Raw genomic sequence first — 57,671 nt, 5'->3', positions numbered from 1 at the left:
GATTCTAAAACAAATACAAAAATTTCAAAATATAAAAGCAATCCTTTCATATTAAAAAATAGTGCGAGTAAAGAAGTAAACTGGAATGTAATTATCCCAAAAAACAGTTCTGGTTTACGTTATAGAATTATTGCCAAGACAGGAAATTTCTCTGATGGAGAAGAAGGATTTTTACCAGTTTTAAACAGACAAATATTAGTTACAGAAACCTTACCAATATTTATAGCAGCAAATACAGAAAAAAAATTTTCTTTTAATAAACTTAAAAACACAAAATCAACAACACTTAATCATAAAAATTTTAGTCTTGAATATTCTTCAAATCCTTTATGGTTTACATTTAAATCTCTACCATATTTAATGCAATATCCATATGATTGTGCAGAGCAAACATTCTCTAAATACTATGCTAATACTATAGCAAATCACATATTGAAAAGTAATAGTAAAATTAAAGCATTTATTACTGAAGACAACAAAAGTATTAAAGAACAAACAACTTATAATGAAGACAATCCGTTTAAAGAAAAAACAAATACATTTCCTTCTTTAGGAGAAATTAAAAGCCAAGAATCTCTCTCTATTATAAAACTAAAAGAGTTACAATTAAATAATGGAGCCTTTTCATGGTTTGGTAAAAATGGTAATCCAAATCTATTTATAACAAATCATATTGTAGCATCTTTTGGTCATTTAGAAAAATTAGGAATTAAACAGAATAATAAATCTTCGGTTAGTAAAATTATTAAAAAAGCGATTTCATTTATAGATAATAATTATGCCATTGAAATTGCCAAAGAAAAAAAATTAGACAGCAACCTTTTAATTCATTCTCTTTATGCCAGAAGTTTCTTTATGAGTTCTGAAAAGATATCAAGTAAAAATCTATTAAAAATAAACAAACATTTAGATTATTTAGAAAACAATTGGATTACAAAAAGCTTATATGAAAAAGCAATGCTCAGTCTCATATTTAAGAGATTTGAAAGAGAAAAATCAGCTCAAAAAATCTTAAAAGCTTTAAAACAAAATAGTATTACCAATGAAACTTTTGGAACCTATTGGAAAGAAAACAAAAATTCAACGCAATGGAACGAAGCTCAAATAGAAACTCAGGTTTTAATTATTGAAGCATTTGCTGAAATAAATAAAGATACTAAGTTTATAGATTCTATGAAACTTTGGGTACTCAATAATAAGCAATCAAATAACTGGAAGACAACAAAAGCAACCACAGAAGCTATATATGCATTAATGATTCAAGGTAGTGATTGGCTAACAGTAAAACAAACTTCCAAAATCAAAATTGGAAGCAAAGCATTTCAGACTGATGCAATTTTTGGAAATTTTAATAAGGCATTTTCATATATTGGAATAGATAAAGATATTTCTATTATTGAAATAAATAACAAATCTAAATCTCCAGGATTTGGTGGAGTTTACTGGCAATATTTCGAGGATTTAGATAAAATTACTTCAGCTGAAACACCTTTAAAACTGAAGAAAAAACTCTTCAAAAAAACAAATACAGATAAAGGAGAAGTAATAACAGATATTACTAAAGATACCAAACTTGAAGTTGGAGATTTGGTTCGCGTGCGTATAGAATTACGAAGTGATCGCGCTATGGAATTTGTACACATGAAAGATATGAGAGCTGCAGGTTTAGAACCAGTAAACGTAATTTCTAAATACAAGTACCAAGATGGTTTAGGGTATTACGAAGCAACAAAAGATGCATCAACAAATTTCTTTTTCGATTATTTACCAAAAGGTATTTATGTTTTTGAATACGATTTACGTGTGAGTAATGCAGGAAATATGAGTAATGGTATAACAACAATACAGAGTATGTATGCTCCTGAGTTTAGTAGCCATAGTGAAGGTGTTAGGATTACTGTGGAATAAAATTCCTTTGAAAAAAGGAATCTCAGACTATTATACTTTAATTATCTGATCTTTATAGCATGAAGATAAGCAGAACACACAGATCCTTTACACAGAGAAAATACAGAAAGTTTTAAAACAGCTCACGAATAGTTTTCATTCCTGCCTTCGCAGGAATGAAAACTATTTGTAAGCTTAAAATAAAGTTAGCGTCCAAGGAAAGTAATTACATAGATAATAATCGTTAACTTTAAGTATTAACCAAAAACTAACACTATTATGAACTCAAAAGTATTTATGGTTCTAAGAATTTTACTTGGAATCTTCGTTTTAATCTTCGGAATAAATAAATTTTTAAACTTCCTACCTGCTCCAGAAGGCATGAGTGCAGATGCAGGCGCTTACTTTAGCGCATTAGTAAACTCAAAAACTATGGTATTAGTTGCCATAGTAGAAATAGCAGCAGGTCTAGCCTTAATTTTAAATAAATTTGGAGCACTAATGGCTTTAATTTTAATGAGTGTATCAGTAAACGCAGTATTATTTCATGCCGTTTTAGATCCTGGAAACATTATTCCAGCATTAGCTTTATTAGCTTTAAACATTGTTGCATTAATTGGCTATAAAGATAAATACAAAACCCTATTGAGTTAATTCAACAACTTACTTTATAAAAAAAGGCTTCCAAATTGGAAGCCTTTTTTAATTATATATTCTCTGTAATATTATTTTAAACTCGCTAAACTTGTTTTTAAAGTTTCAATTTTCGCTAAAGCATCTGCCTCTTTTTTCTTTTCAGAAGCAACAACTTGCTCTGGAGCTCCAGCAACAAAACGTTCGTTAGAAAGCTTTTTTTGTACAGATTTAAGAAAACCTTCAGTATAGTTTAACTCTTCTGTTAGTTTAATTATTTCGGCTTCAACATCAATTGCTCCATCCATAGGTATAAAATACTCGTTAGATTTTACTCTAAAAGTTAATGCACCATCTACGGCTTCATTAACATATTCTATACTTTCAAGATTACCTAATTTAGATATTACTTCATCAAAAATAGTGTTAGATTTTTCATTGTTTATTACAGAAAAGCCTATTGCATCTTTAAATGCTATATTCTTTTCTTTTCTAACGGTTCTTATTCCTGAAATTACTTCCGAAGCAAACTCAAATTGAGAAATTAAATCTTTATTTATTGGTTTAGCTTCTGGCCATTTTGCAATAATTAAAGCTTCTTCTGGAGTACGCTCTGCAATATATTGCCAAATATCTTCTGTTAAAAATGGCATAAAAGGATGTAATATTATCAAGTTCTCCTCGAATATCGCCATTACTCTATTGTATGTTTTAGCATCAATAGGTTGTTGATAAGCTGGTTTAACTATTTCTAATAACCAACCACAAAAATCATCGTAAATTAATTTATAAATAGACATTAAAGCATCGCTTAAACGGTATTTACTAAAGTGATCTTCTATTTCTACTAGAGCGGTTTGAAACTTAGCTTCGTACCAATCTAAAGCAATTTTGCTTGAGTTTGGTTGTGGTATTGTATCGTTAACTTCCCATAAATTTGTTAAGTTAAAAGCATTCCAAACCTTGTTTCCAAAACCTTTTCCTTGTTGGCAAAGAGCTTCGTCGAACATTAAATCGTTTCCTGCAGCACTACTAAATAACATACCAACACGTACACCATCTGCACTATATTCTTCGATAAGCTTTAAGGCATCAGGAGAGTTCCCTAAAGATTTAGACATTTTACGTCTTTGCTTATCGCGAACTAAACCGGTTAAATATACATTGTTAAAAGGTTTTTCGTCTTTATACTCGTAACCTGCAATTATCATACGTGCTACCCAAAAGAATAAAATATCTGGACCAGTTACTAAATCGTTAGTAGGGTAATAATATTTAATTTCTTCGTTTTCTGGATTTCTAATACCATCGAAAACACTCATTGGCCATAACCAAGAAGAGAACCATGTATCTAAAGCATCTGTATCTTGTTTTAAATCTTCAGCTTTTAAATCTGATTTACCTGTAACTTTCTGAGCTTTCTCTAAGGCAGCTTCAATAGTTTCAGCAACTACAAAATCTTCTTTTCCATCGCCATAGAAATATGCAGGAATTTGTTGTCCCCAAAGTAATTGTCTAGAAATATTCCAATCGCGAATATTCTCTAACCAGTGACGGTATGTATTTTCAAACTTCTTAGGAAATAATTTAATCTCTGCATCCTCACCTAAAACAGCTTCAATTGCTGGCTTAACCAACTCTTCCATTTTCAAGAACCATTGGTCGCTTAATCTTGGTTCGATAACTGCTTTTGTTCTTTCACTAGTTCCTACCTTATTAATATGCGTTTCAGTTTTAACTAAAACACCTGTTTCTTCTAATAATTTAGCAACATTTTTTCTTGCTACAAAACGATCTTGACCTTGAAATTGAAGTCCGAAACTATTTAAAGAAGCATCATCATTAAAAATATCTATAACTTCTAATTTATGCTTGTCTCCTAAAATTTTATCGTTTTCATCGTGAGCAGGTGTTACTTTTAAACAACCTGTACCAAACTCTAAATCAACATAGTCATCTTCTATAATTGGTATCACTCTTCCGCAGATAGGTACAATTGCCTTCTTGCCTTTTAAGTGTGTAAAACGTTCGTCTTCAGGGTTTATACATATTGCAGCATCTCCAAAAATAGTTTCTGGTCTTGTAGTAGCGATAGTTAAAGTATCATCACTTCCTTCAATTTTATAATTAATGTAGTATAAGTTTCCTTGACGCTCTTCGTGTATTACTTCTTCGTCAGATAATGTTGTTTTAGCTTCAGGATCCCAGTTTACCATACGGTAACCTCTATATATTAATCCTTTTTCGTGTAAATCGACAAAAACCTTAATTACAGCTTCAGACATATCGTCGTCCATTGTAAATTTTGTACGTTCCCAATCGCAAGAACAACCTAGTTTTTTAAGTTGATCTAAGATTACACCTCCGTATTCTTCCGTCCATTCCCAAGCGTGTGCTAAAAACTCATCTCTTGTAAGGTCGTTTTTATCAATACCTTGTTCTTTTAAACGCGCAACAACTTTTGCTTCTGTAGCAATAGAAGCATGATCTGTTCCTGGTACCCAACATGCATTTTTACCTTGTAAACGTGCACGACGAATTAACACATCTTGAATTGTGTTATTAAGCATATGTCCCATGTGCAGTACACCTGTGACGTTTGGTGGAGGAATTACAATGGTGTAAGGTTCTCTTTCGTCTGGTGTAGAATGAAAATAATTATGCTCTGTCCAGTAGCTGTACCACTTGTTTTCTACGTTCTTTGCATCATATTTAGATGGAATGCTCATACTTTGGAATAGTTTTTGAATATTTATTAGCAAAAATACTTATATTTCTGTTTCTGCGAAATTTTAACCTGTATTAATGTATAGTTAAATATGTTGAATGTACTTGTGAGATTGTATTACATCTAATATTTTTGCAGAAGGAATAAAAAGTAGTTAAATTTACAAACCATTAAAAATCAAAATAAATGAAAAATTTAATAACATTATTATTTGTAGGATTGATTACATTTTCAATTAATGCACAAGAAAAAGTAGCAAAAATTGAATTTAAAGAAACAACAATAGATTACGGTACGGTAGAAAAAGGATCCAATGGCATTAGAACTTTTGAATTTACAAATACTGGAGATGCTCCATTAATTATTTCTAAAGCAAGTTCTAGTTGTGGTTGTACAGTACCAACAACTCCAAAAGCTCCAATCATGCCAGGAATGACTGGAAAGATTGATGTAAAATATGATACTAAACGTGTTGCACCTATTAGAAAAACAATTACTGTTTTATCTAATGCAGTTACTCCAACAGTATCTTTAAAAATTAGAGGAGAAGTTATTGATCCTTCTAAAACAAGTGTATTAGAAAAGTCTAAAAACAAAAGCGTAATGGAGAAATAATCCATTAACCTTAAATATTTTAAAAGCCGAAAACTTAAGTTTTCGGCTTTTTTATTTTATTAAAGATTCTAGTTTAAATTCTACTTTCATTTTATGTCCTAATCGTTCTATCTCTAAATTAATTTTATCACCTTGCTTACCATAAAACTTATAAATTAATTCTTGCAAGGTGTATTTTAAAGTATCATTACCATTAATTTTTATAATTACATCTCCTTTTTGAAGCCCTACTCTTGCTGCCGGAGAATTAACTCTAACATGAGAAATAGTATAAGCCTTCTTTACTACATATTTTCTAGTATTTGCAAAAACTGCTTGTACACTAATAGTATTAGCGCTTCTAACACTTCGATCTCTATTTGATATTGTATTTTTATCGTATTCTGTAACAAGTCTTATGCCTTCATTTTCGACTTCAATTCCGCTTTTATTGTAACTGAAAGGCTTACTAAAATTAGAATTACGTTTTAATATCATTCTTGCTTTTCTATAATTCATAGTAATATTAAAGCGTTTTAAAATCTCTCCTCCTACACTACCTCTTCTCCCTTTAATTTTTCTTAGCACAGCAATATAAGATGAATCTGGAAAAGCTACCAATGGTTTATTTAGGGCGAAAGACTTCAACTTAAAAGAATCGATTTTAGATCGTTTTCCGTGAACAGAACCACTTAAACCGTGACCTAAAAAATCGTCGAAATAATTATTTTTAACTGTTAAACCCAAACTATCACTCTCGAAAAGCCATAATGCATCGCTGCTACCCGAATCTATTAATAGTTTAACTGGAATATTTTTGTTACTTACAACAACAGACGCATTAAAATAAGGCTTTTTATTGTAAAATTCGAGTTCGAAATCCTCACATTTATTACAAGATTTCTCTTTGTGTTTTTGTGGACTATATAATTTAATTTTCTTTTTAGTGTAGTTAATATCCACTACCAAATCTTTAAACAAATCATAACCAATAATACCATGAATTGGCACACCTAATTTTGGAGCAAAATTTATTGAAGAATCGAATATTACATAAAAATCTTGACTCTTATTTATAGCATCACCAACCTTAAAAGTATTTCCAGAAGATTTTAAAGCAGGAACTTTGGCATTATTCCCTAAACCTTTAAGATAAATAGTTTTTGCATTTAATATTTCTAGAGAGTCTGATGCTTTTAAAAAGTTGAAGACAATAGGTTTACTAACTCCAGAGTCTAAAAGAAAAGATAGTTTTACACCATTAACTTCGACAGGAATAATGATGACATTGTTAATTAACTTAAAATTAATTTTATCAAAACCGCTTTTATTACCTATAACATATTTGCTTTGTGCTAAACAAAAAAGCGGCAACCAAAGCAGAATAAAAAGTAAATTAATTTTAATTTTCATAGTGACTGAAGTTAAGAAATTTAATAACATAGTTTAGACTTTTTTTTTGCAACTTTGTGTTTTAAAATACAATCATATGCCATCGATTTCTAAAAAAGGGCTATCAATGCCTGAATCTCCAATAAGGAAGCTTGTACCATTTGCTGAAATAGCAACTAAACAAGGTAAAAGCATTTATCATTTAAATATTGGACAACCTGATATAAAGACACCTCAAATAGCTTTAGACGCTGTAAAAAACAACTCTTTAGAGATTTTAGCTTATACTAGATCTGAAGGTTCTGAAACATACAGACAAAAAATAGCAGACTATTATGCTAAAAATGATATTAATGTAAAGCATGACGATATTATTGTTACTACTGGAGGAAGTGAAGCTCTTTTATTTGCCTTTGGAAGTATTATGGATGTAGACGATGAAGTTATTATTCCAGAACCATTTTATGCAAACTACAATGGTTTTTCAACTGCATCTGGTGTAAAAGTTGTTCCTGTAATTTCTAAAATTGAAGACAATTTTGCTTTACCTCCTATAGAAGAGTTCGAAAAATTAATTACACCTAAAACAAAAGCGATTTTAATTTGTAACCCAGGAAACCCAACAGGTTATTTATACTCTAAAGAAGAAATAAAAAAACTAGCAGACATTGTAAAAAAACATGATTTGTTTTTAATTGCAGACGAAGTCTACAGAGAGTTCGCTTACGATGGTGCTAAGCATTATTCTATTTTACAAGAAGAAGGATTAGACGATTACGCAATAGTAATTGATTCTGTTTCTAAACGATATAGTATGTGTGGTGCTAGAATTGGTTGCTTAGTTTCTAAAAACAAACAAGTAATAAAAACGGCTTTAAAATTTGCTCAAGCAAGATTAAGTCCGCCAACATTAGCACAAATTGCTAGTGAAGCTGCTTTAGAAACTCCACAAAGTTATTTTGATGATGTTATCGAGGAATATGTAGAAAGAAGAAACACTTTAATTACAGAATTAAATAAAATTGAAGGCGTTAAAGTTGGTAACCCAAAAGGTGCTTTTTATTGTATAGCAGAATTACCTATAAAAAACAGCGATAAATTTGCACAATGGCTTTTAGAAGAGTTTGATGTAGACGGAGAAACAATAATGGTTGCTCCTGCTGCTGGTTTCTACTCTACTCCTGGAGTTGGTTTAAACCAAATTAGAATTGCTTATGTATTAAATAAAGAAAGTCTAATTAAATCTGTAAACATTCTTAAAGAAGCATTAAAAATTTATAAAGACTAGTGCAGATTTCACACAACATATCTTTAAAAAACTACAATACATTTGGTATTGATGCAAAAGCCAGACATTTTATTTCGGTAAATAATTTACCTGAATTAATTTCTGTTTTGCAACTTAAAGACTATCCTAATAAATTAATGCTTGGTGGAGGCAGCAATATGCTTTTAACTAAAGATGTAGATGCATTAGTAATACATGTTAATTTAAAAGGAGCTACAATTATTAAAGAGGACACCAACCATGCATTTATTAAAGCAAGTGCCGGAGAAAACTGGCATGAATTTGTACTTTGGTGTTTAGATAATAATTTTGGTGGCTTAGAGAACATGTCTTTAATTCCTGGAAATGTTGGTACGTCTCCAATACAAAATATTGGGGCTTATGGTGTAGAATTAAAAGACCATTTTGTGTCTTGCGAAGCTCTAAATCTTGAGACTTTAGAAATTGAAATTTTTAAAAATGAAAACTGTAATTTTGGTTATAGAAATTCAGTTTTTAAAAATGAAGCTAAAAATAAATACATAATAATAAATGTTGTTTTTAAACTAACAAAAAAGGAACACCAATTACATACTAATTATGGTGCTATTATTTCGCAACTAGAAGAAATGCAAATAAAAACACCAACAATTAAAGATGTTTCAAATGCAGTTATAGCTATAAGACAAAGTAAACTTCCAGATCCAAAAAAAATTGGCAACAGTGGTAGTTTCTTTAAAAACCCGATTATTCCTATTGAAGTTTTCGAGAAGTTAAAGCAAAATTTCCCTAAAGCACCTAGTTATCCTGTTACAGATAATACGGTAAAAGTACCAGCTGGTTGGCTAATTGAAACCGCAGGTTTTAAAGGCAAAACTTTTGGTAATTATGGTGTACATAAAAACCAAGCGCTTGTGCTTGTAAATTATGGAGGCGCAAAAGGAAAAGACATTCTTGAGCTTTCTAAATTAATTCAAAAAACAATTTATCGTATCTTTAATATCTCGATTGAAGCCGAGGTAAATATATTATAAGCAATAAGTTTGCAATCGTAAAGTTAAACTAACTAATAAAAGACACCAACATAGTTTGAGTACTTCAATTGAACAAGATATTATAGCATTATTAGAAGAAGGCGACAAAAAAGCTATTTCACTATTATACGAGCATTATTCTGGTGCTCTATTAGGTGTTGTTAAAAAAGTGATTTCAGATAATGATATTGCCCAAGATGTACTACAGGAAAGTTTTATAAAGGTTTGGAAAAAAGGTAAAACTTACGATGCCTCTAAAGCTAAGTTATTTACATGGCTGTATCGTATTTTTTATAATTCGGCAATAGACAAAGTTCGCTCTTTAAATAATAAAACAAACAAAGAAGTCCAGATTGAAGATTCTAACGTATATAAACTGACGACCAATAGTTTAAATCAAGACACTCTAGATATACAAAAGCACTTGAGTAGTTTAGAATTAAAATATCAGGTGGTTTTGAGCGCGCTGTTTTTTGAAGGCATGACCCAACAAGAAGCAAGCGAAGAACTAAATATTCCGTTAGGAACAATTAAATCTAGATTAAAAATAGGTTTACGTGAATTGAAGAAAATTTACAACCCTTAATTGTAATGTGATGACTGTTGATAAAGACACATTTTTAAAATCTGATTTGTTAGAAAGATATCTAACAGGTCTAACCAATACCCAAGAGAGTCTTGAGGTAGAAAACTATATAAATAAGTTTCCAGAAGTTAAGGAAGCCTATAATATTCTTGAAAGTAAACTAGAGTTAGTAGCCTTTGCAAATGCAGAAGAAGCTCCTACTCACCTACTAGGTTCTATATTAGAATCTTTAGATGAGAAACCAGTTATTACTTTAGAAACAAAACCAAAAAAATCGAGATTTAACTTTGGAATTGCAGCAAGCGTAGCAGCGTTAGTATTTGCTGGAAGCTCTGTATATTTTTATTTACAAAATCAAGATTTATTAAATGAGAACCATGTAATTGTTGACGAATTATACGATTTAAGAAGTGATATAGACCAAAACAATTTAAAACTTGAAGCTTTAGCCGAACAATTTTCTCAGTTAAATAATCCTGAAACTGAAAAATACATTTTAAACGGTAATCTTCGTGCTAAAAACTTAAAAACTATAGCCTACATAAACCCTAAAGAAAAAACATCTATGATAGATGTTGTCTCTCTACCAACTTTACCAGATAATCAAGAATATCAAATATGGGCAGACTTACAAGACAAGCAAGTGAATTTGGGTATTCTAAGTGTTAGGGATAGAAGCTTACAGCAAATACCATACACTAAAGATGCTTTGGGTTTAAGTATTACAATCGAACAAAAAGGCATTAAACGAAATGATAATTCTACAGACACTCCTGTTGCGGAAATAGAATTAAAACTTGAAGATTAATTAATATTTCAAAATAATTAAAAACAAAAAAAAGAGCCTCATAGCATTATGAGGCTCTTTTTTATTTACAAACAAGATATGCTTTAATTACTATTATTTGGTGCCATAAATTTATAAACGATACCTGCTAAAATTGCACCTACTATTGGAGCTACCCAAAACAACCATAATTGTCCCATAGCATTTGCTCCCGCAAATATTGCAACAGCTGTACTTCTTGCTGGATTAACAGATGTATTTGTAACTGGTATACTAATTAAATGAATTAGTGTTAAAGCTAAGCCAATAGCCATCCCTCCAAAACCAGGAGAAGCATTTTTATGAGTTGCTCCAAGAATAACAATTAAAAACATAAAAGTCATAACAACCTCAGTTACTAAAGCTCCTACTAAACCAAAATTCACACCATAAACGTTAGCATCATAAAAGTTTGTTGCAAAAGCACCTGGACTAGAGCCAATACCTGAAAAATCTGCAGAACTACTAACAATTAAGTACAATATAGCTGCACCTGCAAAACCTCCTAACACTTGAGCTATAATGTATCCAGGTAAATCTTTACCATCAAATCGCCCACCCATAAATAAACCAATAGAAACGGCCGGGTTAAAATGACCTCCTGAAATATGCCCTAATGCGTATGCACCGGTAAGAACCGTAAGACCAAAAGCAAGAGATACACCTACTAATCCTATTCCAACATCTGCAACACCTGCAGCTAATACTGCGCTTCCACAACCACCTAGTACTAACCAAAAAGTACCAATAAATTCTGCTAATAGTTTTTTCATAATTATAATTGATTTAAAGTTATAGTTGCCAATGTATTTAAGTTCAAGTATTTTACGCAAAAAGCGATTATAATTCTAAATAATTACGACTAAAAGTAAAAAAATACAGATAAACAAACAGGATTTAATAAGACTCCTTTATGTGGTATAAAACTATTATCTTTGTACTATTATTTATTAAATTTAAAAAAACGTGAAACTTTTACTACTTACTTTAGCATTATTAGGCATTGCAGTTGCAGGAATAGCTATTAAAATTTGGGCCAAAAAAGATGGTAAATTTGCTGGTACTTGTGCTAGCCAAAATCCTATGCTTAATAAAAATGGAGATGCTTGTGGTTTTTGTGGAAAAACTCCAGAGCAATTCGATAATTGCAACGAAACACAACACTCATAGCACTTCATGATTTTACTTGATGTTATTTTCTACAGCTTTGTTGTTGTAGTATCTATTCAAGTGGTATACTATGGTGTACTTTTTGGTAGTTTTTCTTTTAAAGAAGAAAAAACAAGCAAACAAAAAAGCAGTCCCATTTCTGTATTAGTATGTGCAAAAAACGAAGCAAAAAACCTAAAACAGTTTCTACCTTCTATTATTAATCAAAGCTATAAGGATTTTGAAATCGTTTTAATCAATGATGCCTCTATTGATGATACATTAGAAGTCATGGAAGGTTTTGCAAAAAAGCATAACAATATAAAAATTGTTAATGTAAAAAACATTGAAGCCTTTTGGGCAAACAAAAAATACGCACTTACACTAGGTATTAAAGCTGCTAAACATGATCACTTATTGTTTACAGATGCCGATTGTAAACCTGTTTCAAATCATTGGATTAGTGAAATGGCTTCACATTTTACTAATGAGAATACCATTGTTTTAGGTTATGGAGCTTATAATAAAATTAAAAACTCATTTTTAAATAAGTTAATTCGTTACGAAACACTATTAACTGCCATTCAATATTTTTCATTTGCAAAATTAGGCACACCGTTTATGGGTGTTGGCCGCAACTTAGCATACAATAGAGATGAGTTTTTTAAAACAAATGGCTTTATAAAACACATAGACATTAGATCTGGAGACGATGATTTGTTTATTAATGAAGCTGCAAATTCTAAAAACACATCTATTTGTTGTACAAGAGACAGCTTTACAACCTCTAACCCTAAAACAACTTTTAACCAATGGTTTCGTCAAAAGCGTCGCCATATTTCAACGGCTGATAATTATAAATTTAAACATAAAGCTTTACTCGCTTTATTCTATATCTCCCAAGTTTTATTTTGGACCCTATTAACCATATTGCTAATTAACCAATCCTATTGGCAATTTGCTTTAAGCTTATTAGCGTTTAGATTAATAATTCAATATCTATCTATTGGCTTTTCTGCAAAAAAGTTAAACGAAATAGATGTATTGTATTTACTTCCTTTGCTCGAACTGTTTTTAATTGGTTTTCAATTAACTATATTTATCACAAATCTTATCTCAAAACCTAAATATTGGAAATAGAAGAAGCCATTGTAAAAGCAAAACAGAATAACCAAAAAGCGTTTAATTTTTTATTAGACGAATATTGGGATTATGTTTATGGATTTCAGTTAAAACGTGTTTCAAACGAGCATGATGCTGAAGACATAACTATACAAACCTTTTCTAAAGCTTTTGATAAAATCGATAAATTTGATGAAAAATACACTTTTAAAACATGGCTCATTACCATTTCTAAAAACATACACATAGATTTAGTTAGAAAAGAAAAAAGCTCTATCTACTCTAAAATAACAGACCATCAAGACGATAAAATCTATCGTGTTCAAGACGATTCACCTTCTCCAGAAGACAAGCTAATTACAGAGCAAAATCTAGCAAAATTACTTCGTGATATAAAAAAGTTAAAACCACATTATCAAGATGTAATTAACCTACGTTATTTTCAAGAATTAAGCTACTCCGAAATTAGCCAAGAGCTTAACGAACCAATGAATAATGTGAAAGTAAAATTGCTTCGTGCTAAAAAATTATTAGCAGAAATCATTAAAAGATAATAGCTTTAATTACCTCTTACTATTTTATAGAATACTTCGTATCTTTGTAGCTCGAAAGAAAACCTATGAGCACAGAAACTCCTTCAATTATAGTTACAAAAGAAAGACAACCAAAACCAAAATGGCTACGTGTAAAACTGCCTACAGGAAAGAAATACACAGAGCTTCGCGGTTTAGTAGATAAATACAAGTTAAATACAATTTGCGCCTCTGGTAGTTGCCCTAATATGGGTGAATGCTGGGGAGAAGGCACAGCTACTTTCATGATTTTAGGTAATGTTTGCACACGATCTTGTGGGTTTTGTGGTGTAAAAACCGGAAGACCAGAAACTGTAGATTGGGACGAGCCAGAAAAAGTATCGCGTTCAATTAAAATAATGAAAATTAAACACGCTGTACTTACAAGTGTAGATCGTGATGATTTAAAAGATATGGGAAGTATAATGTGGGCAGAAACGGTTAAAGCTGTTCGTAGAATGAACCCTGATACCACGCTTGAAACATTAATTCCAGATTTTCAAGGCATAGAAAAACATATTGATAGAATTATAGATGTTGCTCCAGAAGTCGTATCACACAACATCGAAACAGTAAAGCGTTTAACACGTGAAGTTAGAATTCAAGCAAAATACGAACGTAGCTTAGGTGTTTTAAAATATTTAAAACAACAAGGACAACGCAGAACTAAATCTGGTATTATGTTAGGTTTAGGCGAAACTCGAGAAGAAGTTATAGAGACTTTACACGATTTACGCGATAGCGATGTAGATGTTGTTACTATTGGACAATACCTTCAGCCAAGTAAAAAACATTTACCTGTTAAAGAATTTATTACACCTGAACAGTTTAAAGAATACGAAGAAATTGGATTAGCTTTAGGTTTTCGTCATGTAGAAAGTAGTGCTTTAGTACGCTCTTCTTACAAAGCTCAAAAACACATAAACTAAATGATTACTGTTACAATAAATGGTTTTGGTCGAATTGGCCGTCGTGTTTTTAGACTATTACAAGATCATAAAAATATAAAAGTAGTTGCAATTAACGATTTGGCAGATGCTAGAACGTTGAGTCATTTACTTAAATACGATAGTATTCATGGTGTTAACGATGCTAAAATTTCGAATACAGAAAACAGTATTATAGTTAACAATAATGAAGTTATTCTATTAAACGAAAAACATCCAAAAGACATAAACTGGAAACTTTTAAGTCCAGACTTTGTTATAGAAGCCACAGGAAAGTTTAAAACTACCGAAGATTTAGAATACCATTTAAAAAATGGTGCTAAACGCGTAATTTTAAGCGTACCGCCAGTAGACGACACTATAAAAACCATTGTATTAGGAACCAACGAAAATATTTTAGACGGTACCGAAACGATAATTTCTAATGCATCGTGTACCACAAATAATGCAGCTCCAATGATTGCCATTATTAACGAACTTTGCGGCATTAACCAAGCATATATTACAACTATTCACTCTTATACTACAGATCAAAGTTTACACGATCAACCACATAGAGATTTACGCCGTGCAAGAGCTGCTGGTCAATCTATAGTACCAACTACAACAGGAGCAGCAAAAGCTTTAACTAAAATTTTTCCAGAACTAGCCAACGTTATTGGTGGTTGTGGTATTCGAGTTCCAGTTGCTAATGGCTCACTAACAGACATTACTTTTAATGTAAAAGAAACGGCTACAATAGAAACTATAAATGCAGCCTTTAAAAAAGCAGCTGAAAACAAATATAAAAACATTCTTGAATATACAGAAGACCCTATTGTATCTATCGATATTGTTGGTAACCCACACTCTTGTATCTTCGATTCTCAAATGACTTCAGTTATTGGAAATATGGTAAAAATTATTGGCTGGTATGATAATGAAACTGGCTATTCAAGTAGAGTTATTGACTTGATTATCAATTTATCGGAAAGAAAGTCACTTCTATCTGTTTAATAATTATATTTGTTATTGAAAAATCACCCTAAAATGTCCCAATTCTGCAAAATACTTTGTGCTATGTTTTTGTTTCTTGGAGCTCTTGCAAACGCTCAAGAGCCTACACAAGAAGAACTTGAAACGCTTCAAACACAAGTAAATGCAGCACTTTCTTTTGCTCAAAAAAGTATTGAAGACTCTCACTACCCTCAAGCCAAAGCAAGTTTAGAAAATGCATTAATTAATGCTGAAAAGCTTAAAAACAAAAAGAGCTTAGGTATAATATATTCTAAATTAGGTAAAATTCAACACCTTCAAGAAAACAACGATCAAGCAGTTACTACTCTTATTAAGGCAGTAGAAGTTCAACGTTTTGCTAAAGACAATTTTAATATTGCAGAAACATACAAAACACTAGGAGATGTCTACTTTACTACAAATAAATATGATAAAGCTATAGATTATTATAAATCTGCCGAAACATTATTTAAAGAAGAAAATTTACATAAATACCAAACTGAAGCTGTATTGAAAAAAGGACAAACCTTTTTAGCGTTAAATGAATTTAAAATTGCAGAAAACACCTTTAACGACGCTATCTCTTTATCTAGACGCTTTCAATTTGAAAAATTATTAAGCCGTAGCTTGCTTCAATTAGGTGAAGCACAAGCAAAGAATGGAAGCTTAGGATTAGCTTTAAAAAACGCAAATGAAGGCTTTAATATTGCAAAAGAAAATAAAATATTAGATGTCTTAAGCTCAGGTTATTTAACATTGAGTAATTTAAAAGAAGCAGATGGCAACTACCGTCTTGCAAACGAATATTTAAGAGCACATTTAAAACTTTCTGATTCATTAATGACTGTAAAGAGAGCATTGATATCTTCAGAAGAAACAAGCGATCTTTTAGTTCCAAGCCAAATTAACTACCAAAAACAAGCTCAAGCAGACTTAGAGGAAGTAGCCAGTTCTAGCACATTTACCCAATTAATTACAATATTAAGTATAGCGCTAATTACAATTCTTTCTCTTTTAACATTGTCACTTTACAAAAACAACAACATTAGACTAAAATCTAACAACGTTTTACATAAAAAAAATAGCGAGCTAATAGTAAGTAAAGAAAAAGCAGAGCTAGCTTCTAAAACTAAAGCAAACTTTCTATCTACTGTAACCCACGAGCTGCGTACACCATTATATGCTGTTACAGGTTTAACAAACATGTTATTAGATGAAAATCCAAAACCTGAGCAAATACCGCATTTAAAATCTTTAAAATTCTCTGGTGATTACCTACTAACTTTTATTAACGACATCCTCCAAATTAATAAAATTGAAGCTAACAAAGTAGAGGTTGAAAGCGAAGTTTTTAATTTAAAAAAGAAAATCGCTAATGTTATTTCTGCGTTAAACAATTCAGCTGTTGGAAACAATGTAAAATTGCATTTTGAATACGACGATAATTTACCACACAATTATAATGCAGATCAACTTAAAATATCTCAAATATTAATTAATCTTATTGGTAACTCGATTAAGTTTACTAAAAATGGAGATATATGGGTACGTGCTTCAAAAATTAATGAAGAGAATGGCATTTACAATGTTCGTTTTGAAGTTCAAGACAATGGTATTGGAATAAGCACAGAAAAACAAGAACATATGTTCGAGAGTTTTTCTCAAGGATCTATTCAAATAAACAGAAAGTATGGAGGAACTGGATTAGGACTTTCTATTGTTAAAGGATTAATAGACATTTTAAAAGGTAAAATATACCTTAAGAGTATGCTTGGACAAGGCTCTACATTCTTTTTCGAGTTACCTCTTCAGTTTGCAGAAGAAGCAATAGAAAAAGAACAAATAAGCTACTTTAAAGACATAAGTGAAGTAGAATTAAGCGATATTAAAATTCTTATAGTTGAAGACAACAAAATCAACCAAATGATTACTAAGAAGATTTTAAATAAAATGAAGCTTAAATGTGAGGTTGTAGAAAATGGAGAAGACGCTATAGAAAAAATAAAGACTAATACTTACGATGTTGTATTAATGGATATTCACATGCCTGGAATTAGTGGTATCGAGGCAACTAAAATTATTAGAACTTTTAACAAAAAACTTACAATTTTTGCACTTACTGCTGTTACTATTGAAGATAAAATGGTAGAATTTGACGAAGCTGGTTTTACAGATATTATTAGTAAACCATTTAAACAAGAAGATTTCGAAAAGAAACTATTTGAAGCTTTAATTCTTAAAGAAAATGCTTAATCTTCAATTCTAGTTTTTACTAATTTATCGAAAGTTTTATTATTATCAATTGCTACTTCTATTGGTAAATAATAGAGTTTCAAATTTAATTTCTCTTCAGTAATTAATCGCACATAATCTTTTTCCGTAGTAATAATCAATTCGCTTTTAGATATTGTTTCAATTTCTTTCCTAGAAAAATCATGATGATCACTATATTCTAAATGATCAAAATTCAAACCTTTACTTCTTAAAAAAGCAACTAATGGTTTTGCATTTGCAATACCGGTAACAAGCGTAAATACTTTTAAATTAGATAGGGCAATATTGTTTTTTGCACCAATAACTTCTTTACCATAACTAATACTACTAAAAAAAACGTTTTGATAATCTTTAGGCTTTAATTTAGTTTCAATTCTATTTTTTTCTTCAAGAGACAAATTATTGGGACACTTAGTAACAACTATAATTTGCGCACGTTTTGCTCCTTTCTTAGGTTCTCTTAAGTCACCTGTTGGCAAAACAATATCCTTGTAATATAAATTGGAGTAAGTAGTTAATAAAATATTAAGCTTCGCTTTTACTTTTCTATGCTGAAAAGCATCATCTAAAATAATTAAATTAGGTTTTTTATCGAGGTTTCTAAGATTAGAAATTCCATTTTGTCTATCCTCGTCTACCGAAACCTTAATGTCCTTTTTAAATTTATTATAAAACTGAAAAGGCTCATCGCCTAACGTTTGTGCAGAAGCCTTATTACCGCCTAAAATAAAACCTTTGGTTTGCCTACCATAACCTCTACTTAAAGTTGCTAATCGATACTCGTCTTTTAACAATCGTATTAAATACTCTACCATTGGAGTTTTACCTGTACCTCCTGCGCTCAAATTCCCGACACAAACAACTGGAAAATCGTAAGATTTAGAAGTTTTAATATCTAAATCGTACAATTTATTACGTAACCAAGTAATAACATAGTAAAAGGGAACAATAGGAAATAGTAAGACTCTAATAAATTTCATTAATAAGGTTTAAGCATAACGAAAGTAAAAATTTTATATTTGTTAAACTGAAATTCAATTAATCAATTCCTAAAATATATGATAATTCAAGATGTTATTAATCATTTAGAAGACTTTGCACCTTTGGCTTACGCCGAAGACTTCGACAATGTAGGATTACTTGTGGGAGATAAAAACACAAAACTTACAGGCGTTTTAGTAACTCTTGACACTTTAGAAGCCGTTGTAGATGAAGCCATTAACAACAACTGCAATCTTATTGTAAGTTTTCATCCTATAATTTTTAAAGGCTTAAAAAAACTTACAGGTAAAACTTACGTCGAACGTACGGTTCAAAAAGCAATAAAAAATGACATTGCCATCTACGCTATCCACACAGCATTAGACAATCATATAAACGGTGTAAACGATATAATTTGTGATCAATTAGGTCTTTCAAACCGAAAAATATTAATCCCTCAACCACAAACCATAAAAAAACTAACCACCTATGTTCCAAAAGATGAGGCCGAAAACTTGAGACAAATCCTTTTTAATAGCGGCGCTGGCACTATTGGTAATTACAGTAATTGTAGTTTTAATATTGAAGGTATTGGAACCTATAAAGGCAATGAGAATTCTAATCCTACAAAAGGAGATAAGAAACAAATTCATTTTGAAGAAGAAACCCAGATAAGCATCACATTTGCAAAGCATTTAGAATCTAAAATCCTAGAGACTTTATTTAAAAACCATTCTTATGAAGAAGTAGCATACGAGATTACAACTTTAGAGAATAAAAACCAGAATATAGGTATGGGAATGGTTGGTAATTTAGAAAAACCGATGTCTGAAATCGATTTTTTCGACTTCCTAAAAACGAAAATGAACACAAAAAACATTCGCCATTCAAGTTTTTTAAGTAAACCTGTACAAAGAATTGCTGTTTTAGGCGGTTCTGGCAGTTTTGCTATTCAAGCCGCAAAGTCAGTAAAAGCTGACGTTTACATTACTTCAGACCTAAAATATCATGATTTCTTTTCTGCAGAAGGCAATATTGTTTTGGCAGATATAGGTCATTATGAAAGCGAACAATACACAAAAAATGGTTTAGTAGCGCATCTTACAAAAAAAATTAGTAATTTTGCAATCGTTTTATCGACGACAAACACCAATCCTGTTAAGTATTTTTAAAATATGGCAAAGAGTAAAGAAATAAGTGTAGAACAACGTTTAAGAGCTTTATACGATTTACAACTAATCGATTCTAGAATCGATGAAATAAGAAGTGTTCGTGGAGAACTACCTTTAGAAGTTAGCGATTTAGAAGATGAAGTCACTGGGTTAAAAACAAGATTAGCGAAACTTGAAGACAATTTAGCGTCTACAGATTCTCAAATTAGTGAAAAAAAGAACCTAATTGAAGAAGCTAAAACGTTAATAAAAAAGTACAGCGAGCAACAAAAAAATGTTAGAAATAACAGAGAATTTAACTCGATTACTAAAGAAGTAGAGTATCAAGAACTTGAAATAGAGCTTGCTGAAAAACACATTAGAGAGTTTAAAGCACAAATTGAGCAGAAGAAAGAAGTTGTTGACAAAACTAAAGCTCATGCTAAGGAACGCGAAACACACCTTAAGCATAAAAAGAATGAATTAGATGCAATTTTAGCTGAAACTGAAAAAGAAGAAGAAGCTCTACTTAAAAAATCTGAGGATTATAAGAAGAAAATTGAAGAGCGTTTAGTAAAAGCTTATAATAGAATACGTACTAATGTAAAGAACGGTTTAGCTGTTGTGCCAATCGAAAGAGGTGCTGCTGGAGGTTCTTACTTTACAATTCCACCACAAGTACAAATGGAAATTGCTGCACGTAAAAAAATTATTACAGATGAGCATTCAGGACGTATTTTAGTTGATGAAGCTTTAGCTGAAGAACAAAAAGAAAAAATGGCTAAAATGTTTAAAAAACTATAATTCCATTTTAAATTATATAATTAAGCCTTCATTTTTTTGAAGGCTTTTTTTTGCTTTATACCCAACAAAGCTAAGATAGCATTTAACAAAACTTTAAATGATTCTCTGTAAAATACACGACACTTATCCGACTGAATTAAAAACATATATTAAAGCACTTATGAAAAAGATAATACTGTTAGTGGCAATAAGTTTAGCATTTAGTTGTAAAAACACTGCTCAAAATAAAGAAGATAAAACAAATAGACAATCTATAAAAACTGCTAAAGCTATAGAAGTTCCATTAGAAAACGGAATGGCAAAGGCTTATTTTGCTAGTGGTTGTTTTTGGTGCGTAGAAGCCGTTTACGAAAGCGTTAAAGGTGTAGAAGAATCTATTAGTGGTTATTCAGGCGGACATACAAAAAACCCAACATACCAAGGTAGTAACACAGGTAGAACTGGTCATGCCGAAGCTGTTGAAATAATTTACAATCCTGAAATAGTAAGTTTTGAAACTTTAGTAGACGTTTATTTTGCTTCACAAAACCCTACACAGGTTAATGGACAAGGTAATGATAGAGGTTCTCAATACCGCTCAATTATTTTTTACCAAAACGATGCGCAAAAACAAATTATTGAAACAAAAAAAGCTGCATTAGCAAAAAAAATTGGCAAGACTATTACTGCCGAAGTTTATCCTTTCCAAAAGTTTTGGATTGCAGAAGACTATCATCAAGATTATGAGAAATTACATCCAAATAATTCTTACATACAAAACGTATCTATACCAAGATCAAAACGTTTTCAAGCAAAAATGCCTGAAGTTTTAAAAGAAAAACATTAAAGCTTAGTCGCTTTAATTTCAAAAATAAGAGGATATAATTTATCCTTTGTAACATAATTGCCCGATTTGGTTTCGACTAATTCGGGCAAAACGTTATAAGGGCTTTCATCATACTCGTTTAAATACTCAATTTTTAAACCAGCACTTGTTAAAGCATTTATTACTTCACTTAAACCATGATTCCATCCGTATTCTTTACTCATCATTTTTGAGTCTTGATTTGCATAAGTCCCTTCATACTCCTCGTAGATTACTTCATCTTGCATATAACCATATTTCATAATTGGTTTACCTTCTAAGTAATCGAACATCCAAACTATTGGATGAAATTCTACCATATAAAAGGCGCCTCCTTTTTTAAGTTTATCAGCAATCATTTGTCCCCAAGGTTTTAAATCTGGTAACCAACCAATAACGCCATAACTTGTAAAAACGATGTCAAAAGTACCTTCTATATATTTACCCGTATTTAAAACATTACAGCATACAAATTTGGCTTCTAAATGTAATTCATCATTAAGTTGTTGCGCTAATTTTATGCCCTCATCACTTAAATCTACACCAACACATTTAGCTCCTAACCTACTCCAACTTAAAGTGTCTTGTCCGAAATGACATTGTAAATGCAGTAACGATTTACCGTTAACATCCCCTAGTGCTTCAAGTTCGTAACGCATTAAAGAAGTTTTTCCTTTTTTAAAGGCTTCGATTGCATACATATCGCTTTTGGCATGTACTTTTACCTTGTCATTCCACGTTGCTTTGTTTGCACTAAAATATTCCGAATTATTACTCATAATCTCAAAGTTTGGTTATTTAATGTGTTGCTATTAATCATTTCTTTTAACAATCAAATTTTGAACAAGCTCGTTTCAAAACTAATTAATATTTCTTAGCTTTGAAAGAAAACCAAAAACCATGTACAGATTATTAATTGTTTGCTTGCTTATTCTTTCTTCTTGCAAAAAAGGAACACCTCAAAAAGAATATACGTTAGCCGAAAAAATAGCCAATGCTCATGGTTTTAAAAACTGGGATAAAGTAAAAGAATTTCATTTTTCATTTAATGTCGATAAAGACAGTTCTCATTTCGGACGTTCTTGGGTTTGGAAACCAAAAGCTAATGAAGTAACAATACTTACTCAAAAGGATACAATTACTTACAAAACTTTTAAAATTGAACAAGAAAGCCTTGAAGCTGATCGTGCTTTTGTTAATGATAAATATTGGGCGTTATTTCCTTTTCAATTAGTTTGGGATACTAGCGCAACGCTTGGCGAAACTTCTAAGGCCGAAGCTCCAATAAGTAAAAAAGAACTTAATAAAGTCACGTTAACCTATCCTGTAAAAGGAGGCTATACTCCAGGTGATGCTTACGATATTTATTACGACGATACTTACACTATTAAAGAGTGGACTTTTAGAGAAGCTAATGTAAAAGAGCCATCTATGACTAATACTTTTGAAAATTATAAAGATTTCAACGGAATAAATATTGCCCAAGATCATAAAAAAGCTGATGGTAATTGGAACCTCAACTTTACAAACATTAAAGTAATTACAGAATAATTTATAAAACCAACCAAGTGTCAAACTATAATTTAGGTAACGACTTCGCTAAGCAATTAGACAAAGAAGATAAAATTTCGCATTACAGAGATCAATTTCATATTCCAAAAGATAAAGACGGAAACGATTGGTTGTACTTTACTGGTAACTCTCTTGGTTTACAACCAAAAGCCACAAAAGAATATATCCAGCAAGAATTAGACGATTGGGCAAACTTTGGTGTAGAAGGTCATTTTGAAGCCAAGAATCCTTGGATGCCTTACCATGAATTCTTAACAGAATCTATGGCAAAAGTAGTTGGTGCAAAACCTATTGAAGTGGTTATAATGAATACTTTAACTACCAATTTACACTTGTTAATGGTTAGTTTTTATCAACCTACAAAAACCAAATACAAAATTGTAATTGAAAGTGATGCATTTCCTAGCGATAGATATGCCGTACAAACACAATTAGAGTTTCATGGTTTTGATGCCAGTGAAGGCGTAATAGAATGGAAACCCAGAAAAGGTGAAGAGCTTTTAAATATTGAAGACTTAGAGACCATTCTTGAAGAACAAGGAGATGAAATTGCATTACTACTTATTGGAGGCGTAAATTATTACACAGGACAATATTTAGATATAAAGAAAATTGCAAAACTTGGTCATGCAAAAAACTGTATGGTTGGTATCGATTTAGCACATGGTGTTGGAAATATCAATCCAGATTTTCACGAGTCCGGAGTAGATTTCGCAGCTTGGTGTACATATAAATATTTAAATTCTGGACCAGGAAGTTTAGGAGGTCTTTTTGTGCACGAAAAACATGCACATAATAAAGACTTAAAGCGCTTTGCAGGTTGGTGGAGTCATAATAAATCGACTCGATTTAATATGAGACAGCCATTGGACGTTATTCCGGGAGCCGAAGGTTGGCAACTAAGTAATCCTCCAATTTTATCTATGGCTGCAATTAAAGCCTCTTTAGATATGTTTAATGAAGTTGGAATGGATGCACTTCGAGAGAAGTCTGAAAAGTTAACAGGTTATTTTGAGTTTTTAATTAACGAACTGAATAACGATAAAATTAAAATTATAACACCATCTAATCCTAAAGAACGTGGATGCCAATTATCCATTCAAGTAAAGGATGCAGACAAAAATTTACACAAAAAATTAACTGAAGTAAATATTATTACAGACTGGAGAGAACCAGATGTAATACGTTGTGCTCCTGTGCCGCTATACAATACCTTTGAAGATGTGTATAGAATGGTGGAGAAGTTGAAAGAGATATTGAATTAATTTGTCATTCCTGCTTAGACAGGAATCCAGTATTAATTAAAACTAAAATAAGATTCCTGCCTTCGCAGGAATGACAGAAATATGAGTAAAAAAGAAAATATCGTAATCATTGGAGCTGGACTTTGTGGCTCTCTCTTAGCATTACGTTTGGCACAAAGAGGCTATACAGTAAACGTTTACGAAAGCAGACCAGATTTACGTACAACAGATATTTCTGCAGGACGTTCTATAAATTTAGCACTTTCAGATCGTGGTTTAAAAGCCATGCGATTAGCAGGAGTTGAAGACAAAGTAAAACCATTATGCATACCAATGTATGGTCGTTTAATACATGATATTGAAGGCAATACGTTTCCTTCAAATTATTCTGGAAGAGATAACGAATACATTAACTCTATTTCTCGTGGAGAACTTAATGGCTTGTTATTAACTGAGGCTGATTCATACGATAATCTAACGATTCATTTCAACAAAAAATGTAATGGTATTGATATCGAAAATAATACAGCTGCTTTATACGATTACGAAACTAAAAAAGAATTAGAAGTAAAAGGCGATGTTCTTTTTGGAACAGATGGTGCAGGTTCTTCATTAAGAAAAAGCTATTATCTAGAACGTAAATTTCTATTTAGTTACTCGCAAAACTATTTAACACATGGTTATAAAGAATTAGAAATCCCTGCTTCTAAAGAAGGAACACACTTAATAAGTAAAGATTATTTACATATTTGGCCAAGAGGAGAATACATGTTAATTGCACTTCCTAATCTAGATGGAAGTTTTACAGTAACATTATTTTTAAGTTATGAAGAAGGAGCATACAACTTCAGCAACTTAACAACAGAAGACACTATAAAAGAGTTCTTTGCTACTCAATTTCCAGACGCGTTAGCATTAATACCCAATATAGCAGATGAGTTTTTTAATAACCCAACAGGAGCTTTAGGAACCGTAAAATGCTCGCCTTGGCATTACAAAAACAAAAATGTGTTATTAGGAGATTCTGCACATGCTATTGTTCCTTTTTACGGACAAGGTATGAATGCCTCTTTTGAAGACGTAACCGTTTTTGATGCTATTTTAGAACAACATGAAGGCGATTGGGAAACCATTTTTAAAGTTTACGAAAAAACTAGAAAAGCAGATACAGATGCTATTGCAGATTTAGCAATAGACAACTATTACGAAATGCGTGATCATGTTGCTAATCCTATTTTTAAAGAAAAACGCACTATTGAAATGGCTTTAGAAAAAGAATTTCCAAACGTTTATTTTTCAAAATATTCTATGGTGACTTTTAAAGAAGATATTCCGTATTATGGAGCTATGACAAAAGGAAGAGCACAAGATAAAGCAATTTTAACCCTATTAGTGAATAAAGAAATTACTACAACCGAAGATTTAAATAGTATCTTAAAAAAGGTACAATTAGAAACCGAGGCTATTTTGCAAGACGATAAGATTGCAGGATTGAAATAGGCTTGTCATTCCTGCGAAGGCAGGAATCCATACTGTTATACAATTATTTATAATAGATTCCTGCCTTCGCAGGAATAACAAGAAGAAAGATTTAAACTAATATTAAAAAGATTCCTGCCTTCGTAGGAATGACAAATATGGAAGGAACTAAAGTAACACCAAGAGGAGCATATCCACATGTAAAACAAGTTGGCGATTTCATTTTCGTTTCAGGAACAAGTTCTCGTAGAGCAGATAACAGTATTGCTGGAGTTGATATTATCGACGAAATGGGAACTAAAAAACTAAACTCCTACACACAAACGCAAGAAGTTTTAAAAAACATAGACACCAATCTTAAAAAAGTTGGAGCTAGTTTAAAAGACGTTGTAGATGTTACTTCATTTTTAGTAAACATGAATGATTTTGCCGATTACAACAAAGCTTACGCTGAATTTTTTGATAAGGAAACAGGACCAACGAGAACAACTGTAGCAGTACATCAATTACCGCATCCCGATTTGGTGGTCGAGATTAAGGTTATGGCTTATAAAAAATCTTAACTTTCATTCCTGCAAGAGCAGGAATCGTTTAAATAAAATCTAAAAACTTTAGTTTGAAATTAGCTTTTAAATATTTATATATAGTGATTTTACTAATTTCTTCTTGTAATGAAGAAAAACAACAAACTCTGGAAGAAGTTGAAAGGCCAATAATTACTGATAAATTCAAACTAAAGTTTTTAAATGATATTTTAAGCAATAAAGAAGATGAGTATTTATATCCTTATGATTATAAAAAGCCATATTTAATGTTTAATTCCATTGAATATAAAGGAAATAAAGATGTCGCATATATCGCTGCGTTAGGAAAACCATCAACTTTACCAGAATATATTAATCATTTTTTTAAAGAGAATGATACTACATATATAATTAATCAAATAAAAGATAATAAAAATCTAAATGTGTTTCAACTTTCAAAATATGGACACAACATTATTGATTGGTCTAAAGTCAGATATACAGACAAGAATAGAAAAGAAGTCAGACTAATCTCTGAAGATTCAATTCAAAAATTAGTTACAGACAATGAAAAAGAAGGGCAGCTAATGTTAAGCAAACCTATTTTTAACAAAAAACTAAATAAAGCATACGTATCTGTAAGCTATTTTATGTCACATGGATATGATTTATTATACGTTAAAGAAAATTCCAATTGGAAATTCGTTAAGATTCTAAATCAGTATGTCAATTAAAAGTATTGCTATGAACATCAAAAACTACATCAACGGAACATTCCAAAACCCAATTCAAGACAATTGGATAGACAACTACAATCCTAGTAATGGAGAAGTGTACGGGCAAATACCAAACTCATCAAAAGAGGATGTAGAAAATGCATACAAAGCTGCCAAATCTGCTTTTCCAAGTTGGTCGAAAACAAGCATAGAAGAACGTAGTAGAATACTAATAAAGATTTCAGAATTATTAGAAGCTAACTTACAACGTTTCGCAGAAGCAGAAAGTAAAGACAATGGGAAACCTATTAGCTTAGCAAAAGCAGTAGACATACCAAGAGCAGCAAGTAATTTTAGATTCTTCGGAAATGCCATTACACAATTCGCAAGCGAAAGTCATGAAAGTATTGGGCAAGCCATAAATTACACTTTGCGTCAACCCATTGGTGTTGTAGCTTGTATTTCGCCTTGGAACTTGCCACTCTATTTATTTACATGGAAAATTGCTCCAGCAATTGCTGCAGGAAACTGCGTTGTTGCCAAACCAAGCGAAGTGACACCAATGACTGCTTATTTATTGGGAGAAATTTGTAACGAAGCAGGTTTACCTAAAGGTGTTTTAAATATTGTACACGGCCTTGGTGGCTCTACAGGACAAGCCATTATAGAACATGAAGACATAAAAGCGATAAGCTTTACAGGAGGAACAGCAACAGGAGCGCATATTGCAAAAGTAGCAGCTCCACTATTTAAAAAATTATCTTTAGAATTAGGCGGAAAAAACCCAAACATCATTTTTGCAGATTGCGATTATGATGATATGTTAGACACAACAGTGCGTTCTTCTTTTGCAAATCAAGGTCAGATTTGTTTATGCGGAAGTCGCATTTTTGTAGAAACTTCTATTTATGAAAAGTTCAAGAAAGATTTTGTTGCTAAAGTGAAGGCTTTAAAAGTTGGACATCCATCTGAAGCTTCAACCAATATTGGAGCATTAGTATCCAAACCGCATATAGAAAAAGTAAAAGAATATATAAATATCGCTAAAGCGGAAAATGGAACAATACTCTGTGGAGGAAATGAAGTGACTGTAAAAGGTTATGAAAACGGTTACTATTTAGAACCTACAGTTATCGAAGTTCCAAACGATGAATGCAGAGTCAACCAAGAAGAAATTTTTGGACCTGTAGTTACCATTATGCCTTTTACTACAGAAGACGAAGTCTTAAAAATGGCAAACAAGGTAAAGTATGGATTGTCTGCAACACTATGGACAAATAACCTAAAGCGTACCATGAAAATGAGTAACGAATTACAGGCAGGAATTGTTTGGGTTAACACTTGGATGATGCGTGATTTAAGAACACCTTTTGGTGGCATAAAAGCTTCAGGTGTAGGACGCGAAGGTGGTTTTGAAGCCTTACGTTTTTTTACAGAAGCTAAGAATGTTTGTATTAAGTATTAAGAAATGATAGAGATAAAAAAAGATATCTATTTTTCTTCTAACAGAGAAGATATGGACTTTAATATAATCTATTCTTTTATAAAAAACACTTATTGGGGAACATTACGAACCGAAGAAGAACAACAAATAGCAATGGATAATACCATTAATTTTGGGTTATTCTATAAAAAGAAACAAATAGCATATGCTCGCGTAATGACAGACAAAGTTTTCTTTGCCTATTTACTTGATGTCTTCGTGATTGAAGAATACCAAGGTCAAGGTTGTTCTAAATTATTGATGGATAAAATTTTAAATTTCCAAGAGTTAATAAACATCGATAAATGGATGTTGGCAACAAAAGATGCTCATGGATTGTATAAGAAGTTTGATTTTACAACTATTGCAAGCCCAGAAAAACTAATGGAAAGACTAAACGAACGCGCTAAGAAAATATATAAATAATATGGATTTACAACTTAACAACAAATACGCATTGGTTTGCGGAAGCACAGCAGGAATAGGAAAAGCAACAGCAATGGCTTTAGCCGAAGAAGGTGTGCAAGTAACACTTATTGCTAGAAACGAAGATAAATTGAAAGCAACTTTAAAAGAGTTACCTCAACATAGAAATCACGATTACATAGTTGCCAATTTCTCTAATCCGAAGGCATTAAAAGAAAAGGTAGAAGCTTACGTAAAAGAAAACCATGGTTTTCACGTGTTAGTAAATAATACAGGTGGCCCAAAAGGAGGACCTGTATTTTCGGCAGACATCGAAGAATTTGAAAGTGCATTTACACAACATTTAAAATGTAACCATGTGTTAGCGCAAGCGGTAGTTCCGTTTATGAAAAGTGAAGGATTTGGTAGAATTATAAACGTAATCTCAACGTCTGTTAAACAGCCTTTAGATGGTTTAGGCGTAAGTAATACTATTCGCGGAGCCGTTGCCAATTGGAGTAAAACGTTGGCTAACGAACTCGGACAGTTTGGTATTACGGTAAATAATGTGTTGCCTGGAGCAACGGGAACGGATCGTTTGGCTGAAATTATTAAAAACAAGTCGGCTAAATCTGGAAACACAGAAGAAGAATCTGCTAATGCCATGAAAAGTGCAGTGCCTGCAAAACGTTTTGCTAAGCCAGAAGAGTTAGCAGATGCTATTACTTTTCTAGCAAGTGTACGTGCTGCATATATTAACGGAATTAATCTTCCGGTTGATGGCGGAAGAACGAAGAGTTTATAATGCTGTATTCCGTTTTTTATCACTAATTTTATTGAATTGATGAATTTGCGTTAAGGATTGAAAGGTTTGTTTGAGCTCCTCGCAGAGAGCGAGCCTTGAAAGCCTGACCCTTTTTAGGGTAACGCCCAAAAACATATTAAGATCTTGAATTTAATTCAGGATGATAAAAATTAAAAATTTGTATCATGAGTAAATTATTTCCGCCTATAAATTTTAAAGCTTGGATTGAAGAAAATAGACATCTTTTAAAACCACCTGTTGGTAATAAAGTGGTATGGAAAGATGGCGATTTTATTGTTATGGTTGTTGGTGGTCCAAATAATAGAAAGGATTACCATTATAACGAAACACCTGAGTTTTTTCATCAGATTGAAGGAGATATTATCTTAAAAGTAATTGATGAAGGTGTGCCTAAAGACATACATATAAAAGAAGGCGAAATATTTTTATTGCCTCCTAAAGTACCGCACTCACCGCAACGTGGTACAAATACTGTAGGATTAGTAATTGAATACCCTAGAGATAAAGGTGTACAAGATGCATTGCTTTGGTTCTGTGAAAATTGCACAACCAAATTATATGAAGAAGATTTTACGGTGAAAAATATTGAAACAGATATGCCTAAAATATTCGATAAATATTATGGAGATTTAGACAAGCGTACGTGCCCAAATTGCAGTGCAATTATGGAAGCGCCTTCGAAAGTAAAAATATAATAAACAAAAACCAACCTGTCATTGCTAGCCTTTTAAAGCTGCAATCTGTTTAATAAACGGAATGACATTAATAAGATTCCTGCTTTCGCAGGAAAGACAAAATGGAAAAACGTAAACTTAGAATTAACGGTCACTCACATCTATTGCCATATCCAGAGGAAATCCCTCAGTTTATGCAAGACAAAGAAATTTTTTGGGTGGATAAGGATCGAAAATTCATGCTTCAAAAAGATTGGAACAGACCAATTACAGATTCTAGTTTTTTCTTAGATGAAAAGCTAGCTTGGATGGAGCGTTTTAAAATCGATCATGCCGTAGTTTTAAACTTATCGCAATTGTACGGTAACGGTTTGCGTGTGGAAGAAATGAAGCAAGCGCTTAAATTTCAAAACGATTTTAATGCTAAAGTACAGCGTGAAAACCCAAGTAAATTTACCTGTGGTTTTGTGGTGCATCCTGGTTTTGTTAGAGGTGCTTGTTGGGAAATTGAACGCTGTGTAGAGGAGTTAGGTATGCAATTACTTTGTTTGCCTACACACTATATGGATACTATTGGCACTTGGCGTTGTATTTTTGATGAGGAAAATGAGCCTATTTTTGAAATGGCTAATAAGTATAATTTAGCTGTAGAAATCCATCCTTACGATGGTGAAAAATTTATAAAATTAGAGAACACGTCTTGGCGTTTTCATTTAATATGGATGTTAGCACAATGTGCAGATGCATACCACTTTTTAACTTTAAACGGTTATCAAGATAAGTACCCAAATATGCGAACTTGTTTTGCTCATGGTGGGCAGTTAGCACAAATAAATTTAGGACGACGTATTCAAGGTTTTGATGGTAGACCAGATTTATTTGAAGGCAAAAGTCACCCAAGAAAAGCAGTTGGACATAAAAACATCTTTTTTGATACGTTAGTACACGACACTGGTGGATTAGATTTGTTATTAAAAAACCAAGGTTCTAAACAAGTTTTAATGGGACTTGACGATCCATATCCATTGGGAGAGATGGAAAGTGAGAAACAAAGTTCTTATCCTGGAAAAATTTTAGATTTAGCGATAGATAGAAAGATTATTACAGAACCAGAACGTGATGCTATTTGGGAAGATAACGTAATCCAATGGTTATGTGGAGACGATCAAGCAGCTAAAGATAAATTGGTTAAACGAATTTTAGGTTAATTAAAAAAAGTAGAAGTTGTAAGGTTTTTACACCTTTAATACCTAGTAAATATACATGCATTTTATACCAGAAAAATTAGACGATTACGTAGTAGCACATTCTGAAAACGAACCCGAATTACTACAGCAATTAACACGCGATACTTTTAGAAAAATATTACAACCTCGCATGTCTAGCGGACCTTACCAAGGTCGTGTTTTGAGTATGATTTCTAAATTAATTAATCCGAAATACATTCTAGAAATAGGAACTTTTACGGGTTATTCAACTTTGTGTTTGGCCGAAGGTTTACAACCTAGCGGAACTCTTGATACTATAGATACAAATGAAGAGCTCTTCGATTTTCAACGTGAGTTTTTCGATAAATCTGAATATGGATCGCAAATCAATCAACATTTAGGTAACGCTTTAGAAATTATTCCGCAGCTTAATAAAACTTTTGATTTGGTTTTTATAGATGCCGATAAGGATAACTATGTTAATTATTTCAACCTAATTATTGATAGAATGAATCCTGGTGGAATTATATTATCTGATAATGTTTTATGGAGCGGAAAAGTAATTGAAGTACTTAATCCTAAAGATAAAATGACAAAAGCGGTTTTAGAATACAATACACTTTTAAAAGAAGACAAAAGAGTAGAAACAGTGGTTTTACCAATTCGAGATGGCTTAACTATTAGTAGAAAATTATAATATACATTATGAGTAAACTAAACATAAGAACCGTTGATGTTACACAATACATTACGCCTTTAAGAGAAGGTGGTTCTTTACCTGCTATTGTTAAAGCTAGCGACGATTTTCTATATGTCTTAAAATTTAGAGGTGCTGGTCAAGGTAAAAAAGCGTTGATTGCCGAGTTTATTGGTGGTGAATTAGCACGAGCTATTGGTTTAAAAGTTCCTGAGTTGGTGTTTATGAATTTAGACGATTCTTTTAGTAAAACCGAACCTGACGAAGAAATACAAGACTTACTTAAATTTAGCGTAGGCTTAAATTTAGGTTTACATTATTTAAGTGGCTCAATAACCTTCGATCCATTGGCGTCTGTTGCAGATGCTAAAACGGCATCTAAGGTTGTATTGTTGGATAGTATTATTAGCAATATCGACCGAACTGCTAAAAATCCAAATGTATTAAATTGGAATAAAGAATTATGGGTTATAGATAATGGCGCGAGTTTCTATTTTCACCATAATTGGGAAACATGGAGAAATCATTTAACCAGAACGTTTCCGTTAATAAAAGACCATGTGCTTTTAAGTCGTGCAACAGATTTAGAGAATGCATCTAAAGACATAATAAAGGCTTTAGATAAGAATACTATTGAAGAAATTATAAACACGATTCCTGAGGATTGGTTATTAAACGAATCTGACACCTTAAAACCAAACGAAATAAGAGCTGCTTATATTGAGTATTTAAATGCTAAGCTATCAATGATTGATTCACTAGTTAAAGAAGCTCAAGATGCAAGATAAAGTAACTTTTGAATACGCCATTATTAGATTGGCACCTAGAGTAGAACGCGAGGAGTTTTTTAATATTGGAGTGATTTTATTTTCTAAAAGAAAAAAATTTCTTGATGTTAAATACAGCATCGACAGCGCAAAATTAAATGCTTTTTCATGCGACCTAGATTTAGAAGCCTTAAATAGTTACCTAAAATCTTGGGACTTAATTTGCAAAGGAGATAAATCTGCAGGAGTTATTGGTGCGTTTGAATTATCTGATAGATTTAGGTGGTTAGCAGCATCGAGAAGTACTGTTATACAAAGTTCTAAAACACACTCTGGTTTAACCGATAATCCAGAAAAAGAATTAGAAGATATTTTTGAAAAATACGTTTTGTAAAAACGTAACGATAATAATAATAATAATAATAATAATAATAATAGAAAAAAACCTCTTCAATATGAAGAGGTTTTTAGTTTTAAATATTAAATAAAAATTTTATTGGACAGCTTGTAAAGCATCTATATTTCCATAACCAAAACTTGAGCTTTTATTAGGATATAAATCTGCAGATTGCTTTAATTTATTTAACACTTGAGTTTTACTCCAAGTTGGATGTTTAGCCCAAACTAAAGCAGCAATTCCTGCAGTAGTTGCTGTTGCTACAGATGATCCTCCTGTATAACGTCTCTGGTTGTTGTAAAATCCTAAAACAGGTGGAGCTTTACTAGTGTTATTGTCTCCTTCCATGATAATAGTAAAATCTATTTTACTTCCCGTATGACAAACATCGCATCTTTCGTAGTTACTACCATCTGTTACACCTGTTACCGCAACTGTTTCACTCATAGTTGCTGGAAAAATAACACCATATCCATTAGTGAAACTTGTAGATGTACCGCCTGCAGCGAAAATTAGTTTTCCTTTACTATTCGCATATTTAACAGCATCTTTAATATTACCAATAGACCATAAATAACCAATAGACATTGAAATAATTTTAACATCACTTCTATTGCCTAAAGCAATTAATGCATTAGAAACACCTTTACGTTCATGGTAATCGTTTAACAACACATCTTCTGTTGCTCTATAAGCAATAAGGTTTGCATTATAAGCTACACCTACTGGCATACCATTATCATTTCTTGGTGCAGCCATTGTAGATGCCATTGCAGTACCATGTCCACATTTATCGTGCACACCATCGTAATTATTAGACCACCACCAATTAGAATCTATAAACGTTCCATATTTTTGAACGTACCTTGAATTAGAAGAGTAACCATCTTTAAATCCGTTTCCGTTTAAAAGTGATTGTGATTGCGAAACTCCTGTATCTATTAGTCCAATACCTATTCCAGCTCCAGTACTATAGTTCCAAGCTTGAGGAATATTATGCTTATTAAAATGCCATGATATTTGTGCGTTATTTGGATTAGTAGTTGTGTAATGTGCACTATTTATAAATTCTCCATTTTTACTACAACCAGAACTTGATTTCATAGTATAATCTGTACCAAAATGATTATACCCATTTGCTTCTAGGTAACGTACATTCTTTGTTGCTCTTAATTGTCTAATAGTTTCTATGTTTTCAACCTTAACATCTATAACATTAATAATTTCATGTTCTATAACCGTTTCATTTCCGCGCTTATAGTTTTCGTTGGTTTCAACAATTTTTAAAAGATTATCTTTTTTTGTTTCTAATGCCGAAGAGCGTTGTTCACTAAAGTTTTCATTTTCTGACCCATAGCCTATTGTTAAAATATTATTGCCATGCATAACGGCACTCCATAGAAAATAATCTGATTCATTTTTCCAATCGAATGCTTCTCCTTTATTGAGTTGAGCTTCAATTTCGGAATTAATTTCTTGAATGGTTAATGGTTTAGATTGGTCTACAATTTGTTGACTTTCTTCTTGAAAATCATTAGTAGTGTCTTTTGCGCAAGAACTCACAATAATTAGTGTTACTAGAAGTAACTTAATGGTGTTAGTTTTCATTTAATATATTTTTAGTGGTTACAGTCTAAATATATTAAATATTTCACATTATATTAACTTTTAAAATATGAAATCCTTAAAAAAGAAGATAAATTAAATAGGAATTACATTTTTCTGCTAATAGAACCCGTAAAATCCTCAAACTCGTCTTTTACTTTTTTAAGTTCTTCTTGTACATCTTTAGTGATGCTTGTATCTAAGCCTTGTTTCTCAGCAGTTTTAGTGATCTCTGTCTTTATATCGTTACTAGCATCTTTAAGCATACGCATGCCTTTTCCTAATCCTCGAGCTATTTCGGGAATATTTTTTGCACCAAAAATCATAACTACTGCTAGTATTATTAATATAGCTTCTTGTCCACCTATAAATAAAAATGTTGCTAATTGTATCACGCTACAAATATAGTAAGTAAAAACTTTTTAAATGTTAAAAGCCTTTCAAAATTAAATTCTGAAAGGCTTTTATTTTATAATATATAACGGTATTAATTATATTTTAAAATTACCATTAGTTTTGTGTTCGCTATTCTCATAACGTTCAACACATTTATTTAAAATCTCGTAAGCTTCTTTTGCATCTCCCCAAGCACCTATATCAACTTTCTTCTCTTCTAGATCTTTGTAAACCTGGAAAAAATGAGTGATCTCCTTTACTCTGTGTGGGTTTAAATCTCCTATGTCTTTATAACTATTCCAAATAGGATCTGTAACTGGTACACAAATGATTTTTTCATCTGGTCCTTTTTCATCTGCCATATGGAAAACTCCAATTGGCTTCACCTCTACAACGCACATTGGAAATGTAGGCTCAGTTCCCATTACTAAAACATCTAATGGATCTCCATCTAATGCTAAAGTTTCCGGAATAAAACCATAATCTCCTGGATACATCATTGAAGAAAATAACATACGGTCGAAACGAATTTTATTTAATTCGAAATCGTACTCATACTTATTTCTACTTCCTTTTGGTATTTCTATTAAAACGTCAAACGTTAATTTTCCTGCTGGACTCATATTCTATTTTTTTTGTTTCCTTAATTATTTAAAAATTATAAAAAAGGAAAATGTGTTTCTTTTATTTTCTTTCGAAAAACCATTCGTTTTTCGGGGTGCAAAAGTACAAGATTATTTAGCTTTCTACAAGTAAAATACAGTTAGATAACAATTTAATGAAACTAAAACGTTGTAAAAGGCACAATTCCTACAATTAACCTTTGTATTTTATAGGTAAGTGTACTACTTTTTTTGTTTCATAAAAATCTTCAGAATAAAAATCTGAAATATTATATATAGTTGCTGTTCTGTAGTCTTGAAGCTCTTCATCTAAATCACCTCCTTTAAGATATAAAATCCCGTTTTTAAGATCGTGGTCTTGATGTTTAGATACTCTACCTTTAATCCAATGTACAAAAGTAGGCATTGCTGCTACTGCTCTACTTATAATAAAATCGTAAGTTTCTTTTATTTCTTCAACTCTACAATGTGTTGTTTTAACATTTTCAAGACCTAAACCCTCTACAACTTCATTAACTACTTTTAGTTTTTTTGCAATACTATCTACCAAATGGAAATTACATTCTGGATATAATATGGCTAAAGGAATTCCTGGAAATCCTCCACCTGTTCCAACATCCATAATATTAGCATCGTCTTTAAAATCGATAACCTTTGCAATAGCAAGAGAATGCAACACATGACGTAAATATAACTCGTCAATATCTTTTCTAGATACTACGTTAATTTTCAAGTTCCAATCTTGATACAAAGCTTCAAGTTTTGTAAACTTTTCAATTTGATCTTGTGTTAAATTTGGGAAGTATTTTAATATGAGTTCCATAAGCTTTTATTATTGTGCAAAAATAGAAATTAATAGCTCATATTTTTATGAAATTCTCTATTAGTTCACTCACAATTATTAATTATCTTTGTATCATAAAATATGAGTGGTACATTTTTTGTACTCGTACTATTCAAAAAAATAATTATGTCAAAACAAACAATAACATTTTCAAGAACTGACCCTGCTAAGTTTTTTAAAACACTAAACAAACGTGTAAATAATTACTTTAAGGAGAATGAAATTAAAAAAACTGGTAATTGGAGATTATACATTAAAGCCATAGTAATGTTTACATTATTACTTGGACCTTTAGTACTATTATTAACAGTCGATTTATCTGCATGGCTTCAAATATTATCTGTAATGGTTATAGGTATTGGAATGGCCGGAGTAGGAATGAACGTTATGCATGATGCTAATCACGGTTCTTTTTCTAGTAAAAAATGGGTTAACAGATTAATGGGAAGCAGCATACACATATTAGCTGGTAACGATTATAACTGGAAAGTACAACACAATGTATTACACCATACCTATACAAACATTGAAGGTCATGATGAGGACATCGATGCGGGTAGAATAATTCGTTTCTCTAAACACTCTGAATGGTTAAAAATCCATAAGTATCAAAAATATTATGCTTTTTTACTATATGGCTTATTAACAGTAAACTGGGCCATTACTACAGATTTTAAACAAACTTATATTTACTTAAAACGTAAACTGTCTTATGGTGAATTTCCGAAACCAGCAACACAATGGACTAAGTTAATTATTGGTAAAATATTATATTATTCAATTTGGGTGGTTTTACCTATTTCTATGGGCTATGCTTGGTGGCAAGTTTTAATAGGCTTTTTAATAATGCACTATACTGCTGGAATTATACTAAGTGTTGTTTTTCAATTAGCACATGTTATGCCTAATACAGATATGCCTATTCCTGATGAAAATGGAAATATGAAAAACACTTGGGCAATACACCAATTGTTTACTACTTCTAATTTTTCACCTAAAAATTGGTTAGTAGAATTTTATACAGGTGGTTTAAACAGGCAAGTAGAGCACCATTTATTTGCACACATTAGCCATGTACATTACAAAAATATCGCAAAGATAGTTAAAGATACAGCTCACGAATTTAGCTTACCATATAATGAATACAATACCATGTGGAAAGCAATAGGTGAACATTACCAACAATTAAAAGTGTTAGGTCAAAAACCTAATATGGCATAACACAAATTTGTATTTTAAATAACACTTCATACATGAATCAACTTTCAGAAAGAATAACAAACATGTCTACGTCTGCCACTCTAGCAATGGCAGCAAAAGCAAGAGAGCTTAGAGCAGAAGGTAAAGATATAATAGGATTAAGTTTGGGAGAACCAGATTTTAATACTCCAGACTTTATTAAAGAAGCTGCAATACAAGCTGTAAACGACAACTACAATTCTTATTCACCGGTTGATGGTTATGTAGATTTAAAAGAAGCTGTAATTACAAAATTTAAGCGCGATAACAACTTAACATATACTTTACCTCAAATTGTAGTTTCAACTGGAGCTAAACAATCTTTATATAACATTGCACAAGTAATGTTAAACAAAGGAGACGAGGTTATTTTACCTTGTCCATATTGGGTAAGTTATAGTGATATTGTTAAAGTTGCAGAAGGCGTTCCTGTAGAAGTAAAAACATCTATTGAAAACGATTTTAAAATGACTGCCTCACAACTTGAAGCAGCTATTACACCAAAAACAAAAATGCTATGGTTTAGTTCTCCTTGTAACCCAAGTGGATCTTTATATAGCAAAGAAGAATTAGAAGCTTTGGCTTCTGTTTTAGTAAAGTATCCTAATATTTATGTAGTTTCAGATGAAATTTACGAACACATAAACTACACAGGAAAGCCACACGCAAGTATGGCTGGTATTGATGGAATGTTTAACAACACGATAACTGTAAATGGTGTTTCTAAAGCTTTTGCAATGACAGGCTGGAGAGTTGGATTTATTGGTGCTCCAGATTGGATTGCGCGTGCTTGTAACAAAATGCAAGGACAAGTAACTAGCGGAACAAACTGTATAGCACAACGTGCTGTTATAACTGCTTTAAACGCAGACCCAAGTGTTGTAGATTATATGATTGACGAATTTAAAGTACGTCGTGATATGGTTTTAAATTTACTTGAAGGTATTGAAGGTTTTAAAACCAATACACCAGAAGGTGCTTTTTACGTATTTCCAGATGTCACTTATTTCTTCGGAAAAACTTTACGTGGAAAAACAATAAACAATGCTACAGATTTCTCTCTATATTTATTAGAAGAAGCACTTGTTGCTACAGTAACTGGAGATGCATTTGGAAATCCTGATTGTATTAGAATTAGTTATGCTGCTTCTCAAGATCAAATTAAAGAAGCTGTAAAAAGAATTAAAGCGGCTTTAGTTTAAGTCACATTAATTATAAAATATTAAAAAGCCTCTGAAATTATTCAGAGGCTTTTTTTATAACATAATATATACAAAAGCTATAATTAATATTAGTACAAACAAGCCTATTAGTACTAAACGTTTTTGCTTTCTTAATTTATTTTCGTGTGCAATTCTCTCCTGAATGCGTTTTAACTTTTCTGGTGTAGATTTCGGTAAATTATATTCTGTTTTCTCTTTACTAGTATGCACAAAGCTAAATCTGCTCTCTTTACGCTTACCTACTAATTTTCTATTAGCATTTAAAGATTGATTTGCTGCTGCCATAGATCCTCCTCCTCCCATAAGTTCTAAGTATTATTCCGAAAATTCCGGTATTAAACAATAAGTGAAATGAATAGATATATTAACGCAGAACTTGCAAATTCTGAATATCTATTGATTTTAGCAGAAATAAAACACATCTACTAAAAGGAAAGCTGCTTTAACTATAAGTAACACTTTTTGTAAAATAGTTACAGTTTTGAATAAAAATATTAAATATTTAGTTTAAAAAAACCTATATAAAAGCAATAACAGTTGCTACAAAGAAAATCAAGACTTTTAAACTAGTCTCAACAAAACAGCACGTTTGAAATTGATTACTCTTAACACGTTGTTTTATACTATACAAAGAAGACGATTTAAAATTTTTAAAATTAGCTTTTACAATGTTTTTATAATTCGAATTTAACAAGCCTAAATAGCTGTTAACTTTAGATGTTTGAACATTTGAGTTTGAAACTAAATTAGAAGTAATTGTAATTGATTCCATGATGATTGATGTGTTGTGGTTATATAATTACGACGAAGCACAATCAAAAATGTTACAAACAAACATCTTCTTATCAACACAAAAAACTAAAAAAGAGAACGCAACTACCTATTTCTCCAAAAGAAAGGCGTTAATAAAATTAATACCGTAAACAACTCTAATCTACCAATTAACATTAAAAAAGATGCCCACCATTTACCAACAGCTGGCAAACCATCATAATTATTAACAGGTCCAAAATCGCCCAACGCAGGACCAACATTACCAAGACTTGAAGCCGCTAAACCAATAGAAGATTCAAAGTCTATTTCCATCATCGAGAAGCCTAATGTACCGGCAATAAATGCCAAAAGGTAAAGGATAAAAAATCCAAGGATATTAAATACAATATCTCCAGAAACCGACCTTTTATTATAACGTACTGGCAATATGGCGTTAGGATGTAAAGCTCGTTTAAATTCATAAAAACCATTTTTTATGGTAATTAAATGTCGCACCACTTTTATTCCTCCAGATGTACTTCCGGCAGAGCCACCAAGAAACATCATTCCGAAGAAAAATATGGTTAGAAAAGGTGTCCAAAGCGTATAATCCGCAGATATAAAACCTGTAGTTGTAATTATCGTTAATACTTGAAATAAACTGTGTCTAAAGGCACTCTCTGCTGCTCCCCAAACTTGTGGATGTTCTATTGTGGAAATACTCATATCAGCATTAAAATAGATAATAACAGCCGCTACAAGAGTAAAAATAGCAATAAACTTAAAATAGAGTTTAAACTCTTCGTCTTTATAAACTTTAGATATCTTTCCTTTAAACGCAAAGTAGCTTAATACAAAGTTTGTACCTGCTAAAAACATGAATACAATAATTATGTACTGTATTAAAGGTTTATCATTCCAATAAGCAACACTAGCATTTTTTGTAGAAAAACCACCAGTAGACAATGTAGTCATTGAATGATTAATAGCATCGAAAAAAGACATTCCTGCTACTTTTAGCAGTATTGTTTCGGCAGCTGTATACCCAAAGTATATTAACCATAAACGCTTAGCTGTATCTGTAATTCTTGGATGCAACTTATCTGCACTTGGTCCAGGTGCTTCAGCTGCAAAAAGCTGCATACCACCAATTCCTAATAATGGCAAAATAGCTACAGCGAGTACAATAATACCCATTCCACCAATCCAATGGGTTAAACTTCTCCAAAACAATATACCTTCTGGAACAACTTCAATATCATTTAAAATAGTAGCTCCTGTGGTTGTATAACCAGACATCGTTTCGAAAAAGGCATCTGTAAAATTTGGTATCGCTTCTGTAAAAACATATGGTAAGGACCCAGACAAAGTCATTACTATCCACCCAAAAGCTACAACAATGTAACCTTCTCGTTTATTCATTACTTTTTTATGGTTCCTAGTATAAAACATAGCAGAAACACCAATAAGAACAGTAATTAATCCAGATAAAAACAACTTTAAAGTAACGCCATCCTTATAGATTAAACTTACTAAAGTCGACAAAAGCATGAAACCTCCATTAAAAAGGAACAATAATCCGAAAAAATGAAAAATAATTTTATAGTTAAGCTTTATCCTTTTGTACATAATAAATTATAAAAATAATTTTTCGACTTCTTTAATAGACTTCGGTAAACAACAAACTACAATATAATCACCTTCTTCAACAATAAAATCTCCTAAAGCAATTAAACCTTTACCATCTCTAATAACACCTCCTATAATAGCGGAACGTGGAAATGCAATAGTTTTAATTTGTTGATTACATATTTTAGAATCGCTCTTCACTCTAAACTCTAACAACTCGGCATTCATGTTGTTAAGCTTAGTCATAGCAACAACCTCTCCTTTACGGATGTATCTAAATATATTGTTTGCAGCAAGTAACTTTTTATTTACTAAAGTATCGATACCTATAGATTGAGATAACTCAAAATAATCCATATTTTCTACTAAAGCAATTGTCTTTTTTACGCCTTTAGATTTAGCAACAAGGCAAGACATTATGTTAGTTTCAGAATTACCAGTAACAGAAATAAAAGCATCCATATCGCTTATATTTTCTTCTTCTAGTAATTCAACATTCCTTCCATCTCCATTAATAACTAATATTTTTTCAAGCTCATCTGCAAGATCAAAAGCAACATCTCTATTACTTTCAATTAGCTTGATATTAAATCGTTTTGAGCTTAAATCTCGAGCTGTTTTATAACCAATTTTACTACCACCAAGAATCATAACATCCTTAATTGCTGTATTAGCTTTACCAGTCATCCTACACAATTCTTCTCCTCCTCCTGCACAAGTGATAAACACAACCGTATCTCCTACTTGAAATTGAGTATCTCCTCTTGGAATAGTAGTATATTGAGTCCCAAAACGTTGAATTGCAATAGGCACAAAGTGAATTTCTGGAAAATATTGAGCAGCTTCTTTTACAGATTTACCTACAAAAGATGCTGTTTTAGATAAGTTTAAACTTACCATTGTTAGTGCTCCTCCTTCAAACTCGTAACTTTCATTAAAAGCAGATTGGTTTAACAGCAACTGAATCTCCGAAGCAGCAAGTGCCTCAGGCGAAATAAGTTCGTCGATACCCAAACGCGTAAAACCAACCTCCTCTTTATGTGTAATAAATTCGGTATTAGAAATACGTGCAATAGTACGCTTAGAGCCTAATTGTTTGGCCAAAACGCAAACCGTAATGTTTGTAGTTTCAGATGCAGTAACTGCAATAACAAGGTCACTCCCTTCCACTCTTGCCTCTTTTAATATGGCAATAGAAGTCGCGTCTCCTTTTAAAACTTTTATATCTAAATGATTGTCTGCGTACGATAGACTCGCTTTATCAGTGTCTATTAACGTGATTTCTTGAGATTCGTAGGACAATAATTTTGCTAAATGAAATCCTACTTCACCAGCTCCAGCAATAATTATTTTCATTCTTTATTTTATATGAAAGGAATAGCAAAGGTAATTAATTAATTGTTTTCATGTTTCTTAAAGCATATACAATGTATTATCTTTGAAAAAAAACTATTTTGAAAAAAGTAAATCCCTATAAAGACAGTAGTCTTGGCAAAAAAGAACAGGTTACAAAAATGTTCGATACTATTTCTGGAGAGTACGATGGTTTAAATCGTGTAATCTCATTTGGAATAGATATTAAATGGAGAAAGAAAGTAGTCGAAATTGTTAAAGCTACAAATCCAGAAAGTGTTTTAGATATTGCTACAGGAACAGGAGACCTAGCTATTAATCTTGCAGAAACTAGTGCTACAAAAATTGTTGGATTAGACATTAGTAGCGGTATGCTTGAAGTTGGAAAAACAAAAATTGCAACTAAAAATCTTAATCATAAAATTGAAATGATTATTGGAGACAGCGAAAACATGCCGTTTGATGATAATACTTTCGATGCTATTACTGTAGCTTTTGGTGTTAGAAACTTTGAAACATTAGAAAAAGGTTTAAAAGATATTTTACGTGTTTTAAAACCTGGTGGCACTTTTGTTATTCTTGAAACTTCTGTACCAACAAAATTTCCTTTTAAACAAGGTTATAAATTTCATTCTAAAGTGGTATTACCAACTGTTGGGAGATTATTTTCTAAAGACAAAACAGCGTACAAATATTTAAGTGATAGTGCATCGGTTTTTCCTTATGGAGAAGCTCTAAACAATATTTTAAGAAATATTGGGTTTATAAATGTGAAAGATTTACCACAAACTTTTGGAGTGGCCACAATTTATACAGCATCAAAACAATAACATGAGGAAACTAATTGCCCTATTTATATGTATTACAGCAACCACTGTGTGTTCCGCACAGTTGTTTACTAAAGAAAAAGTACAAAACAACCAAAGTATGGATAAGCAATCCCTAAGTTGGGGATATTACTTTGGTACAAATAATCTCGATTACAAAATTGATTATAACGATAATAAAGGTGATATAGAATCTGTAAAAACGTTTGGTTTTAACGTTGGTTTAGTTGGAGATATTCGTGTAAACGATTTTATTAATTTCAGACTTGAACCAGGCTTGGTTATTGCTGCAAGAACTTTAAATTATCCTGAAAATTATTTTGATGGTATTCCTGCAGACGATTTAAATAAGTCTGATTTTTTACGTGAAGTAAAATCTACTTACATATACATTCCTTTATTAATGAGGCTTTCTACTAAGCGTCATAATAACTTTAAGCCTTTTATTACTTTTGGTATTGCAACGTCTCTAAATTTATCGAGTAACGAAAAAAATCCTGAAGATAATAGTGGAGGAGAATTTAGAACCACTAAAAGCACACAGTTTTACGATATTGGTTTTGGTATAGATTTTTATTTACAATGGTTTAAATTTACACCTTCTATTCGCGGTGTTTTTGCTATAAACGATGAGCTCGTTAGAGATGAAGATCCTAATAGTCCGTGGACAGGTAATATAAATTCTATGAAAACGCGTGGTGTTTTTATTAATTTTACATTTAGATAAAATTAATTATCAGTCGTAGGTTTCAATGTTTCGTCTTTGCTAACATTTTTCATTCGAAAAAATGTGTGGTAATTCCTTCATGTTTTTCAATTATAAAAAATGGATTTCTGCCTTCGCAGAAATGACATACAAGAGTGAGAAACTTAAAATAGTTTTAATTTAACTCCTTTTAAACTCACTCAGCAATATTGCAGTTGCTGTAGCAACATTTAAACTTTCGGTAGCTTGTAAATCACCAAAACGAGGAATAGCAATTCGATCTGTCACTTGTTTTTCCATAGCTTCAGAAATGCCATTTGCTTCATTACCCATAATTATAATACCTTCTTTTGGTAATTTGCTTTTGTAAACATTTTCACCATCCATAAAAGCTCCAAAAATGGGTGTTTCAGCTTCAGCTAAAAAAGTATTTAAATCTAAATAACTAATATTTACTCTTGTTATAGATCCCATTGTAGCCTGTACAACTTTAGGATTATAACAATCTACCGTCTCTTTACTACATACTAATTCTTTTATGCCAAACCAATCGCATAATCTTATAATAGTACCCAAATTTCCAGGATCACGAACACTATCTAAAGCAACAATTAAGCCTTGAGTCTCAATGTTTTTTTGTTCTGGAATTTTAAAAACTGCAAGTGCTTTATTTGGAGTCGTTAGAAAACTAATTTTCTTTAATTCGTTTTCTGTTATTAATGTTTCACTTTCGGTATGACTTTTGAAAGGCTCTGTTGTAAATAAATAATGTAACTCTAATGAAGATTCTAGAAGTTCTTTAATTACTTTTATTCCTTCAGCTACAAAAAAACCATCAGCGATTCTGTATTTTTTTTGCTTAAGACGTGTTATTAGTTTTATTTGGCTTTTTGATAGCATTTAAAAAATGTATTTTTGAATCTTAAGTGATTCAAATTAAAAGTTTAGAGTTGAAACAAATCCTTTTAAAGACCGTTTAGTTGAAAATACAAGATTCAAAAATACTACTTATTATTTTAATTTTTGGTTTTCTAACCGCATGTAACTCTGTTAGACGCGTACCTAAAAACGCCCACTTATTAACTAAAACAACAATTAAGGTTAATGATAGTACAGAAGAAAGTGAGTCTGTTACCAATCTTATATATCAGAAACCAAATAGTAGCATTCCTTATATTAACTTTAAAACTCGGCTTTATTTATATAATTGGGCACGACCTAATTTAGATTCTATTTTAAAAGCTAAAATTGCAAACAACCCAAAACGTACCAAAAGACAAATTAAATTTTTATCTAAAAAGCAGTTTGATCAAGGTCAGAAAATGAAGTTAGGTATTAATAAATGGCTTAAAAAAACTGGAGAAGCTCCTGTTATAGTAAACGATACACTTTCTGAAAAAACAATTAAAAGACTAGAGAATTATTATTACAATAATGGTTGGTTTGAGGTTAAAGCAGATTATGAAACTACAAGAAACGATAACCAAAGAGCTGTTGTTACTTATAATATTAATACTGGAAAACCCTATTTAGTAGACTCTTTAACTACAAATATTACTACTCCGGTTATAGATTCATTATACCAAAGCACGTTAAATAAGTCTTTAATTAAACCGAACATGCAATATCGCACCAATAATTTTATCGATGAGCGCGATCGTATAACTGAAACATTAAGAAATTCTGGTGTTTATCATTTTTCTCAAGACAATGTCTTGTTTAAAATGGATAGTATGGGTAAAACAAAAAAAGTTAATGTAGAATTATATATTACCGAAAAACCAATTAGACAAGAAGACACTACGCGCTACGAACCTTTTAAAATTTACAAAGTAAAAGATGTAAATATATATACCAATAGTGCTTTCGAAAACAAAGACAAACCAATTACAGATTCTACATTGTATAATGGCTTTAATATATACAGTAAAGAAAAATTACGTTATAATTCTAAAATGCTAACAGATGCTGTTTTTATTAAACCAAATACTCTTTTTCGAGATAAAAACAAACCACTTACATCAAGACGAATTAGTAATTTAAAAACTTTTAAATACCCAAAAATAGATTATGTGGTAAACGACGCGGATACTACATTAACCGCTAATGTTTATTTAACACCTCTAAAGAAATTTGGTTTAGATTTTAGAGCAGAAGCCTCCCAAAGTAACATACAAACTATTGGTTTTTCTTTAAATCCAAGTGTGTTAATGCGTAATGTGTTTAAAGGAGCAGAAACGCTTGAACTTTCTGGAATTGCCTCTATTGGTGCTTCTAAAGATGGCTCAGATGAAGGTGATCCATTTTTTGATATTAATGAGATTGGTGCAAATTTAAAATTAACAATACCACGTTTATTTTCTCCTTTTAACACCTCTAAAATAATACCAAGTTCTATGTTTCCCTCAACAAATATTAGTTTAGCTGCAACTAGCCAAACAAATGTAGGATTAGATAAACAAACAGCAACAGGAGCTTTTAATTACAGGTGGTTTCCTAATAGTAAAGTAACAAATAGTTTAGATATGTTTAATATTCAGTTTGTAAAAAACTTAAACACTGATAACTATTTTAATGTTTACGAAAGTTCTTTTAATACACTAAATGCAATTGCCGTAAACTCGGGTTACATTAATGCTGGTGAGCAATTATCGTTTCCAGAAGAAGCTGAGCTATTTATAGAAAATACCATTAACGGAACAAATAGTGTAAGTTCAGACAACTTACAAACGGTTAATTCTATAAACGAAAGAAAAGAAAGATTAACAGAAGACAACCTTATACTCGCTACAAACTTTAGTTTTACTAAAGATGGACGAGACAATCTATACGACAATCAATTTTCTATTTTTAGATTAAAATTAGAACTTGCTGGAAATGTTTTTTCTGCTGCTTCAAATATTTTAGGTCTTCAAAAAAACAACAATGACAAATACGAAATGTTTAATGTTGCATTTTCTCAATATGTAAAAACAGAATTAGACTATGTTAAGTATTGGGATTTAGGAAGTAAAAATATTATAGCAATTCGTACCTTTTTTGGAATTGCTATTCCTTATGGTAATTCTACTAATATTCCTTTTTCTAAAAGTTTCTTTGGTGGTGGAGCTAATGATAACCGTGCTTGGTCTGCATACAATTTAGGACCAGGAAGTACACAATCTGTAAATGAATTTAACGAAGCAAATATGAAAATTGCTTTAAGTGCAGAAAACCGTTTTAATCTTTTTGGAGCTCTTAACGGAGCAATTTTTATAGATGCAGGAAATATATGGAATGTACTTGACGATGTTAAAGAAGACGAAGCTACATTTACTTCTATTGATTCAATAAAAGACATTGCTATTGGCTCTGGTTTTGGGCTTAGGTACGACTTCAATTTCTTTATACTAAGAGGTGATATAGGCTTTAAAACGTACGATCCATCTTATGGTGACAGCAATCGCTGGTTTAATGATTACAACTTCTCAAATGCTACCTATAACATAGGTATTAACTACCCTTTTTAATAATTTATTTACCAGGTTAAACTACATCGTTTTCGATGTTTTATTACCTATTCTAATAAAAAATATTTAAAAATTGTTTACTTTTGAAATTCAATTTTTTAACTAAAACATTAGATAAATGTCACACAATATTAAACCAGGTGTAGCTACTGGAAAAGAAGTTCAAGCAATATTCAAATTAGCAAAAGAAAAAGGCTTTGCTTTACCTGCTGTTAATGTTGTTGGATCAAACACAATCAATGGTGTTTTAGAGACAGCAGCAGCTTTAAATGCTCCAGTAATTATTCAATTCTCTAACGGTGGAGGTCTTTTTAATGCAGGAAAAGGTTTAAGTAACGAAAACCAAAAAGCTGCAATTGCAGGATCAATTGCAGGAGCTAAACACGTTCACTTAATGGCAGAAGCTTATGGTGTTCCTGTAATTTTACATACAGATCATGCAGCAAAAAAACTATTACCTTGGATAGACGGTTTATTAGACGCTAGTGAAAAACATTTTGCAGAAACTGGAAAGTCTCTTTATAGCTCGCACATGATTGATTTAAGTGAAGAGCCTCTTGAAGAAAACATAGAAATTTGTAAAACATACCTTGAGCGCATGAGCAAAATGGGAATGACTTTAGAAATAGAATTAGGAATTACAGGTGGTGAAGAAGATGGTGTAGATAATAGTAATGTAGACGAATCTAAACTATACACACAACCTGAAGAGGTAGCATACGCCTACGAAGAGTTAAGTAAAGTAAGCGACCAGTTTACAATTGCAGCTGCTTTTGGAAACGTTCATGGTGTATACAAACCTGGAAATGTAAAATTAACTCCAAAAATTTTAAAAAATTCTCAAGAATATATTTCTAACAAATTTGGTGTTGAACATAACCATATAGATTTTGTTTTCCATGGTGGTTCTGGTTCTACAGAAGAAGAAATTCAAGAAGCTATTGGATATGGTGTAGTTAAAATGAACATTGATACAGACATGCAATATGCATTTACAACTGGTGTTCGTGATTATATGAAAGAAAAATCTGAGTATTTAAAATCTCAAATAGGTTCTCCAGATGGCCCTGAATCTCCAAACAAAAAATACTATGACCCAAGAAAATGGTTAAGAGAAGGTGAAATTACTTTTGTTGAAAGATTAAAGAAAGCATTCGAAGATTTAAATAATGTAAATACATTATAAACTTAAAATAACATTTTATAAATCCCGCTTTAACACCGTTAAAGCGGGATTTCTTATTAAAAAGAGCAAGCGATTATGATATAGACATACCAAATGTTGAGTTGTATCGATAAAAATAGTAATTTTGTCGTCTTGTGTTATCACAAACCCGAAAACTAACTAATAGCAACTATTCTAATAATATTAGAATTATAAACTAAAAAAAAGTAAATCAATATGGCTTGGTTTAAAAGAAAAGATAAAGGAATTCATACTTCAACAGAAGACAAAAAAGACATCCCAAAAGGATTGTGGTATAAGTCTCCTACTGGAAAAATTATAGATTCCGAAGAATTAGCTAAAAATTTCTACGTAAGCCCTGAAGATGGCTATCACGTAAGAATTGGAAGTAAAGAATACTTCGAGATATTATTTGATGACAATAAATTTAAAGAATTAGATAAAGACTTATCGTCTAAAGATCCTCTTAAATTTATTGACACTAAAAAATATCCTGAACGCTTAAAAGCTGCACAGGAAAAAACAAGTTTAACAGATGCTGTACGTTGCGCTGTTGGAAAATCTAAAGGTAAAGACCTAGTAATTGCTGCAATGGATTTTGCTTTTATTGGTGGCTCTATGGGTTCTGTTGTTGGAGAAAAAATTGCACGTGCTGCAGATTATGCTCTAAAAAACAAATTACCTTTCATGATTATATCTAAATCTGGAGGAGCTAGAATGATGGAAGCTGCATTATCTTTAATGCAATTAGCAAAAACATCTGTAAAATTAGCACAACTAGCAGATGCAGGATTACCATACATCTCACTTTGTACAGATCCAACTACAGGAGGAACAACTGCTTCTTTTGCAATGTTAGGAGATATTACTATTGCAGAGCCTGGAGCTTTAATTGGTTTTGCTGGACCTAGAATTGTAAGAGACACTACAGGAAAAGAATTACCTGAAGGTTTTCAAACTTCTGAATTTCTATTAGAACATGGTTTTCTAGATTTTATAACACTACGTAAAGATTTAAAAAATAGAGTTAACCTATATATAGACTTAATAACAAATGCTCCTTTAAGAGCATAAAGAAATATTCTATTACTTTAAAAAACCTCATAATATTAAATTTGTGAGGTTTTTTTATGCCTTTTTTAAGTAAACAACAAAACTAGTTCCTTCATTAAGAACACTAGTTACAGCCACTTTACCTCCCAAAGATTCAATTTGGTTTTTTGTAATAAATAAACCTAAACCTTTAGATTCTATATGAGTATGAAATGTCTGGTATAAAGAAAACAAACGATCACCATACTGCTCTAAATCTATACCTAAACCATTATCTGCAAGCGTTATTAAAACAAAATCACCTTCAACTTTAGAACTTAATTTTATGTCACATTTCCTATCCTCAGATTTGTATTTGATACTATTAGTGAGAAAATTAAGAAAAATACTATCCAAATAAGCCTCTATACCAATAACATACAAAGAATCATCAACATTGTTTTCAATAAAACAAGAGTGATATTTAGCTAAAGCACTAACATTTTGTATTGCACTTTTTACAAAATTATTAAGCTTAATAGGTTTTAACTTGGATTTATCATAATGTGTTTCGTTAGCAATTTCATTTAAATCACTTACCGTTTTTTCTAAATTATCAAATGCTTCGTAAAGCATTGGAACATTTTCATAAGACTTAAAATTAACAATATCTCCTTCTATAAAGGTTAATAACGTTTTTAAATTGCCAGAATGAGTTCTTAAATTGTGAGTAACTATATTAGAGAAATTAACTAACCTCCTATTTCTTTCTTTTATAATTTCGACTAATACTTTTCGAGCTTCAATAGCATTAATTTTATCTGTAATATCTTGTAACTGTGAAATAAAATATTTAGGCTTATTAAATTCATCTCTTACCAAAGTAACCGATAATTGAGCCCAAACAATAGAACCATTCTTTTTAAAATAACGTTTCTGTAATTCGTAGTTTTTAATCTCATTGTTCATTAACTTATTTAACTCTACCAAATCAGTAGCTAAGTCTTCTTTTACTGTAATTTCTTGAAATGTCATCTCCAGTAATTCAGACTCAGTATATCCTAACATATCACAGATGCTTTTACTAACCAATATCCATTTCCCATCTAATCCTACAATAGCAATTCCATGATAACTATGGTTAAGGATGGTGAATAAGAGATTTGAGTCAATTGAATCTGTAATAATTTCCTTCATTTAATAATAACAATTTAAACACTGTTTAAAAATATAAAAAAATTCCTACTTATGTTAAATAATAATTGGGTTTTTATTCAAACATTTTTTTAAATGTTATTCTCTTAAATATATCTTCAAATAATTATTATTTACTATATTTGCGGCTCGAAAGACAAGCTTTCGTTTACATAACAATCATTTACAATAATATTAGAATGTATTTAACAAAAGAAGGTAAAGAGGAACTCTTTAAAAAACACGGTAAAGATGCAAAAGACACTGGTTCTGCAGAAGGTCAAATAGCATTATTCACTCAAAGAATTGAGCACTTAACACAACACTTAAAGAAAAATCGTAAAGATTATAATACTGAGCGTTCGTTAGTAATGTTAGTAGGAAAAAGAAGAAGCTTACTAGATTACTTAACTAAGAAAGATGTCTTAAGATATCGTGCTATAGTAAAAGAATTAGGATTAAGAAAATAATCTCAATATAAAGACCACGCCAAACAGCGTGGTTTTTTAGTATAAAATAACTCGATTTGGAAGAGTCTAAACACCAAAATTGAAGAAGCTAATTATAGTTTTTCATTGGGCACTACTACTACACAACACAACTACCAATGTTTAACCAAAATTCCGATAGAGAAACTAATCATCGGTATTAGAATTAAAACTTATTTATGATTCCAAAAGTTTTTAAAGAGGTCATAGACCTAGGAGACGGTAGAGAAATTACTATCGAAACTGGAAAGCTAGCAAAACAGGCACACGGTTCTGTTGTTGTTACATCAGGAAAATGTATGATGTTATGTACCGTAGTTTCAAACTACGAACAAAAAGATCTTAACTTTTTACCATTAACAGTAGATTACAGAGAAAAATTTGCTGCTGCAGGACGTTACCCAGGTGGTTTCTTCAAAAGAGAAGCAAGACCAAGTGATGGAGAAGTATTAACTATGCGTTTAGTGGATAGAGTTTTACGTCCATTATTTCCAAAAGATTATCATTCTGAAACTCAGGTGATGATACAATTAATGTCTCATGACGAAAATGTTATGCCAGACGCTATGGCTGGATTAGCAGCATCTGCAGCTATTCAATTATCAGATTTCCCTTTTGAATGTGCTATCTCTGAAGCTAGAGTTGGACGTATAAACGGTGAATTTGTTATTAACCCAACTAGAGCACAATTAGCAGAATCTGACATCGATATGATGATTGGAGCTTCAGCTGATTCTGTAATGATGGTTGAAGGTGAAATGGATGAAATTTCTGAAGACGAAATGGCAGATGCTATTAAGTTTGCTCATGAAGCTATTAAAGTACAATGTGCAGCTCAGTTAAGATTAGCTGAAGCCTTTGGAAAGAAAGCTGTCCGTGAATATGAAGCAGAAAGAACAGATGAAGATTTAGAGAAAAAAGTACATGATATGGCATACGATAAAGTATATGCTATAGCAAAAGCTGGATCTTCTAAACATGAAAGAACTGCAGCTTTTCAACAAATAAAAGAAGATATTAAAGCTACTTTTTCTGAAGAAGAATTAGCAGATTATGGTGGTCTAGTTTCAGACTACTACCGTAAAGCTGAAAAAGCAGCAATTAGAAACTTAACTTTAGATGAAGGTTTACGTTTAGATGGTCGTAAGACTAACGAGATTAGACCAATCTGGTGTGAGGTAGATTACTTGCCATCAACACATGGTTCTTCTATATTTACTCGTGGAGAAACTCAAGCATTAGCTACAGTTACTTTAGGTACTTCTAGAGATGCTAATAAAATAGATATGCCGTCTTACGAAGGTGAAGAGAACTTCTATTTACATTATAACTTCCCTCCTTTTTGTACAGGTGAAGCTAGACCTATTCGTGGAACATCTCGTAGAGAAGTAGGACATGGTAATTTAGCACAACGTGGTTTAAAAGGAATGATTCCTGCAGATTGTCCATACACAGTACGTGTAGTGTCAGAAGTATTGGAATCTAACGGATCGTCTTCTATGGCAACTGTTTGTGCAGGTACTATGGCATTAATGGACGCTGGTGTGCAAATGACAAGACCTGTTTCAGGTATTGCAATGGGATTAATTTCTGATGCAGAATCTGGTAAATACGCTGTATTATCTGATATTTTAGGAGATGAAGATCACTTAGGAGATATGGATTTTAAAGTAACGGGTACTGCCGAAGGTATTACTGCTTGCCAAATGGATATTAAAGTAAAAGGATTAAGCTACGAAATTTTAGTAAATGCACTAAAACAAGCTAGAGATGGTCGTTTACATATCTTAGGAAAAATAACAGATACTATTGATACTCCTAATGCTGAAGTTAAAGAACACGCTCCAACTATGGTTACAAGACGTGTACCTAACGAATTCATTGGAGCTTTAATTGGACCTGGAGGAAAAGTAATCCAAGAGATGCAAAAAGAAACAGAGACTACTATCGTTATCAACGAAGATCCTGTGACTGAAGAAGGTATTGTTGAAATATTAGGTGTAGGTAGTGCAGGTATTGATGCTGTTATGGCAAAAATAGATGCTATATTATTCAAACCGCAAGTAGGTAAAACATACGAAGTAAAAGTAATCAAAATGCTAGATTTTGGAGCTGTTGTTGAGTATATGGATGCACCAGGAAACGAAGTGTTATTACACGTAAGTGAATTAGCATGGGAACGTACAGAAAACGTAACTGACGTTGTAAATATGGGTGACGTTTTCAATGTAAAGTATTTTGGACAAGATCCAAGAACTCGCAAAGAAAAAGTATCTCGTAAAGCATTACTAGAGAAACCAGAAGGTTATGTTGCTAGACCACCAAGAGACGACAAACGTTCTGGAGGTCGTGAAAACAAAGGTTCTAGAGACAACAAACGTGACGATAGAAAGCCAAGAGAAAACAAAAAAGAAGATTAATTCTTTCTATTTACATTCTTAATAAAAACCCTAAATGTTTATTTCATTTAGGGTTTCTTTTTGTTCTAAAAAAATATAATACTATGTTAAATAAAAATTAAAAACAATCTAAATTGTAATTGTAAACGTAAATCTATTTTAAACCAATCACAATAAAGATTTATGACTTCAAAAAAAGCAAATTTTATATTATCTTCAAAAAGTAAAATCAAAAAAACATCTAGCGATTTTACATCATTTTTAAGTAGTAAATCAAAGACATCTAGTTCAGAAAACAAAATAGTGCTCCTTAGTACATTTTCACTCTTACTATTTGGTGTTTATTTCTTCTCTGTTTTTCATGAAGACTTCGAAAAATTTAATGCAAATAAAATAAGTTCTTCTTTAGGAGTTGCTTTAGTTGTAATAGCTATTACATTATTTACTTTTAAAGTTTTGTTTTTCCTATACAAAGCATTTAATTACTATCAATATAAGCCTATTGAATCTGCTCAAGATAAAGAATTACCAACATGTAATATTATTGTGCCAGCCTACAATGAAGGTAAACAGGTTTGGGATACTTTAATGAGTATAGCAAATAGCAACTATCCTGAGCATAAAATTCAAATTATATCCATAGATGATGGAAGTAAGGACGATACATGGAAGTGGATGCTTGATGCTAAAAAGAATTTAGGAGATCGTTTAGAAATTTACCAACAACCGGAGAATTTAGGAAAACGTCAAGCACTTTATCGTGGATTTAATTTAGCAACAGGCAATATTTATATAACTGTAGATAGCGATTCAATTGTAACAGAAGATACACTTAGAAATTTAGTAAGTCCATTTATAAAAAATGAACAATGTGGAGCAGTAGCTGGAAACATTAGAGTTTTAAACAATAAAGAGGAAATGCTTCCTAAAATGTTGGATGTTAGTTTTGTTTTAAGTTTTGAATTTGTACGTTCTGCAGAAAGCAATTTAAATTCAGTTTTATGTACTCCAGGAGCTTTAGCTGCATACAAAAGTACTGCAGTTCATAAATGCTTGCCAGAATGGATTAACCAAACCTTTATGGGTAAACCATCAGATATTGGTGAAGACAGAGCGCTAACTAATATGATTCTAAAACAAGGTAAACATGTATTATTTCAAAAAAATGCAATAGCATATACTAATGTTCCTGAACAATACATTGGATTATACAAAATGTTTATTCGTTGGGGACGAAGTAATGTAAGAGAGAGTCTAGAAATGGCCAAATATGTTTTTAAAAATTTTAGAGCTAAAGGAAAAACTGGAACAAGAGTTTTATTTATAAGTCAGTTTTTAAAGATATTGATGAGTTACCCATTATTAATAGCAATGCTATTTTTCGTATCAGTGCACCCATTGTTATTTATAGGATCAACCTCTGTTAGTATTTTAATAATATCTACATTCTCTGTTATATTTTTTTCAACTAAATATAAAACTACCCAAGGTATATGGGCATACTCATACAGTATTTTATATACTTTCGCTTTGTTCTGGATAACTCCTTATGCTATAGCAACTGCTAGCAAAAGAGGTTGGCTAACAAGGGATTTGTCACCAACAAAGTAGTATTAAACAATTTTTAAGAAGTTAGACTTCAAATTTATAGTACTTTACTAAAATTTGAAGTCTTTTTTATTCAAAAAAACTAATTTATAAGATACTTCTGAAGAAAATTTATACTGATTTTCAAAGTGATAATAAAAAAAATGGTATTTAAAGTATTTCTATCATCATACTAACTATTAGATACTATTAAAAAAAAGTACAACTGATAAATAGATTAAAACAATTTAAAATTAAAGTGTGAAAATGATTTTAAGCAATGAAAAATATTATCTAGTATAAAAACTTATGAAATAATATTTAAGCTCTTGTAATTGTTAATAATCAACAAACAGCTACTAATACATATTGATAAGTGAAGGAATAATATTATAAGATTATTTCAAAGCTAAATATGTCTTTAAAAAAATCAGTCAATTTATTTATGGCGCGTTTTTATAAAAATAAAAACCATGCTATACACTATATCTTTTTTTTGCATAAATGCAACAAAAAAAAGGATGCCGTTGCTATCATTCGCGCAAGACCTATCAACATAAGTCAGTAGTGTTAAACATTATTTTATATGCTTCTTGCTTTCTAAAAGGTTTAAACAAAAAAATCCTCAACAAATAAATGTTGAGGATTCTCTAAAAAAGGCGACGACCTACTCTCCCACGAATGTAGTACCATCGGCGCAAATAGGCTTAACTTCTCTGTTCGGAATGGTAAGAGGTGAGCCCTATCGCAATAATCACCTTAAATCTTTCGGTGTATGTAGTGATTTAACATCATCTACTTAACCGTATAAAATAACATACTGAAAAAAGTACACTTTAGTGTATTAAACATGAAAATCGTAATAATATCTATTGTACTTAGTAAAAAAACAGGCGTACAATAAGCCTATGGGTTATTAGTATCACTCGGCTATGACATTACTGCCTTTACACCTATGACCTATCAACGTAGTAATCTCCTACGACCCTTTAAAGAAATCTCATCTTGTGGTGGGTTTCGCGCTTATATGCTTTCAGCGCTTATCCCTTCCCAACGTAGCTACTCTGCAATGCTCCTGGCGGAACAACAGATACACCAGAGGTTAGTCCAACTCGGTCCTCTCGTACTAGAGTCAGATCCACTCAAATTTCTAACGCCCACTGTAGATAGAGACCGAACTGTCTCACGACGTTCTGAACCCAGCTCGCGTGCCACTTTAATGGGCGAACAGCCCAACCCTTGGGACCTTCTCCAGCCCCAGGATGTGACGAGCCGACATCGAGGTGCCAAACCCCCCCG

54 protein-coding genes and 2 rRNA genes (1 of these 56 running past the window's edge) are annotated in these 57,671 nt (G+C 31.6%); 39 read left to right on the top strand and 17 right to left on the bottom strand.

Annotated elements, in window-relative coordinates; genetic code table 11:
* Positions 1–1,908 carry the 3' portion of an alpha-2-macroglobulin family protein gene (locus tag ASC41_RS05745; protein ID WP_055435685.1) on the top strand. Its footprint begins 4,566 nt before the window's first position, so the window shows 1,908 of its 6,474 coding nt (coding positions 4,567–6,474); its start codon lies beyond the left edge, outside the window; its stop codon occupies positions 1,906–1,908.
* A 258-nt stretch (positions 1,909–2,166) separates the two neighbouring features.
* Positions 2,167–2,541, top strand: coding sequence for a DoxX family membrane protein (locus ASC41_RS05740; protein WP_055435684.1), 375 nt, complete (start codon positions 2,167–2,169; stop codon positions 2,539–2,541).
* Positions 2,542–2,612: 71 nt separating this feature from the next.
* On the opposite strand, the gene ASC41_RS05735 is transcribed toward ASC41_RS05740, so the two are convergent.
* Positions 2,613–5,249: a valine--tRNA ligase gene (locus ASC41_RS05735; RefSeq protein ID WP_055435683.1), complete on the bottom strand. Its 2,637-nt coding sequence runs from the start codon at positions 5,247–5,249 to the stop codon at positions 2,613–2,615.
* A gap of 185 nt (positions 5,250–5,434) precedes the next feature.
* Between ASC41_RS05735 and ASC41_RS05730 the strand changes: the two genes are divergently transcribed.
* Positions 5,435–5,863, top strand: coding sequence for a DUF1573 domain-containing protein (locus ASC41_RS05730; RefSeq protein ID WP_055435682.1), 429 nt, complete (start codon positions 5,435–5,437; stop codon positions 5,861–5,863).
* A gap of 51 nt (positions 5,864–5,914) precedes the next feature.
* On the opposite strand, the gene ASC41_RS05725 is transcribed toward ASC41_RS05730, so the two are convergent.
* Entirely contained in the window at positions 5,915–7,255 is a 1,341-nt protein-coding gene (locus ASC41_RS05725; protein WP_055435765.1) for a pepsin/retropepsin-like aspartic protease family protein, read from the bottom strand.
* Between the two features lie 76 nt (positions 7,256–7,331).
* On the opposite strand from ASC41_RS05725, the gene ASC41_RS05720 reads away from it, so the two are divergent.
* The 4 genes from ASC41_RS05720 to ASC41_RS05705 are packed head-to-tail and all read left to right on the top strand — an operon-like array spanning position 7,332 to position 10,929.
* Positions 7,332–8,522: a pyridoxal phosphate-dependent aminotransferase gene (locus ASC41_RS05720; protein ID WP_055435681.1), complete on the top strand. Its 1,191-nt coding sequence runs from the start codon at positions 7,332–7,334 to the stop codon at positions 8,520–8,522.
* Positions 8,522–9,535 carry a UDP-N-acetylmuramate dehydrogenase gene (murB, locus tag ASC41_RS05715; protein ID WP_055435680.1) on the top strand — a complete coding sequence of 338 codons (1,014 nt, stop codon included), beginning with the start codon at positions 8,522–8,524 and terminating at the stop codon, positions 9,533–9,535. The genes ASC41_RS05720 and murB overlap by 1 nt, the downstream gene beginning before the upstream one ends.
* A gap of 55 nt (positions 9,536–9,590) precedes the next feature.
* On the top strand, positions 9,591–10,121 hold the full coding sequence (locus tag ASC41_RS05710; protein WP_055435679.1) for an RNA polymerase sigma factor: 531 nt from the start codon (positions 9,591–9,593) through the stop codon (positions 10,119–10,121).
* 10 nt (positions 10,122–10,131) lie between these two features.
* On the top strand, positions 10,132–10,929 hold the full coding sequence (locus ASC41_RS05705) for an anti-sigma factor (protein WP_055435678.1): 798 nt from the start codon (positions 10,132–10,134) through the stop codon (positions 10,927–10,929).
* A gap of 83 nt (positions 10,930–11,012) precedes the next feature.
* On the opposite strand, the gene aqpZ is transcribed toward ASC41_RS05705, so the two are convergent.
* Complete coding sequence (gene aqpZ, locus ASC41_RS05700; RefSeq protein ID WP_055435677.1) at positions 11,013–11,720, bottom strand: aquaporin Z; 708 nt, start codon at positions 11,718–11,720, stop codon at positions 11,013–11,015.
* Positions 11,721–11,913: 193 nt separating this feature from the next.
* Here aqpZ and ASC41_RS05695 point away from each other — a divergent pair, with 193 nt between their 5' ends.
* The 6 genes from ASC41_RS05695 (at position 11,914) to ASC41_RS05670 (ending at position 17,986) form a co-directional block, all read left to right on the top strand.
* Positions 11,914–12,117: a hypothetical protein gene (locus ASC41_RS05695; protein ID WP_055435676.1), complete on the top strand. Its 204-nt coding sequence runs from the start codon at positions 11,914–11,916 to the stop codon at positions 12,115–12,117.
* Between the two features lie 6 nt (positions 12,118–12,123).
* The gene (locus ASC41_RS05690; protein WP_055435675.1) at positions 12,124–13,236 is read left to right on the top strand and encodes a glycosyltransferase; all 1,113 of its coding nucleotides are present in this window, start codon (positions 12,124–12,126) and stop codon (positions 13,234–13,236) included.
* On the top strand, positions 13,227–13,772 hold the full coding sequence (locus tag ASC41_RS05685) for an RNA polymerase sigma factor (protein ID WP_055435674.1): 546 nt from the start codon (positions 13,227–13,229) through the stop codon (positions 13,770–13,772). Before ASC41_RS05690 ends, ASC41_RS05685 begins: the two co-directional genes overlap by 10 nt.
* Before the next feature lie 65 nt (positions 13,773–13,837).
* Entirely contained in the window at positions 13,838–14,719 is an 882-nt protein-coding gene (lipA, locus tag ASC41_RS05680; protein WP_055435673.1) for a lipoyl synthase, read from the top strand.
* The gene (gene gap, locus ASC41_RS05675) at positions 14,720–15,733 is read left to right on the top strand and encodes a type I glyceraldehyde-3-phosphate dehydrogenase (RefSeq protein WP_055435672.1); all 1,014 of its coding nucleotides are present in this window, start codon (positions 14,720–14,722) and stop codon (positions 15,731–15,733) included.
* Between the two features lie 63 nt (positions 15,734–15,796).
* Positions 15,797–17,986: an ATP-binding protein gene (locus tag ASC41_RS05670; RefSeq protein ID WP_241489632.1), complete on the top strand. Its 2,190-nt coding sequence runs from the start codon at positions 15,797–15,799 to the stop codon at positions 17,984–17,986.
* Here the strand turns inward: ASC41_RS05670 and lpxK are convergent.
* Entirely contained in the window at positions 17,983–18,987 is a 1,005-nt protein-coding gene (gene lpxK, locus ASC41_RS05665; protein WP_055435670.1) for a tetraacyldisaccharide 4'-kinase, read from the bottom strand. The two genes, ASC41_RS05670 and lpxK, sit on opposite strands and share 4 nt — an antisense overlap.
* Positions 18,988–19,065: 78 nt before the next feature.
* Here lpxK and ASC41_RS05660 point away from each other — a divergent pair, with 78 nt between their 5' ends.
* From ASC41_RS05660 to msrA, 3 genes are all read left to right on the top strand, one after another.
* Positions 19,066–20,160, top strand: a complete 1,095-nt coding sequence (locus ASC41_RS05660; protein ID WP_055435669.1) for a Nif3-like dinuclear metal center hexameric protein — start codon at positions 19,066–19,068, stop codon at positions 20,158–20,160.
* Positions 20,161–20,163: 3 nt separating this feature from the next.
* On the top strand, positions 20,164–20,943 hold the full coding sequence (locus ASC41_RS05655; RefSeq protein ID WP_055435668.1) for a zinc ribbon domain-containing protein: 780 nt from the start codon (positions 20,164–20,166) through the stop codon (positions 20,941–20,943).
* 160 nt (positions 20,944–21,103) lie between these two features.
* Positions 21,104–21,769, top strand: coding sequence for a peptide-methionine (S)-S-oxide reductase MsrA (gene msrA, locus ASC41_RS05650; protein WP_055435667.1), 666 nt, complete (start codon positions 21,104–21,106; stop codon positions 21,767–21,769).
* Here msrA and ASC41_RS05645 read toward each other — a convergent pair.
* Complete coding sequence (locus ASC41_RS05645; RefSeq protein WP_055435666.1) at positions 21,766–22,566, bottom strand: class I SAM-dependent methyltransferase; 801 nt, start codon at positions 22,564–22,566, stop codon at positions 21,766–21,768. The genes msrA and ASC41_RS05645 overlap by 4 nt on opposite strands.
* A 121-nt stretch (positions 22,567–22,687) precedes the next feature.
* Between ASC41_RS05645 and ASC41_RS05640 the strand changes: the two genes are divergently transcribed.
* From ASC41_RS05640 to ASC41_RS05580, 13 genes are all read left to right on the top strand, one after another.
* The gene (locus ASC41_RS05640) at positions 22,688–23,338 is read left to right on the top strand and encodes a hypothetical protein (protein WP_055435665.1); all 651 of its coding nucleotides are present in this window, start codon (positions 22,688–22,690) and stop codon (positions 23,336–23,338) included.
* A 17-nt stretch (positions 23,339–23,355) separates the two neighbouring features.
* A complete protein-coding gene (gene kynU, locus ASC41_RS05635) occupies positions 23,356–24,624 on the top strand; it encodes a kynureninase (protein WP_055435664.1) in 1,269 nt (422 codons plus the stop codon).
* 81 nt (positions 24,625–24,705) lie between these two features.
* Positions 24,706–26,103 carry an FAD-dependent oxidoreductase gene (locus tag ASC41_RS05630; RefSeq protein WP_055435663.1) on the top strand — a complete coding sequence of 466 codons (1,398 nt, stop codon included), beginning with the start codon at positions 24,706–24,708 and terminating at the stop codon, positions 26,101–26,103.
* Positions 26,104–26,240: 137 nt separating this feature from the next.
* Complete coding sequence (locus tag ASC41_RS05625; RefSeq protein WP_055435764.1) at positions 26,241–26,645, top strand: RidA family protein; 405 nt, start codon at positions 26,241–26,243, stop codon at positions 26,643–26,645.
* Between the two features lie 53 nt (positions 26,646–26,698).
* On the top strand, positions 26,699–27,340 hold the full coding sequence (locus ASC41_RS05620; protein WP_152971425.1) for a hypothetical protein: 642 nt from the start codon (positions 26,699–26,701) through the stop codon (positions 27,338–27,340).
* A 10-nt stretch (positions 27,341–27,350) separates the two neighbouring features.
* The gene (locus ASC41_RS05615) at positions 27,351–28,787 is read left to right on the top strand and encodes an aldehyde dehydrogenase (protein WP_055435763.1); all 1,437 of its coding nucleotides are present in this window, start codon (positions 27,351–27,353) and stop codon (positions 28,785–28,787) included.
* Between the two features lie 3 nt (positions 28,788–28,790).
* Positions 28,791–29,231 (top strand): GNAT family N-acetyltransferase, encoded by a 441-nt coding sequence (locus ASC41_RS05610; protein ID WP_055435661.1) that lies wholly within the window; start codon positions 28,791–28,793, stop codon positions 29,229–29,231.
* Position 29,232: 1 nt separating this feature from the next.
* Entirely contained in the window at positions 29,233–30,015 is a 783-nt protein-coding gene (locus ASC41_RS05605) for an SDR family oxidoreductase (protein ID WP_055435660.1), read from the top strand.
* A 185-nt stretch (positions 30,016–30,200) separates the two neighbouring features.
* Complete coding sequence (locus ASC41_RS05600) at positions 30,201–30,731, top strand: 3-hydroxyanthranilate 3,4-dioxygenase (RefSeq protein ID WP_055435659.1); 531 nt, start codon at positions 30,201–30,203, stop codon at positions 30,729–30,731.
* Between the two features lie 101 nt (positions 30,732–30,832).
* On the top strand, positions 30,833–31,918 hold the full coding sequence (locus ASC41_RS05595; protein ID WP_055435658.1) for an amidohydrolase family protein: 1,086 nt from the start codon (positions 30,833–30,835) through the stop codon (positions 31,916–31,918).
* A gap of 55 nt (positions 31,919–31,973) precedes the next feature.
* The gene (locus ASC41_RS05590; protein WP_055435657.1) at positions 31,974–32,615 is read left to right on the top strand and encodes an O-methyltransferase; all 642 of its coding nucleotides are present in this window, start codon (positions 31,974–31,976) and stop codon (positions 32,613–32,615) included.
* An 8-nt stretch (positions 32,616–32,623) separates the two neighbouring features.
* Positions 32,624–33,403, top strand: coding sequence for a HipA family kinase (locus ASC41_RS05585; RefSeq protein WP_055435656.1), 780 nt, complete (start codon positions 32,624–32,626; stop codon positions 33,401–33,403).
* Entirely contained in the window at positions 33,393–33,776 is a 384-nt protein-coding gene (locus ASC41_RS05580; protein ID WP_055435655.1) for a DUF3037 domain-containing protein, read from the top strand. Before ASC41_RS05585 ends, ASC41_RS05580 begins: the two co-directional genes overlap by 11 nt.
* A gap of 99 nt (positions 33,777–33,875) precedes the next feature.
* Here the strand turns inward: ASC41_RS05580 and ASC41_RS05575 are convergent, their stop codons facing one another.
* From ASC41_RS05575 to rsmG, 4 genes are all read right to left on the bottom strand, one after another.
* On the bottom strand, positions 33,876–35,387 hold the full coding sequence (locus tag ASC41_RS05575; protein WP_055435654.1) for a S8 family peptidase: 1,512 nt from the start codon (positions 35,385–35,387) through the stop codon (positions 33,876–33,878).
* 104 nt (positions 35,388–35,491) lie between these two features.
* Positions 35,492–35,779: a Sec-independent protein translocase subunit TatA/TatB gene (locus ASC41_RS05570; protein WP_055435653.1), complete on the bottom strand. Its 288-nt coding sequence runs from the start codon at positions 35,777–35,779 to the stop codon at positions 35,492–35,494.
* Positions 35,780–35,875: 96 nt separating this feature from the next.
* On the bottom strand, positions 35,876–36,403 hold the full coding sequence (locus tag ASC41_RS05565; RefSeq protein WP_055435652.1) for an inorganic diphosphatase: 528 nt from the start codon (positions 36,401–36,403) through the stop codon (positions 35,876–35,878).
* 193 nt (positions 36,404–36,596) lie between these two features.
* Positions 36,597–37,226 (bottom strand): 16S rRNA (guanine(527)-N(7))-methyltransferase RsmG, encoded by a 630-nt coding sequence (gene rsmG / locus ASC41_RS05560; protein ID WP_055435651.1) that lies wholly within the window; start codon positions 37,224–37,226, stop codon positions 36,597–36,599.
* Positions 37,227–37,373: 147 nt separating this feature from the next.
* Between rsmG and ASC41_RS05555 the strand changes: the two genes are divergently transcribed.
* Together ASC41_RS05555 and ASC41_RS05550 are read left to right on the top strand one after the other, a co-directional pair.
* A complete protein-coding gene (locus tag ASC41_RS05555; RefSeq protein ID WP_055435650.1) occupies positions 37,374–38,468 on the top strand; it encodes a fatty acid desaturase family protein in 1,095 nt (364 codons plus the stop codon).
* A 32-nt stretch (positions 38,469–38,500) separates the two neighbouring features.
* Positions 38,501–39,688, top strand: coding sequence for a pyridoxal phosphate-dependent aminotransferase (locus ASC41_RS05550; RefSeq protein WP_055435649.1), 1,188 nt, complete (start codon positions 38,501–38,503; stop codon positions 39,686–39,688).
* 54 nt (positions 39,689–39,742) lie between these two features.
* Here ASC41_RS05550 and ASC41_RS05545 read toward each other — a convergent pair whose 3' ends face one another.
* From ASC41_RS05545 to trkA, 4 genes are all read right to left on the bottom strand, one after another.
* Positions 39,743–40,012 carry a hypothetical protein gene (locus tag ASC41_RS05545; RefSeq protein ID WP_055435648.1) on the bottom strand — a complete coding sequence of 90 codons (270 nt, stop codon included), beginning with the start codon at positions 40,010–40,012 and terminating at the stop codon, positions 39,743–39,745.
* Between the two features lie 214 nt (positions 40,013–40,226).
* Complete coding sequence (locus ASC41_RS05540; RefSeq protein ID WP_055435647.1) at positions 40,227–40,481, bottom strand: hypothetical protein; 255 nt, start codon at positions 40,479–40,481, stop codon at positions 40,227–40,229.
* 104 nt (positions 40,482–40,585) lie between these two features.
* Positions 40,586–42,091, bottom strand: a complete 1,506-nt coding sequence (locus ASC41_RS05535; protein WP_055435646.1) for a TrkH family potassium uptake protein — start codon at positions 42,089–42,091, stop codon at positions 40,586–40,588.
* Positions 42,092–42,097: 6 nt separating this feature from the next.
* Positions 42,098–43,447 carry a Trk system potassium transporter TrkA gene (gene trkA / locus ASC41_RS05530; protein ID WP_055435645.1) on the bottom strand — a complete coding sequence of 450 codons (1,350 nt, stop codon included), beginning with the start codon at positions 43,445–43,447 and terminating at the stop codon, positions 42,098–42,100.
* Positions 43,448–43,545: 98 nt separating this feature from the next.
* Between trkA and ubiE the strand changes: the two genes are divergently transcribed.
* Positions 43,546–44,274, top strand: a complete 729-nt coding sequence (gene ubiE, locus ASC41_RS05525) for a bifunctional demethylmenaquinone methyltransferase/2-methoxy-6-polyprenyl-1,4-benzoquinol methylase UbiE (protein WP_055435644.1) — start codon at positions 43,546–43,548, stop codon at positions 44,272–44,274.
* Position 44,275: 1 nt separating this feature from the next.
* Positions 44,276–44,998: a type IX secretion/gliding motility protein PorT/SprT gene (gene porT / locus ASC41_RS05520; protein ID WP_055435643.1), complete on the top strand. Its 723-nt coding sequence runs from the start codon at positions 44,276–44,278 to the stop codon at positions 44,996–44,998.
* Between the two features lie 159 nt (positions 44,999–45,157).
* Here porT and ASC41_RS05515 read toward each other — a convergent pair whose 3' ends face one another.
* Positions 45,158–45,877 carry an RNA methyltransferase gene (locus ASC41_RS05515; RefSeq protein WP_055435642.1) on the bottom strand — a complete coding sequence of 240 codons (720 nt, stop codon included), beginning with the start codon at positions 45,875–45,877 and terminating at the stop codon, positions 45,158–45,160.
* An 80-nt stretch (positions 45,878–45,957) separates the two neighbouring features.
* Here ASC41_RS05515 and tamL point away from each other — a divergent pair, with 80 nt between their 5' ends.
* The 3 genes from tamL to accD all read left to right on the top strand — a co-directional run bounded on the left by tamL (position 45,958) and on the right by accD (position 50,746).
* Positions 45,958–48,486, top strand: a complete 2,529-nt coding sequence (gene tamL / locus ASC41_RS05510) for a translocation and assembly module lipoprotein TamL (RefSeq protein WP_055435641.1) — start codon at positions 45,958–45,960, stop codon at positions 48,484–48,486.
* Positions 48,487–48,604: 118 nt separating this feature from the next.
* Positions 48,605–49,672 carry a class II fructose-bisphosphate aldolase gene (fbaA, locus tag ASC41_RS05505; protein ID WP_055435640.1) on the top strand — a complete coding sequence of 356 codons (1,068 nt, stop codon included), beginning with the start codon at positions 48,605–48,607 and terminating at the stop codon, positions 49,670–49,672.
* A 216-nt stretch (positions 49,673–49,888) separates the two neighbouring features.
* On the top strand, positions 49,889–50,746 hold the full coding sequence (gene accD, locus ASC41_RS05500) for an acetyl-CoA carboxylase, carboxyltransferase subunit beta (RefSeq protein WP_055435639.1): 858 nt from the start codon (positions 49,889–49,891) through the stop codon (positions 50,744–50,746).
* 54 nt (positions 50,747–50,800) lie between these two features.
* On the opposite strand, the gene ASC41_RS05495 is transcribed toward accD, so the two are convergent.
* Positions 50,801–51,901 (bottom strand): sensor histidine kinase, encoded by a 1,101-nt coding sequence (locus ASC41_RS05495; RefSeq protein WP_055435638.1) that lies wholly within the window; start codon positions 51,899–51,901, stop codon positions 50,801–50,803.
* Between the two features lie 197 nt (positions 51,902–52,098).
* On the opposite strand from ASC41_RS05495, the gene rpsO reads away from it, so the two are divergent.
* The 3 genes from rpsO to ASC41_RS05480 all read left to right on the top strand — a co-directional run bounded on the left by rpsO (position 52,099) and on the right by ASC41_RS05480 (position 56,396).
* Entirely contained in the window at positions 52,099–52,368 is a 270-nt protein-coding gene (gene rpsO, locus ASC41_RS05490; protein WP_055435637.1) for a 30S ribosomal protein S15, read from the top strand.
* A 197-nt stretch (positions 52,369–52,565) separates the two neighbouring features.
* A complete protein-coding gene (locus ASC41_RS05485; protein WP_055435636.1) occupies positions 52,566–54,806 on the top strand; it encodes a polyribonucleotide nucleotidyltransferase in 2,241 nt (746 codons plus the stop codon).
* Between the two features lie 162 nt (positions 54,807–54,968).
* The gene (locus tag ASC41_RS05480; RefSeq protein ID WP_055435635.1) at positions 54,969–56,396 is read left to right on the top strand and encodes a glycosyltransferase family 2 protein; all 1,428 of its coding nucleotides are present in this window, start codon (positions 54,969–54,971) and stop codon (positions 56,394–56,396) included.
* A gap of 630 nt (positions 56,397–57,026) precedes the next feature.
* Here ASC41_RS05480 and rrf read toward each other — a convergent pair.
* A 5S ribosomal RNA gene (gene rrf, locus ASC41_RS05475) occupies positions 57,027–57,134 on the bottom strand.
* 134 nt (positions 57,135–57,268) lie between these two features.
* Positions 57,269–57,671: ribosomal RNA gene (locus tag ASC41_RS05470) — 23S ribosomal RNA — on the bottom strand; the annotation flags it as partial.

It is taken from the genome of Lacinutrix algicola (assembly GCF_001418085.1).
GTDB lineage: Bacteria > Bacteroidota > Bacteroidia > Flavobacteriales > Flavobacteriaceae > Lacinutrix > Lacinutrix algicola.
Note: the sequence above shows the minus strand (reverse complement) of the source record. Positions and strands in the feature narration are given on the sequence as shown.

What these genes read in the sequence shown, in the direction of transcription:
- ASC41_RS05740 (WP_055435684.1), top strand. Translation starts at nt 2,167, where the DNA reads ATGAACTCAAAAGTATTTATGGTTCTAAGAATTTTACTTGGAATCTTC.
- ASC41_RS05735 (WP_055435683.1), bottom strand. Translation starts at nt 5,249, where the DNA reads ATGAGCATTCCATCTAAATATGATGCAAAGAACGTAGAAAACAAGTGG.
- ASC41_RS05730 (WP_055435682.1), top strand. Translation starts at nt 5,435, where the DNA reads ATGAAAAATTTAATAACATTATTATTTGTAGGATTGATTACATTTTCA.
- ASC41_RS05725 (WP_055435765.1), bottom strand. Translation starts at nt 7,255, where the DNA reads ATGAAAATTAAAATTAATTTACTTTTTATTCTGCTTTGGTTGCCGCTT.
- ASC41_RS05720 (WP_055435681.1), top strand. Translation starts at nt 7,332, where the DNA reads ATGCCATCGATTTCTAAAAAAGGGCTATCAATGCCTGAATCTCCAATA.
- ASC41_RS05705 (WP_055435678.1), top strand. Translation starts at nt 10,132, where the DNA reads ATGACTGTTGATAAAGACACATTTTTAAAATCTGATTTGTTAGAAAGA.
- aqpZ (WP_055435677.1), bottom strand. Translation starts at nt 11,720, where the DNA reads ATGAAAAAACTATTAGCAGAATTTATTGGTACTTTTTGGTTAGTACTA.
- ASC41_RS05690 (WP_055435675.1), top strand. Translation starts at nt 12,124, where the DNA reads ATGATTTTACTTGATGTTATTTTCTACAGCTTTGTTGTTGTAGTATCT.
- lipA (WP_055435673.1), top strand. Translation starts at nt 13,838, where the DNA reads ATGAGCACAGAAACTCCTTCAATTATAGTTACAAAAGAAAGACAACCA.
- gap (WP_055435672.1), top strand. Translation starts at nt 14,720, where the DNA reads ATGATTACTGTTACAATAAATGGTTTTGGTCGAATTGGCCGTCGTGTT.
- ASC41_RS05670 (WP_241489632.1), top strand. Translation starts at nt 15,797, where the DNA reads ATGTTTTTGTTTCTTGGAGCTCTTGCAAACGCTCAAGAGCCTACACAA.
- lpxK (WP_055435670.1), bottom strand. Translation starts at nt 18,987, where the DNA reads ATGAAATTTATTAGAGTCTTACTATTTCCTATTGTTCCCTTTTACTAT.
- ASC41_RS05660 (WP_055435669.1), top strand. Translation starts at nt 19,066, where the DNA reads ATGATAATTCAAGATGTTATTAATCATTTAGAAGACTTTGCACCTTTG.
- ASC41_RS05655 (WP_055435668.1), top strand. Translation starts at nt 20,164, where the DNA reads ATGGCAAAGAGTAAAGAAATAAGTGTAGAACAACGTTTAAGAGCTTTA.
- msrA (WP_055435667.1), top strand. Translation starts at nt 21,104, where the DNA reads ATGAAAAAGATAATACTGTTAGTGGCAATAAGTTTAGCATTTAGTTGT.
- ASC41_RS05645 (WP_055435666.1), bottom strand. Translation starts at nt 22,566, where the DNA reads ATGAGTAATAATTCGGAATATTTTAGTGCAAACAAAGCAACGTGGAAT.
- ASC41_RS05640 (WP_055435665.1), top strand. Translation starts at nt 22,688, where the DNA reads ATGTACAGATTATTAATTGTTTGCTTGCTTATTCTTTCTTCTTGCAAA.
- ASC41_RS05630 (WP_055435663.1), top strand. Translation starts at nt 24,706, where the DNA reads ATGAGTAAAAAAGAAAATATCGTAATCATTGGAGCTGGACTTTGTGGC.
- ASC41_RS05625 (WP_055435764.1), top strand. Translation starts at nt 26,241, where the DNA reads ATGGAAGGAACTAAAGTAACACCAAGAGGAGCATATCCACATGTAAAA.
- ASC41_RS05615 (WP_055435763.1), top strand. Translation starts at nt 27,351, where the DNA reads ATGAACATCAAAAACTACATCAACGGAACATTCCAAAACCCAATTCAA.
- ASC41_RS05610 (WP_055435661.1), top strand. Translation starts at nt 28,791, where the DNA reads ATGATAGAGATAAAAAAAGATATCTATTTTTCTTCTAACAGAGAAGAT.
- ASC41_RS05605 (WP_055435660.1), top strand. Translation starts at nt 29,233, where the DNA reads ATGGATTTACAACTTAACAACAAATACGCATTGGTTTGCGGAAGCACA.
- ASC41_RS05600 (WP_055435659.1), top strand. Translation starts at nt 30,201, where the DNA reads ATGAGTAAATTATTTCCGCCTATAAATTTTAAAGCTTGGATTGAAGAA.
- ASC41_RS05595 (WP_055435658.1), top strand. Translation starts at nt 30,833, where the DNA reads ATGGAAAAACGTAAACTTAGAATTAACGGTCACTCACATCTATTGCCA.
- ASC41_RS05590 (WP_055435657.1), top strand. Translation starts at nt 31,974, where the DNA reads ATGCATTTTATACCAGAAAAATTAGACGATTACGTAGTAGCACATTCT.
- ASC41_RS05585 (WP_055435656.1), top strand. Translation starts at nt 32,624, where the DNA reads ATGAGTAAACTAAACATAAGAACCGTTGATGTTACACAATACATTACG.
- ASC41_RS05580 (WP_055435655.1), top strand. Translation starts at nt 33,393, where the DNA reads ATGCAAGATAAAGTAACTTTTGAATACGCCATTATTAGATTGGCACCT.
- ASC41_RS05575 (WP_055435654.1), bottom strand. Translation starts at nt 35,387, where the DNA reads ATGAAAACTAACACCATTAAGTTACTTCTAGTAACACTAATTATTGTG.
- ASC41_RS05565 (WP_055435652.1), bottom strand. Translation starts at nt 36,403, where the DNA reads ATGAGTCCAGCAGGAAAATTAACGTTTGACGTTTTAATAGAAATACCA.
- rsmG (WP_055435651.1), bottom strand. Translation starts at nt 37,226, where the DNA reads ATGGAACTCATATTAAAATACTTCCCAAATTTAACACAAGATCAAATT.
- ASC41_RS05555 (WP_055435650.1), top strand. Translation starts at nt 37,374, where the DNA reads ATGTCAAAACAAACAATAACATTTTCAAGAACTGACCCTGCTAAGTTT.
- ASC41_RS05550 (WP_055435649.1), top strand. Translation starts at nt 38,501, where the DNA reads ATGAATCAACTTTCAGAAAGAATAACAAACATGTCTACGTCTGCCACT.
- ASC41_RS05545 (WP_055435648.1), bottom strand. Translation starts at nt 40,012, where the DNA reads ATGGGAGGAGGAGGATCTATGGCAGCAGCAAATCAATCTTTAAATGCT.
- ASC41_RS05540 (WP_055435647.1), bottom strand. Translation starts at nt 40,481, where the DNA reads ATGGAATCAATTACAATTACTTCTAATTTAGTTTCAAACTCAAATGTT.
- ASC41_RS05535 (WP_055435646.1), bottom strand. Translation starts at nt 42,091, where the DNA reads ATGTACAAAAGGATAAAGCTTAACTATAAAATTATTTTTCATTTTTTC.
- trkA (WP_055435645.1), bottom strand. Translation starts at nt 43,447, where the DNA reads ATGAAAATAATTATTGCTGGAGCTGGTGAAGTAGGATTTCATTTAGCA.
- porT (WP_055435643.1), top strand. Translation starts at nt 44,276, where the DNA reads ATGAGGAAACTAATTGCCCTATTTATATGTATTACAGCAACCACTGTG.
- ASC41_RS05515 (WP_055435642.1), bottom strand. Translation starts at nt 45,877, where the DNA reads ATGCTATCAAAAAGCCAAATAAAACTAATAACACGTCTTAAGCAAAAA.
- fbaA (WP_055435640.1), top strand. Translation starts at nt 48,605, where the DNA reads ATGTCACACAATATTAAACCAGGTGTAGCTACTGGAAAAGAAGTTCAA.
- accD (WP_055435639.1), top strand. Translation starts at nt 49,889, where the DNA reads ATGGCTTGGTTTAAAAGAAAAGATAAAGGAATTCATACTTCAACAGAA.
- ASC41_RS05495 (WP_055435638.1), bottom strand. Translation starts at nt 51,901, where the DNA reads ATGAAGGAAATTATTACAGATTCAATTGACTCAAATCTCTTATTCACC.
- rpsO (WP_055435637.1), top strand. Translation starts at nt 52,099, where the DNA reads ATGTATTTAACAAAAGAAGGTAAAGAGGAACTCTTTAAAAAACACGGT.
- ASC41_RS05485 (WP_055435636.1), top strand. Translation starts at nt 52,566, where the DNA reads ATGATTCCAAAAGTTTTTAAAGAGGTCATAGACCTAGGAGACGGTAGA.
- ASC41_RS05480 (WP_055435635.1), top strand. Translation starts at nt 54,969, where the DNA reads ATGACTTCAAAAAAAGCAAATTTTATATTATCTTCAAAAAGTAAAATC.